This window comes from Silicimonas lutimaris, from assembly GCF_047314965.1.
GTDB lineage: Bacteria > Pseudomonadota > Alphaproteobacteria > Rhodobacterales > Rhodobacteraceae > JAVJUV01.
Genome location: NZ_JBLBVK010000040.1, coordinates 55671 through 103651, shown reverse-complemented (window position 1 = coordinate 103651; position 47981 = coordinate 55671). Strand labels below are relative to the sequence as shown.

The 47981-nt window shown below is 62.5% G+C and carries 50 protein-coding genes and 1 riboswitch (1 of these 51 only partly in view); of the genes, 22 read left to right on the top strand and 28 right to left on the bottom strand.

The window, feature by feature from the left end; all coding sequences use genetic code 11:
- Positions 1-103: 103 nt before the first annotated feature.
- Together gltX and ACKLNI_RS06140 are read right to left on the bottom strand one after the other, a co-directional pair.
- Positions 104-1426, bottom strand: coding sequence for a glutamate--tRNA ligase (gene gltX, locus ACKLNI_RS06145; protein WP_413718172.1), 1323 nt, complete (start codon positions 1424-1426; stop codon positions 104-106).
- Between the two features lie 61 nt (positions 1427-1487).
- Positions 1488-1916, bottom strand: a complete 429-nt coding sequence (locus ACKLNI_RS06140; RefSeq protein WP_413718171.1) for a DUF1801 domain-containing protein — start codon at positions 1914-1916, stop codon at positions 1488-1490.
- A gap of 61 nt (positions 1917-1977) precedes the next feature.
- Between ACKLNI_RS06140 and ACKLNI_RS06135 the strand changes: the two genes are divergently transcribed.
- A complete protein-coding gene (locus ACKLNI_RS06135; RefSeq protein ID WP_413718170.1) occupies positions 1978-2382 on the top strand; it encodes a metallopeptidase family protein in 405 nt (134 codons plus the stop codon).
- A gap of 100 nt (positions 2383-2482) precedes the next feature.
- Positions 2483-3415, top strand: a complete 933-nt coding sequence (locus ACKLNI_RS06130; RefSeq protein WP_413718169.1) for an MBL fold metallo-hydrolase — start codon at positions 2483-2485, stop codon at positions 3413-3415.
- Positions 3416-3673: 258 nt separating this feature from the next.
- Here the strand turns inward: ACKLNI_RS06130 and ACKLNI_RS06125 are convergent, their stop codons facing one another.
- Positions 3674-4585 (bottom strand): glycerophosphodiester phosphodiesterase family protein, encoded by a 912-nt coding sequence (locus ACKLNI_RS06125; protein ID WP_413718168.1) that lies wholly within the window; start codon positions 4583-4585, stop codon positions 3674-3676.
- Positions 4586-4794: 209 nt separating this feature from the next.
- Here ACKLNI_RS06125 and ACKLNI_RS06120 point away from each other — a divergent pair, with 209 nt between their 5' ends.
- The gene (locus ACKLNI_RS06120) at positions 4795-6192 is read left to right on the top strand and encodes an MATE family efflux transporter (protein ID WP_413718167.1); all 1398 of its coding nucleotides are present in this window, start codon (positions 4795-4797) and stop codon (positions 6190-6192) included.
- Here the strand turns inward: ACKLNI_RS06120 and ACKLNI_RS06115 are convergent.
- Positions 6189-6746 (bottom strand): gamma-glutamylcyclotransferase family protein, encoded by a 558-nt coding sequence (locus ACKLNI_RS06115; protein WP_413718166.1) that lies wholly within the window; start codon positions 6744-6746, stop codon positions 6189-6191. The two genes, ACKLNI_RS06120 and ACKLNI_RS06115, sit on opposite strands and share 4 nt — an antisense overlap.
- 73 nt (positions 6747-6819) lie before the next feature.
- Positions 6820-6911, top strand: a riboswitch (glycine riboswitch).
- Positions 6912-7054: 143 nt separating this feature from the next.
- On the opposite strand from ACKLNI_RS06115, the gene gcvT reads away from it, so the two are divergent.
- The 4 genes from gcvT (at position 7055) to ACKLNI_RS06095 (ending at position 12653) form a co-directional block, all read left to right on the top strand.
- Positions 7055-8176 (top strand): glycine cleavage system aminomethyltransferase GcvT, encoded by a 1122-nt coding sequence (gene gcvT, locus ACKLNI_RS06110; protein ID WP_413718165.1) that lies wholly within the window; start codon positions 7055-7057, stop codon positions 8174-8176.
- A 19-nt stretch (positions 8177-8195) separates the two neighbouring features.
- The gene (gene gcvH, locus ACKLNI_RS06105) at positions 8196-8555 is read left to right on the top strand and encodes a glycine cleavage system protein GcvH (RefSeq protein ID WP_413718164.1); all 360 of its coding nucleotides are present in this window, start codon (positions 8196-8198) and stop codon (positions 8553-8555) included.
- A 67-nt stretch (positions 8556-8622) separates the two neighbouring features.
- The gene (gene gcvP, locus ACKLNI_RS06100) at positions 8623-11475 is read left to right on the top strand and encodes an aminomethyl-transferring glycine dehydrogenase (protein WP_413718163.1); all 2853 of its coding nucleotides are present in this window, start codon (positions 8623-8625) and stop codon (positions 11473-11475) included.
- A gap of 89 nt (positions 11476-11564) precedes the next feature.
- The gene (locus tag ACKLNI_RS06095; protein ID WP_413718162.1) at positions 11565-12653 is read left to right on the top strand and encodes a DUF2817 domain-containing protein; all 1089 of its coding nucleotides are present in this window, start codon (positions 11565-11567) and stop codon (positions 12651-12653) included.
- A 14-nt stretch (positions 12654-12667) separates the two neighbouring features.
- On the opposite strand, the gene ACKLNI_RS06090 is transcribed toward ACKLNI_RS06095, so the two are convergent.
- A complete protein-coding gene (locus ACKLNI_RS06090; protein ID WP_413718161.1) occupies positions 12668-12925 on the bottom strand; it encodes a hypothetical protein in 258 nt (85 codons plus the stop codon).
- A 587-nt stretch (positions 12926-13512) separates the two neighbouring features.
- Here ACKLNI_RS06090 and ACKLNI_RS06085 point away from each other — a divergent pair.
- Positions 13513-14286, top strand: coding sequence for a 3-hydroxybutyrate dehydrogenase (locus ACKLNI_RS06085; RefSeq protein WP_413718160.1), 774 nt, complete (start codon positions 13513-13515; stop codon positions 14284-14286).
- A gap of 70 nt (positions 14287-14356) precedes the next feature.
- On the opposite strand, the gene ACKLNI_RS06080 is transcribed toward ACKLNI_RS06085, so the two are convergent.
- From ACKLNI_RS06080 to ACKLNI_RS06035, 10 genes are all read right to left on the bottom strand, one after another.
- The gene (locus ACKLNI_RS06080; protein WP_413718159.1) at positions 14357-15079 is read right to left on the bottom strand and encodes a DUF502 domain-containing protein; all 723 of its coding nucleotides are present in this window, start codon (positions 15077-15079) and stop codon (positions 14357-14359) included.
- A 70-nt stretch (positions 15080-15149) separates the two neighbouring features.
- A complete protein-coding gene (locus ACKLNI_RS06075; RefSeq protein ID WP_413718158.1) occupies positions 15150-16088 on the bottom strand; it encodes a pseudouridine-5'-phosphate glycosidase in 939 nt (312 codons plus the stop codon).
- On the bottom strand, positions 16085-16978 hold the full coding sequence (locus ACKLNI_RS06070; protein ID WP_413718157.1) for a PfkB family carbohydrate kinase: 894 nt from the start codon (positions 16976-16978) through the stop codon (positions 16085-16087). Before ACKLNI_RS06070 ends, ACKLNI_RS06075 begins: the two co-directional genes overlap by 4 nt.
- A 59-nt stretch (positions 16979-17037) precedes the next feature.
- A complete protein-coding gene (locus ACKLNI_RS06065) occupies positions 17038-17664 on the bottom strand; it encodes a nucleotidyltransferase family protein (RefSeq protein ID WP_413718156.1) in 627 nt (208 codons plus the stop codon).
- Positions 17661-18965, bottom strand: coding sequence for a branched-chain amino acid ABC transporter permease (locus tag ACKLNI_RS06060; protein WP_413718155.1), 1305 nt, complete (start codon positions 18963-18965; stop codon positions 17661-17663). Before ACKLNI_RS06060 ends, ACKLNI_RS06065 begins: the two co-directional genes overlap by 4 nt.
- A complete protein-coding gene (locus ACKLNI_RS06055; RefSeq protein ID WP_413718154.1) occupies positions 18962-19972 on the bottom strand; it encodes a branched-chain amino acid ABC transporter permease in 1011 nt (336 codons plus the stop codon). Before ACKLNI_RS06055 ends, ACKLNI_RS06060 begins: the two co-directional genes overlap by 4 nt.
- 33 nt (positions 19973-20005) lie before the next feature.
- Positions 20006-20332 (bottom strand): hypothetical protein, encoded by a 327-nt coding sequence (locus ACKLNI_RS06050; protein WP_413718153.1) that lies wholly within the window; start codon positions 20330-20332, stop codon positions 20006-20008.
- A 242-nt stretch (positions 20333-20574) separates the two neighbouring features.
- Positions 20575-21393 (bottom strand): ABC transporter ATP-binding protein, encoded by an 819-nt coding sequence (locus ACKLNI_RS06045; RefSeq protein ID WP_413718152.1) that lies wholly within the window; start codon positions 21391-21393, stop codon positions 20575-20577.
- Positions 21390-22178 carry an ABC transporter ATP-binding protein gene (locus tag ACKLNI_RS06040; RefSeq protein ID WP_413718151.1) on the bottom strand — a complete coding sequence of 263 codons (789 nt, stop codon included), beginning with the start codon at positions 22176-22178 and terminating at the stop codon, positions 21390-21392. The genes ACKLNI_RS06045 and ACKLNI_RS06040 overlap by 4 nt, the downstream gene beginning before the upstream one ends.
- Before the next feature lie 69 nt (positions 22179-22247).
- A complete protein-coding gene (locus ACKLNI_RS06035; protein WP_413718150.1) occupies positions 22248-23450 on the bottom strand; it encodes an ABC transporter substrate-binding protein in 1203 nt (400 codons plus the stop codon).
- Between the two features lie 295 nt (positions 23451-23745).
- Between ACKLNI_RS06035 and ACKLNI_RS06030 the strand changes: the two genes are divergently transcribed.
- Positions 23746-24906 (top strand): PQQ-dependent sugar dehydrogenase, encoded by a 1161-nt coding sequence (locus ACKLNI_RS06030; protein WP_413718149.1) that lies wholly within the window; start codon positions 23746-23748, stop codon positions 24904-24906.
- Positions 24907-24914: 8 nt separating this feature from the next.
- Here the strand turns inward: ACKLNI_RS06030 and rimM are convergent, their stop codons facing one another.
- From rimM to ffh, 6 genes are all read right to left on the bottom strand, one after another.
- A complete protein-coding gene (gene rimM / locus ACKLNI_RS06025) occupies positions 24915-25421 on the bottom strand; it encodes a ribosome maturation factor RimM (RefSeq protein ID WP_413718148.1) in 507 nt (168 codons plus the stop codon).
- 20 nt (positions 25422-25441) lie between these two features.
- Complete coding sequence (gene rpsP / locus ACKLNI_RS06020) at positions 25442-25855, bottom strand: 30S ribosomal protein S16 (protein WP_413718147.1); 414 nt, start codon at positions 25853-25855, stop codon at positions 25442-25444.
- Between the two features lie 18 nt (positions 25856-25873).
- Positions 25874-26170 (bottom strand): chorismate mutase, encoded by a 297-nt coding sequence (locus ACKLNI_RS06015; RefSeq protein ID WP_413718146.1) that lies wholly within the window; start codon positions 26168-26170, stop codon positions 25874-25876.
- A gap of 82 nt (positions 26171-26252) precedes the next feature.
- Positions 26253-26828: a GNAT family N-acetyltransferase gene (locus tag ACKLNI_RS06010; RefSeq protein WP_413718145.1), complete on the bottom strand. Its 576-nt coding sequence runs from the start codon at positions 26826-26828 to the stop codon at positions 26253-26255.
- Positions 26825-27352, bottom strand: coding sequence for a GNAT family N-acetyltransferase (locus ACKLNI_RS06005; protein WP_413718144.1), 528 nt, complete (start codon positions 27350-27352; stop codon positions 26825-26827). The genes ACKLNI_RS06010 and ACKLNI_RS06005 overlap by 4 nt, the downstream gene beginning before the upstream one ends.
- Complete coding sequence (gene ffh, locus ACKLNI_RS06000; RefSeq protein ID WP_413718143.1) at positions 27349-28839, bottom strand: signal recognition particle protein; 1491 nt, start codon at positions 28837-28839, stop codon at positions 27349-27351. The genes ACKLNI_RS06005 and ffh overlap by 4 nt, the downstream gene beginning before the upstream one ends.
- A gap of 383 nt (positions 28840-29222) precedes the next feature.
- Here ffh and ACKLNI_RS05995 point away from each other — a divergent pair, with 383 nt between their 5' ends.
- The 3 genes from ACKLNI_RS05995 (at position 29223) to ACKLNI_RS05985 (ending at position 31466) form a co-directional block, all read left to right on the top strand.
- Positions 29223-30077 (top strand): DMT family transporter, encoded by an 855-nt coding sequence (locus tag ACKLNI_RS05995; protein ID WP_413718142.1) that lies wholly within the window; start codon positions 29223-29225, stop codon positions 30075-30077.
- Positions 30067-30450, top strand: a complete 384-nt coding sequence (locus ACKLNI_RS05990) for a RidA family protein (protein WP_413718141.1) — start codon at positions 30067-30069, stop codon at positions 30448-30450. The genes ACKLNI_RS05995 and ACKLNI_RS05990 overlap by 11 nt, the downstream gene beginning before the upstream one ends.
- 176 nt (positions 30451-30626) lie before the next feature.
- The gene (locus tag ACKLNI_RS05985; protein ID WP_413718140.1) at positions 30627-31466 is read left to right on the top strand and encodes a DUF2189 domain-containing protein; all 840 of its coding nucleotides are present in this window, start codon (positions 30627-30629) and stop codon (positions 31464-31466) included.
- A gap of 512 nt (positions 31467-31978) precedes the next feature.
- On the opposite strand, the gene ACKLNI_RS05980 is transcribed toward ACKLNI_RS05985, so the two are convergent.
- The 5 genes from ACKLNI_RS05980 to ACKLNI_RS05960 all read right to left on the bottom strand — a co-directional run bounded on the left by ACKLNI_RS05980 (position 31979) and on the right by ACKLNI_RS05960 (position 36644).
- Entirely contained in the window at positions 31979-33094 is a 1116-nt protein-coding gene (locus tag ACKLNI_RS05980; protein ID WP_413718139.1) for an NADH:flavin oxidoreductase/NADH oxidase, read from the bottom strand.
- 150 nt (positions 33095-33244) lie between these two features.
- A complete protein-coding gene (locus tag ACKLNI_RS05975) occupies positions 33245-33946 on the bottom strand; it encodes a GntR family transcriptional regulator (RefSeq protein WP_413718138.1) in 702 nt (233 codons plus the stop codon).
- Complete coding sequence (locus ACKLNI_RS05970; protein ID WP_413718137.1) at positions 33947-34798, bottom strand: ABC transporter permease; 852 nt, start codon at positions 34796-34798, stop codon at positions 33947-33949.
- The gene (locus ACKLNI_RS05965; RefSeq protein ID WP_413718174.1) at positions 34795-35613 is read right to left on the bottom strand and encodes an ABC transporter ATP-binding protein; all 819 of its coding nucleotides are present in this window, start codon (positions 35611-35613) and stop codon (positions 34795-34797) included. The genes ACKLNI_RS05970 and ACKLNI_RS05965 overlap by 4 nt, the downstream gene beginning before the upstream one ends.
- Positions 35613-36644 (bottom strand): ABC transporter substrate-binding protein, encoded by a 1032-nt coding sequence (locus tag ACKLNI_RS05960; protein WP_413718136.1) that lies wholly within the window; start codon positions 36642-36644, stop codon positions 35613-35615. Before ACKLNI_RS05960 ends, ACKLNI_RS05965 begins: the two co-directional genes overlap by 1 nt.
- Positions 36645-36872: 228 nt before the next feature.
- Here ACKLNI_RS05960 and ACKLNI_RS05955 point away from each other — a divergent pair, with 228 nt between their 5' ends.
- From ACKLNI_RS05955 to ACKLNI_RS05945, 3 genes are read left to right on the top strand one after another with little or no spacing between them, the layout of a single operon-like run.
- A complete protein-coding gene (locus ACKLNI_RS05955) occupies positions 36873-37571 on the top strand; it encodes a fumarylacetoacetate hydrolase family protein (RefSeq protein WP_413718135.1) in 699 nt (232 codons plus the stop codon).
- A gap of 29 nt (positions 37572-37600) precedes the next feature.
- The gene (locus ACKLNI_RS05950; RefSeq protein ID WP_413718134.1) at positions 37601-38467 is read left to right on the top strand and encodes an NAD(P)-dependent oxidoreductase; all 867 of its coding nucleotides are present in this window, start codon (positions 37601-37603) and stop codon (positions 38465-38467) included.
- A 1-nt stretch (position 38468) separates the two neighbouring features.
- Positions 38469-39299: a sulfite exporter TauE/SafE family protein gene (locus ACKLNI_RS05945; protein ID WP_413718133.1), complete on the top strand. Its 831-nt coding sequence runs from the start codon at positions 38469-38471 to the stop codon at positions 39297-39299.
- Positions 39300-39355: 56 nt separating this feature from the next.
- Here ACKLNI_RS05945 and ACKLNI_RS05940 read toward each other — a convergent pair whose 3' ends face one another.
- The gene (locus ACKLNI_RS05940; RefSeq protein ID WP_413718132.1) at positions 39356-39904 is read right to left on the bottom strand and encodes an amino acid synthesis family protein; all 549 of its coding nucleotides are present in this window, start codon (positions 39902-39904) and stop codon (positions 39356-39358) included.
- 175 nt (positions 39905-40079) lie between these two features.
- A complete protein-coding gene (locus ACKLNI_RS05935; RefSeq protein ID WP_413718131.1) occupies positions 40080-41060 on the bottom strand; it encodes a TraB/GumN family protein in 981 nt (326 codons plus the stop codon).
- 232 nt (positions 41061-41292) lie between these two features.
- Between ACKLNI_RS05935 and groES the strand changes: the two genes are divergently transcribed.
- The 7 genes from groES to ACKLNI_RS05900 form a co-directional block, all read left to right on the top strand.
- Complete coding sequence (gene groES, locus ACKLNI_RS05930; protein ID WP_413718130.1) at positions 41293-41580, top strand: co-chaperone GroES; 288 nt, start codon at positions 41293-41295, stop codon at positions 41578-41580.
- A 53-nt stretch (positions 41581-41633) separates the two neighbouring features.
- Entirely contained in the window at positions 41634-43274 is a 1641-nt protein-coding gene (gene groL, locus ACKLNI_RS05925; RefSeq protein ID WP_413718129.1) for a chaperonin GroEL, read from the top strand.
- Between the two features lie 168 nt (positions 43275-43442).
- On the top strand, positions 43443-43739 hold the full coding sequence (locus ACKLNI_RS05920; RefSeq protein ID WP_413718128.1) for a hypothetical protein: 297 nt from the start codon (positions 43443-43445) through the stop codon (positions 43737-43739).
- Between the two features lie 186 nt (positions 43740-43925).
- Positions 43926-44948, top strand: a complete 1023-nt coding sequence (locus ACKLNI_RS05915) for an ABC transporter substrate-binding protein (protein ID WP_413718127.1) — start codon at positions 43926-43928, stop codon at positions 44946-44948.
- A 21-nt stretch (positions 44949-44969) separates the two neighbouring features.
- Positions 44970-46424 (top strand): sugar ABC transporter ATP-binding protein, encoded by a 1455-nt coding sequence (locus ACKLNI_RS05910; protein ID WP_413718126.1) that lies wholly within the window; start codon positions 44970-44972, stop codon positions 46422-46424.
- Positions 46421-47359, top strand: coding sequence for an ABC transporter permease (locus ACKLNI_RS05905; protein ID WP_413718125.1), 939 nt, complete (start codon positions 46421-46423; stop codon positions 47357-47359). Before ACKLNI_RS05910 ends, ACKLNI_RS05905 begins: the two co-directional genes overlap by 4 nt.
- A protein-coding gene (locus ACKLNI_RS05900; RefSeq protein WP_413718124.1) for an ABC transporter permease crosses the window boundary here: on the top strand, positions 47356-47981 show its 5' portion. The gene runs 322 nt beyond the window's last position; only the first 626 of its 948 coding nucleotides appear in the window; the start codon lies at positions 47356-47358; its stop codon lies off the right edge, out of view. Before ACKLNI_RS05905 ends, ACKLNI_RS05900 begins: the two co-directional genes overlap by 4 nt.

Genomic DNA, 47981 nt, shown 5'->3' with positions numbered 1-47981 from the left:
CCATGAACTGTTAGCGCCATCAGCGCAAGGGGGTTTCGACGCCTTCGGCGACGACTGGTGGGGGGGTTCCCCGCTCCCCGCCGTATTTGAACCAGGAAGAAGTCTAGAGCTTGGGCTTCTTCTGGAGAAGTGGCATGACGTCGGCCATTTCGGGGCCGCGTGCCCGTCCCGTGACCGCGAGACGCAGCGGCATGAAGAGCTGTTTGCCCTTGCGCCCCGTCGCCTCCTTGACCGCGTTGGTCCAGTTTCCCCAGGTCTCGGCGGAGTAGGGCGGCTCCCCCAGCAGGCCCAGGGCTTCAGCCACGAAATCGCGGTCCTCGTCCGCCACGACAGGCTCTGCCCCGCCGGCGAACACATTCCACCAGTCGCCGGCTCCGGCACGCGTTTCGATGTTTCCGCGCACCGCCTGCCAATAGGCGTCGCGCAAGCCCTCGGGCACGCCTGCGGTGGCCAGTTCGGCCGCCACGTCGCCGCTTTCCAGCATCTGCACGACCCGTGCGGTCATCGGGGTCAGGTCCTCGATGTCGAGCTTGGTCGGCGCCGCGCCGAAATGCGACAGGTCGAAGCCTTCGATCAGCTCGTCGTGGCTGGCGCGCAGTTCGACCGGGTCGGAGGACCCCAGCCGCGCCATCAGGGACAGGAGTGCCATGGGTTCGACACCCTTGGCGCGCAGGTCCCGCAGTGCCAGTGTGCCGAGACGCTTCGACAACGCTTCGCCCTGTGGCCCCGTAAGTAGCGAGTGGTGGGCGAACGACGGCACCGAGCCTCCGAGCGCCTCGATGATCTGGATTTGCGTCGCGGTGTTGGTCACGTGATCCGATCCCCGCACCACGTGGGTCACGCCCATTTCGGTGTCGTCGACAACCGAGGCAAGCGTGTAGAGAACCTGACCGTCCGCGCGGATCAGCACCGGGTCCGAGACGCTGGCGGCATCGATCGAGATGTCGCCGAGGATGCCGTCGGTCCAGTCGATCCGCTCCTGGTCCAGTTTGAACCGCCAGACGCCGGCGCCGCGTTCGGCGCGCATCCGTGCCTTCTCGTCCTCGGACAGCGCCAGCGCGGCGCGGTCATAGACCGGCGGCTTGCCCATGTTCAGCTGCTTCTTGCGCTTGAGGTCCAGTTCGGTCGGCGTTTCCCACGCCTCGTAGAAACGGCCCATCTGACGCAGGGTGTCGGCCGCCTCGGCATAACGGTCCAGCCGCTCGGACTGCCGTTCGACACGGTCCCAGGTCAGTCCCAGCCATTCCAGGTCTTCCTTTATCGCGTCGACATATTCTTCCTTCGACCGCTCGGGGTCGGTGTCGTCGATGCGCAGGATGAAGGTGCCGCCGGCCTTGCGCGCGATCATCCAGTTGAACAGCGCGGTCCGCAGGTTGCCGACATGGATATAGCCCGTGGGTGAGGGCGCAAAACGGGTGGTGATCATGGAACTCTCCTGTGCCCGCGAGCGTTTTTCACATGGCGGCCGATTTGTCCATTGCCAGCGCCTATTCCGGATGAATCTCCCATCGCGCCCGAAGGTCGTCCAGGCCGGCCCGGATCACTTCGGCGAGCACGTTTTCGTCTATGTCCGACAATCGTCTGACATACAGGCAGGACTTGCCGGTGTTGTGTTTGCCCAGGCGCTTCAGGATGTCGCTGAAATCCGCGTATCCCGGCATGATGTAGATCGAGAAATTCTGAGATCTCGGCGAAAATCCGGTGGCCAGGAAATCGCCTTCCCGACCCGTTTCGTAGACATAGTGATAGCGCCCGTAGCCTATGATCGAAGCCCCCCACATGACCGGCCGAAACCCGGTCACTTCGCGGAAGATCGCGTCAAGGCGCAGCCCATCCGCCCGTTTCCAGTCCGGCAAGACGCCGGTCAGGAAAGCTTGCACGTCTCCGTCCGTTGCCTGGGTCTTGTTCTGGCTCATGGTCCCATCCTACCGGAAACATCCTCTGGCCCACAGGTGTTTTCGGCGCTATCGCAATCCAATGGACTGGACCGAAGCCACAGCGCCCGACGCGGCGGATATCGAGGCAATGGCGCTTGCCGCCGTCGAAGCGCTACCCGAGGCGTTTCGCGGTCCGGCCCTGTCGGTTGCGCTCCGGATCGAGGAGTTCGCCAGTGACGAGATGCTGGACGGGCTCGAGATCGAGGACCCCTTCGAGTTGACGGGTCTTTACGACGGCATTCCGCTGACCGAGAAATCCGTCGCCGATCAGCCGGGTCAGCCGGACGCCATCTGGCTCTTCCGCCGCCCGATCCTGGACGAGTGGGTGCATCGTGGCGATGTAGCACTGGCCGACCTGGTCGCGCATGTGATGATCCATGAACTGGCGCATCATTTCGGATGGTCCGACGCGGATATCGCCGCGATCGACCAGTGGTGGTCCTGAGCTCTGCCGATTTCTGCGTCGCCCTGTGCGCAAATGCACATCGACGTTCCTGCGCGGTGAATTAACTCTCGCCAGAGTTAACACCCAAGGAGGTTTTCATATGACTCGAGGCAATATTTCACGTCGTTCGGTTCTCGCTGCCGGGGCCGCCATGCCCTTTGCCGCAGGGCTTTCCGCAACTCCGGCGCTGGCCGGAGGACACGCCGCCGCAGCGCCCAACGCGATACAGAACACGTTTGCTCTTGGAGACTTCCAGGTATCGACCCTGCTGGCGGGTACCCGTCCGGTGGAAGAGGTGCAGGGAATCTTCGGCATGAACGTCTCCCCGGAAGAGTTCGCCGCCGTCAGCGCACAGAACTTCATTCCTGCCGACAAGGCACAGTTCTTCTTCACGCCGACGGTCGTGCGCACCGGCAGCGATGTCGTCCTGTTCGACACGGGTCTCAGCGCCGCAGGCACGACCGCCGCACTGGAAGCGGCGGGCATCATGCCGGCAGACGTGACCGTCGTCGTCATCACCCATATGCATGGTGACCATGTCGGAGGAATGACAGGTGAAGATGGCAGCCTGACCTATCCCAACGCGCGTTACGTCACAGGCCAGGTCGAGTTCGATCACTGGAATGGCACCGACAACGAGACCTTCGCCGGAAAGGTAAAGCCGTTCGCAGACCGCTTCGAATTCATCGGAGACGGCGGCAGCGTCGCTTCCGGCATCACTGGCATGGCCGCCTTCGGACACACACCGGGCCACATGGTCTACATGCTGGAGTCGGGTGGCAAGCAACTTCTCCTGATGGCGGACACCGCGAACCACTACGTCTGGTCGCTGGCCTATCCGGACTGGGAAGTGCGCTTCGACATCGACAAGGCCGCCGCCGCCGCTTCGCGCAAGAAGGTCCTCGGAATGGCCGCCGCCGACCGTATTCCGCTTGTCGGCTACCACATGCCGTTCCCCGGCATGGGCTTCGTCGACACCCGCGGCGAGGGCGGCTTTCACTATGTGCCCGCGACCTACCAGATGATGCTCTGAGCGGTCCACACACGCCAAAGAGCATCGGGCGATCCTTCGGGGTCGCCCATTGTTTTTGCGGCTGGCTTCCGGGGCCCGCTGCGGCAAAGTCACAGCTGACCAAATGGGAAGGGGAGACGTACCGATACCGCCTCTCCAAGCCCAACGGCTCTTGTTGGCGCATCCGGTGAATGTCTGCTTTGCGGGACTAGGCGGGCATTCAATCGAATGCCGTACGGCGGCCACGGCAGGCGAACTAGTGACCATCGCTTTCTCGTCTCACTTGCCAAGGAGCTTCAGCACGAGGTCCGGTTGATCTGTGGACGCAGAGAACCCGCGATCAAGCACCGCGCGCCAAGGACCCGTGTCATTGCCGTTGACCAAGGCCGAATCCTCTGGGCCACCGGAACTTATCGTCAGCACAATCCCCAGTTCTTCGAGTCTTGAGACGAACTCGGGGGTCAGATTGGCGCTGGCGACGCTGACCATCCTGATCGTCGATCCAAGCTGTGCATAGATCGCGTCGAAATCGGCAAGGTAGTTCCGCGATCGAAACAGAGCAACCGCCACGCCGATGCCGGTCGCGGTGGATGCTTCGCGCAATTTGCTTTGGTCAGTCCCCGAATAGTAGAGATCGAAGAGCAGAAGGTTCTCTGCGTCTCTTTCTCCAAGCCCGGCCGCAAGGCTATCCACCTCGTAGGCCTTGAGACCAAGAAGAACCAGTAAGCGTCCATCGACCAGATCAAGCGCCTCACCCAGCGTTGGAACAGGTTCGTCATAACCAGGTTTGCTATTCAGAAGTCGCAGTCGCCGGATTTGCTCGAGTGTGTAGTCGCGGACATAGTCCTTGCCGCCTCGGCTTGCGCGTGAGGGACCATCCGGAGGCCCTTCGGGGAACACCCTTTCGACATCCGTAGTCCTGTTTAGTGTATGGTCGTGCATCAACACATATTGATCGTCAGCAGTAAGCTGAGGATTGATGTGAATGGCTTCAATGCCGCGGTCGATAGCATACCAGATTGCGGCCAGGGAGTTTTCGGGCCATTCGCCCATTACGGCAGAGCGATGCGCGATCACCAAAGGTGGATGCCCAGGCGCAAGCCGGTCGTCTACGCTTACTTGAGCAAAGACCAGTTGCGGCACAATGAGCGCCAAAGACAGAACGATCCGTGCGAGACTTCTGGGCTTCATCTCAACTTCTCCATCCGCAGGTAACTCTTAGGGTGCGAAATCTAACTCTGCCCGAGAAGGTCTACGCTGGTTCCTGGCCGTCTATCCTTGATACTGCTCAAGGACCCGATTGGCCTCGTTCCTGCCATTCCCGGCATCCAATCCAGGCCTGCGGCCATCCTTCCGGACCAACCCTTTCCTTCTTCCCCGGCTGCTGCGATAGAGATCCCATGGCAGAACCGGCGAGATTCCTCGAAGGCAACCTGATGCGGCACATCGCCGTGATGTCCGTCACTTCCTCGGTCGGGCTGATGGCGGTCTTCGCGGTCGATTTCATCGACATGATCTTCATCTCGATGCTGGGCAAGGCCGAGCTGGCCGCGGCCGTCGGCTATGCCGGCGCGATCCTGTTCTTCACCGGCTCCTTCGGGATCGGCATGGCCATCGCGTCCGGAGCGCTTGTCGCGCGTGCGCTGGGCGAGGGCGACGAAGGTCTGGCCCGGCGGCGCGCCACGTCCAGCCTGATCCTGGGCTTCCTCTTCGGCGCGGTCTTCGCGGCCGTGGTCTGGCTGAACATCGCGCCGCTCGTCTCGCTTCTGGGCGCCACGGGCGAGACCCGCGATCTCGCAGTCCACTACATGCAGATCGTTCTTCCCAGCCTGCCGGTTCTCCTGGTGGGCGTGGTCGGCGGCGCCATCCTGCGCGCCCATGGCGACGCGCGACGCTCCATGAATGTCCTGATCCTCGGCGGCGTCGTGAACGCGGTGCTCGACCCGATCCTGATCTTCGGTCTGGACCTCGAACTGACCGGCGCGGCGCTGGCCTCGATCGCCGCGCGCTTCACCATCGCCGGTCTGGCGCTCTCCGCGATCCAGCGGTTCCATGGCGGGTTCACGCGCCCCGGTGCCAGGGGTCTCTCGGCCGATATCCGTCCCGTCTTCGCTATCGCGCTACCGGCGATCCTGACCCAGCTCGCCACGCCCGTGGGCCAGGCCTATGTTACCCGCGCCATGGCCGAATACGGCGAGGAGGCCGTCGCCGGAATGGCCATCGTCGGCCGCCTCACCCCCGTGGCCTTCGCCATCCTCTTCGCGCTCTCGGGCGCGGTCGGCCCGATCATCGGCCAGAACGCCGGCGCCCGGAATGCCGAACGCGTGACCCGCACCTATCGCGAAGCGCTGATGTTCACCGCGGGCGTCACCTGCCTTGTCTCGCTTGCGCTGTTCCTGCTCCGGGGGCCGCTTGAATGGATCTTCGTACTCCAGGATGCCGAACTCGCCCGAACCCTGGTCTTCCTCTTCGCGGGACCGCTCTCGCTCATGTGGTTCTTCAACGGCGTGATCTTCGTCTCGAACGCGGCCTTCAACAACCTCGGCCACCCGTTCTATTCGACGCTCACCAACTGGGGCCGTCACACCCTGGGCACCATCCCATTGGTCATGCTCTTTTCCGCATGGTTCGGCGCGCCGGGGGTGCTGATCGGCCAGGCGGTGGGCGGCGTGCTCTTTGCCGCGATCTCGGTCGGGCTCGCGCGGCGGCTCCTCGGGCGCATCGACAGCGACAGCGTGCGGCCGGACCCGTTCCTGCGCCACCAGCGCATCTTCCAGGTCTTCCAGCACCGTCGCTAGAAAGGCGTGATCCCAAGCCTGCCCAGCCAGTCGTCCACCAGCGCCGTTTCTTCCGCGCTCAGCACCTGGTGCCGGGAATACAACGGGTTCGCCCGGTCATTGCGCATCGGTGCATCCCAGCCATCCGTCGTCTCGAAGAACCGGGCGACGCCATCCTCGCCGAACTCCCGCAGATAGCCCTGCACCACGACATCGACATAGCTCAGAAGTACTGGCCGCATCTCCGAGGCGGGCGCATGCATGTCGGCGGGAGCATGATAGATGTGAATTTCCGGGCCGCCCGCGATGCCGTGCTCCACGTCCGTTGCCAGAACGCGCGCATAGGCGTGCTCCCGCATGTCCAGCGCCGCCCAGTCCCCGCCCGGCACATGCGCGATCAGCCCTTCGATGGACGACTCCGGCGCAGGCACTGCCGTCAGGAACGCCACCTTGCGCCCCTCGACATGCCGCCATGCGCGCCGCCATCCCGAAATCCGCGCGGGATGCGCGTCTGAGTAATCGTGGGTCGCCCGGTTCACCAGCGACCCGTATCCAAAGAAGAATGGCCGTGTCATGGCAATCACCTGCCTTGGTGCACGGCGGAATACAAGGGCTTGCCAGAGCCTGCGAAACCGGCGTATGGCTTTGGATGACGCGACGGGAGAATCCGGGTGAAAGACCCGGTGCCGAAGGAGCAACCGCCCCGGTAAACTCTCAGGCAAACGGACCGCCGCGCCGCTAAAGACTCTGGAGAGTGCCCGGTCTCGGGCCGCCGAAGGGATAACGATCTCAGGCGAAAGGACAGAGGGGGCGCCGACGGGCAAGGCTTTTTGCCCGACAGGTGCCCGGCGCGTCCGCGTCGGCGAATTTTGACGGGGAGCCGATGCCGGAGCTGGAACGCACACCGCTATACGACCTTCACCTCGCACGTGGCGCCAAGATGGTGCCTTTCGCGGGCTACGAGATGCCAGTCCAGTATGGGCTTGGCGTCATGAAGGAACATCTCTGGACGCGCGAGAACGCCGGGCTGTTCGATGTCAGCCACATGGGACAGGTGCGCGTCGTGCCGCGTTCGGGCGACGTGTCTGACGCCGCGCGCGCCTTCGAAACGCTCGTACCGGTCAATATCCTCGGTCTGGGCGAGAACCGTCAACGCTATGCGCTCTTCACGAACGATCAGGGAGGGATTCTTGACGACCTGATGGTGGCGAACCGGGGCGATCACCTGTTCGTTGTCGTCAACGCCGCCTGCAAGGCCGATGACATCGCGCACATGACCGCACATCTCTCCGCCGCCTGCGAGGTTCAGCCCATCACCGACCGCGCGCTGATCGCGCTTCAGGGTCCGAAGGCCGAAGCGGCGTTTGCCCGCCTTGTCCCCGGCGCTGCGGACATGCGTTTCATGGATGTCGCCAGCTTCGACTGGGACGGTGCCGAACTCTGGGTGTCGCGCTCCGGCTACACGGGCGAGGACGGCTACGAGATTTCCGTGCCCGACGACCGCGCAACGGCCCTGACCGAGGCGCTCCTCGCGATGGACGAGGTCGAGGCGATCGGCCTCGGCGCGCGCGACTCGCTCCGTCTGGAGGCCGGCCTTTGCCTCTATGGCTCCGATATCGACACCACCACGACGCCGGTCGAGGCGGCACTCGAATGGGCGATCCAGAAGGTCCGCCGCCGCGGCGGCGAACGCGAGGGCGGCTTTCCGGGCGCGGACGTGATCCTCGATCAGTTCGAAAACGGCGCGTCTCGCCGCCGGGTCGGACTTCTGCCCGAAAGCCGCGCACCCATGCGTGCGGGGACCGAAATCTATGCAGGCGACAAGAAAACGGGGCAGGTGACCTCGGGAGCGTTCGGTCCCTCGCTGGAGGCTCCCATGTCCATGGGCTACGTCGCTATTGACGACGCTGCGACGGGAACGAAACTGGAAGGCGATGTGCGCGGCAAGCGGATGCCGGTCACCGTCGCCGACCTGCCGTTCCGCCCCTCGAATTTCAAACGGTGATCAACAGGGAAAGAGATCCATGAAATATACTGAAGAACATGAATGGCTGCGCGTTGAGGGCGATCTCGTCGTCGTGGGCATTACCGAGCACGCTTCCGAGCAGCTGGGCGACGTCGTCTTCGTCGAACTGCCCGAAGCCGAGACGATGGTCTCGAAGGGTGACGAGATCTGCGTGATCGAAAGCGTCAAGGCCGCTTCCGACATCGTGGCCCCCGTCGATGGGGAAATCGTCGAAGTGAACGACGATCTCGTCGACAACCCGGGTCTCGTGAACGAAGATCCGCTCGGCGCGGCATGGTTCTTCAAGATGAAAGTCGACGACATGAGCCAGCTCGACGACTTCATGTCCGAGGACGAATACAAGGAAATGATCGAATAGGCGCGAATTTCTTCCAAGAAATTCGCCAAAAGTCTTGCGAAGACTTTTGCCCTCAACGGAGACCGAAATGACCTTCACGCCGACCGACTACCTGCCTTACGACTTCGCCAACCGCCGCCACATCGGACCGTCTCCCGCGGAGATGGAGGAGATGTTCAAGGTGCTTGGCGTGAAGGACCTCGACGAGCTCATTGACCAGACGGTGCCGAAATCGATCCGGCAGGCGGAGCCGCTGGATTTCGGCAAACCCCTGTCAGAACGCGAGCTTCTCTACCACATGCGGCAGGTCGCGCTGAAGAACAAGGTCTTCACCACGATGATCGGGCAGGGCTACTACGGCACCGTCACGCCCCCCGCGATCCAGCGTAACATCCTCGAGAACCCCGCCTGGTACACCGCCTATACGCCCTACCAGCCCGAGATTTCGCAGGGCCGGCTCGAAGCTCTGCTGAACTACCAGACCATGATCTCCGACCTGACCGGGCTCGAGATCGCCAACGCCTCGCTCCTCGACGAATCCACCGCCGCTGCAGAAGCCATGACCATGGCGCAGCGCGTCGCCAAGTCGAAGGCCACCGCCTTCTTCATCGACGAGAACTGCCACCCGCAGAACATCGAGGTGATGAAAACCCGCGCCGCGCCTCTGGATATCGAATGCATCGTGGGCGCCCCCGAAGACCTCGATCCGTCTAAAGTCTTCGCCGCCATCTTCCAGTATCCCGGCACCTACGGCCACGTTCGCGACTTCACCGATCAGATCGCGGCGCTGCACGAGGCCAAGGCGCTTGGTATCGTCATCGCCGATCCTCTTGCCCTGACGCTCCTCAAGGAGCCGGGCGCCATCGGCGCCGACATTGCGGTCGGATCCACCCAGCGCTTCGGCGTGCCGATGGGCTGGGGCGGCCCGCACGCCGCCTACATGGCCTGCCGCGACGCTCACAAGCGCGCCATGCCCGGCCGCCTCGTCGGCGTCTCGATCGACGCGCGCGGCAACAAGGCTTACCGCCTCTCGCTCCAGACCCGCGAACAGCACATCCGGCGCGAGAAGGCCACCTCCAACGTCTGCACCGCGCAGGCGCTCCTTGCCGTGATGGCCTCCTTCTACGGGGTGTTCCACGGCCCCGATGGCCTCCGCGCTATCGCGCAGCGTATCCACCGCAAGACCGAGCGTCTGGTCATGGGGCTCGAGGCCGGCGGCTACAAGATCGAGCCGGAACTCTTCTTCGATACGATCACCGTCGAGGTCGGCGCGCTCCAGGGCGTCATCATGGAAGCGGGCCGGCGCGAGCGGATCAACTTCCGCAAGGTCGGCGACACCAAGATCGGCATCGCGGTCGACGAGACGATCCGCCCGGCGGTCCTCGAGGGCGTCTGGCGCGCCTTCGGCCTCAACTTCAGCCGTGACGATTTCGAAGCGGGATACACCCGCCTTCCGGTCGAATATCATCGCACGTCCGATTTCATGACCCACCCGACCTTCCATCACAACCGGGCCGAAACCGAGATGATGCGCTACATGCGCCGTCTCGCCGACCGCGACCTCGCGCTCGACCGCGCGATGATCCCGCTCGGATCCTGCACGATGAAGCTGAACTCGGCCGCAGAGATGATGCCGATCACCTGGCCGGATTTCGCGATGCTGCATCCCTTCGCCCCCGCCGACCAGGTCGAGGGCTATCACGAACTGATCGCCGACCTCTCCGCCAAGCTCTGCACGATCACCGGTTACGACGCGATGTCGATGCAGCCGAACTCGGGTGCGCAGGGCGAATACGCAGGCCTCCTGACGATCATGGCCTATCACCGGTCGCGCGGCGATGAAGGGCGGAAGGTCTGCCTGATCCCGATCAACGCCCACGGCACCAACCCGGCCTCCGCCCAGATGTGCGGGATGGAAGTCGTCGTGACGAAATGCACCGAAAGGGGCGACATCGACGTCGAGGACTTCCGCGCCAAGGCCGAGGCGGCGGGCGACAGGCTGGCGGCCTGCATGATCACCTATCCCTCGACCCACGGCGTCTTCGAGGAGACGGTGCGCGAGGTCTGCGACATCACGCACAAGCATGGCGGGCAGGTCTATATCGACGGCGCGAACCTCAACGCCATGGTCGGCCTTGCCAAGCCGGGAGAGATCGGCGGAGACGTCTCGCACCTCAACCTCCACAAGACCTTCTGCATCCCCCACGGCGGCGGCGGTCCCGGCATGGGGCCGATCGGGGTCAAGGCGCACCTCGCGCCGTTCCTGCCCGGCCACCCGGAAACCGGCGGCCGCGAAGGCCCCGTGTCGGCGGCGCCCTACGGCTCGCCCGGCATCCTGCCCATCTCCTGGGCCTATATCCTGATGATGGGCGGGCAGGGGCTGACGCAGGCGACGCGGGTTGCGATCCTGAACGCCAACTACATCGCCAAGCGGCTCGAAGGCGCATTCGACGTGCTCTACAAGGGCACGAACGGCCGGGTTGCGCATGAGTGCATTCTCGACACACGCCCCTTCGACGAAAGTGCAGGCGTCACCGTCGACGACATCGCCAAGCGGCTCATCGACAACGGCTTCCACGCCCCGACGATGAGCTGGCCCGTGGCGGGCACGCTGATGGTCGAACCGACCGAAAGCGAAACCAAGGCCGAGCTCGACCGTTTCTGTGACGCCATGCTTTCGATCCGTGACGAGATCCGCGCCATCGAAGAGGGCAGGATCGACCCCGAGAACAACCCGCTCAAGCACGCGCCGCACACGGTCGAAGATCTCGTGGGCGAATGGGACCGCCCCTATACCCGCGAACAGGGCTGCTACCCGGCAGGTGCCTTCCGCGTCGACAAGTACTGGCCTCCGGTCAACCGCGTCGACAACGTCTGGGGCGACCGGCACCTGGTCTGCACCTGTCCGCCGCTGGAAGAATACGCCGAAGCGGCCGAGTAGGCGCGAAACCGGTTTTCAGGTTCCGCGGCGCGGACTAGTCTGCGCCGTGGAGACGGCATCGGGCCGCCATCCTGATCGAGGTCGCCTTGATGCCGGACTCGTTTTCCAGGAACTACGCCGAGGCGCGGGACAGGTTCGTCTTGGCCGCCCGAAAGGCGGGCGCGACACTCCACAGCTATCGCAGGGAGGACATCCGGGGCAGGGACGGCGAAGAGCTTGCCGTCGACGTTGCCGTTCTGGGAGATCGTGACGCCGACAGTGCGGCCATCGTGATCTCGGGAACGCACGGATCCGAGGCCGGGTGCGGCTCGGCAATCCAGCATCGCTGGCTTTGCGAATGCGCCTCCGCTGAGGCCATCGCCGGGCTGCGGCTGGTTCTGGTCCACGCCGTCAATCCTTGGGGTTTCTCCCACGGCACGCGCGCGACCGAGAACAACGTCGATCTGAACCGCAACTTCAACGACTTCGCACCCGGATTCTCGCGCCCGAACCCGGCCTATGACCGGCTGATGCCTTTCCTGCACGGGCCCGCCGACAGCGCCGAGGCGCACCTTGCGGCCCATCGCGGCTATCGGGCCGAGATCGCCGCTGCCGGGGCAAGCATCGAAAGCCAGGCCGTCGAAGGCCAAAGCGCGTGGTCCGACGGCATCTTCTTTACCGGCACCGCGCCCGAATGGTCGAACCTCACCTTCCGCCGGATCGTAGCCGACCACTTGTCCGGTTCGCAGCGCATCGGGTTCATCGACTGGCACACGGGCATGGGTGAATACGGCGAGATCGTCCCCATCGTGTTCTCGTCCCGCGACAGCGCCGAATACGCCCGGGCCGCCCGGTGGTGGCAACTCGACCGCCCCGATGGCACCGGCCTGCAATCGCCGGTTCCGGCGCGGTATGCGGGTCTGCTGTGGCAGGCCATCGGTCAGGAGGTACCCGGTGCGCGCGTCGCAGGCGCGGTGTTCGAGTTCGGCACGGGCGACGCCTATTCGGTCTTTCGCGGCGACCGGCTGGACCGCTGGCTGAGGCACGAGGGGCAGGACGATCCTGACCGCGACTCGCTGCGCCGGGACTACGTGACCCTTTGCTGTCCGACCGATATTGCGTGGCGCCGCTTCGTGCTTGCCGAGGGACCGGTCCTGATCGACCGGATGGTCGCGGGCGTTGCGGACTGGCGTGGCTGAGGCGTGAACAGATTTCATTCGCCCGCCACCTCGCCCGACACGTTCACCGGCGCGGTGATAGTCCTGAGACGCGGAGCCAGCGTCACCCGCTGTCCGCTATCCCGGAACCTTTGCCGTTCCGCCACGGCCTCGGGGTCGGGCTCGGCGAACTTCCGAAGGCGCAGAGGGTTCGCTTGCCCGGCGCGGGCCATCTGCATCGCGTCCACTTCGGACAGTTCGATAAAGACGGCGTCATCGCGCTGTCCGAGAACGAATTCGATGACCCCAATCAATTGGGGAATGCCCCTGTCGTCTTTGGCGATGAACTCGACCCACGAACCCGTCGGAGGCGGCGGCGTGGTGGCGTGAAGAATTAGGACGGTCGAATGCCGGCCCTACGCGACCGGAAGAATCCCGTCGGCTCGGGGCGTGCCGGGAAGGGAAAGAAGGCCTGAGGCCAGCAGGGCTGCAATCAACAGGTGTCGGCTCGACAAAGCCATATGTGCTCCAAATCGGTTTGCCGAGCCTAACGTCGAAATGCGGTCAGACTTTGTCCGGGTCTTGTCCTGCGGATGCGAGGGGCGCTACCCCTCGCGCTCCCCGGAGTATTTGAAAAAAGAAGAAGACAATTTGAATCGATTTTGCGCTTCCTCTTGGCCAAAATACTTCGGGGGGCTCGCGCCATGCGCGAGCGGGGGCAGCGCCCCCTCGGCCCGGGACATTCCTGACTGCCGGTAAATCGGCCGCACGCCCGTGCCATACGTTTTGCCGACGCTTCGCCGACGCTTTGCCGACGGCGATTTCGGGGCTGGCAGAGCCGGGCGAACCCGGTATGTTGCAGGCGCGAAAGAATTGCCGCAGCCGCGAAGGGAGCCCGCACATGTCGCTGAGAGGAAAGACCGCCGTCATCACCGGATCGAACTCTGGCATCGGCCTCGGCGTTGCCTGGGAATTGGCCCGCCAGGGAGCGGACGTGGTGTTGAACTCGTTCACCGACGCTCCGGACGATCACGCGTTAGCCGCTGAAATATCTCAGGAAACCGGCACGAACGCGCGGTACATCCAGGCTGATATGTCGAAGGGCGAGGACTGCCGTGCCCTGATTGAAAAGGCGGGTGCCTGCGACATCCTCGTCAACAACGCGGGTATCCAGCACGTGGCCCCTGTCCCTGAATTCCCGGTCGAAAAATGGGATGCGATCATTGCGATCAACATGTCCTCGGCGTTCCACACCACCGCTGCAGCGCTCCCGATGATGCGCAAAGCCGGCTGGGGCCGCATCATCAACATCGCCTCCGCCCACGGCCTCCGCGCCAGCCCCTTCAAGTCGGCCTATGTCACGGCCAAGCACGGCGTCGTCGGCATGACCAAGGTCGTTGGGCTGGAAACCGCCAAGGAGCCGATCACGGCCAACGCCATCTGCCCCGGTTATGTGCTTACTCCTTTGGTAGAAAAGCAGATTCCGGCGACTGCGAAGGAGTACGGCATTTCGGAAGACGAGGCGATCGAGAAAGTCATCCTGCTCAAACAGCCCTCGAAAGCGTTCGTCACCGTCGAACAGATCGCGGGTATCGTGACCTTCCTATGCTCGGATGCGGCCAGCCAGATAACGGGCACGGCGATTTCCGCCGATGGAGGATGGTCGGCCCAGTAGGCCGGTTTGCCCGTTTGACGGAGTTCCTCGGAGTTGGAGGAAACGCCTCTCTACGAGGTCGAGTGCATAATCAGGTGCCGGATGCGCGTGCCGCAGGTGGGCGGACATTGCCGATCGGCGTAGGCAGGGCCTTGGAGCCGTCGGGATAGACGAGGCCGGCGGATATCACCAGCTTGGCGGCATCTTCGACGCTCATCTCCAGCGGAATGACGTCCGATTTGGGCAGAAACAGAAGAAACCCCGAGGTCGGGTTCGGGGTGGTCGGCAGGAACACGGCGGCTTTGTCGCCTTCGACTGCGATCTTGGAGGAAATTTCGCCTTTGGCCGAGGTCGACATGAACGCGATAGCCCAGATACCCTTGCGCGGGTACTCGACGAGGCAGGCCTTGTCGAACGAGGTTTCCGACTGGGCGAAAACGGTCTCCGCGATCTGTTTCAGTCCGTTATAGACAGACCGCACCACCGGCAGGTTCTGAACTACGCTCTCGGCCCAGCGGATCAGCGATTTACCGATGATCCCCTTGGCCATCCAGCCGACGATGATCGTGAAGATGAGGAAGACAATAACGCCGATACCGCGGATGTTCAGCCCGACGTACTGATCAGGCCGCAACCACACGGGAACGAAAGGAAGAACCCAGCTGTCGACCCAGCCCGCGACGGTCCAGATCAGCCAGAGCGTCAGACCGATGGGTGCGATCACCACGAGGCCGGTCAGGAACGAGCTTCGGAACCACGCAAAGACGCTGCGGCGTTTCCGGGGTTCATGATCTTCTTCGAACGGTGTCGTCATCTGGCGGGGCTCGCTGGTATGCCCGTAACGTAAGCGGTCCGAATGACGGCGGCAACAGTACCGGTTGAAATCATTTGTTTCCCGCCCTGTCGCACAGGTCAGCAGCAATTTTCGCGGCCAGTCGCGCGTTGTTGAGCACAAGCGCGATATTGGAGTCCAGGGAACGGCCCTCGGTCAGGGCGAAAACGCGGTCCAGCAGAAACGGGGTGAGCCTCTTGCCCGAGATATCCGGATTCGCCTCCGCGTCCTTCAGCGATTGCTCGATGATTGGCCCGATCACCTCTCCGGGGATCTCATCGGTCTCGGGAATGGGGTTCGCAACAAGATGCCCGGCTTTGAGGCCAAGTCTTTGCGACATGAGGATCCGATCGGCTATTTCCCCCGTCGATGAAACGGTCCCCGGTGATGCAATGCGGTCCGGATGCCAGCGGGACCAGAAGGCGGGGAACAGGTCTTGACCAAAGCTGAGCACCGGCACCCCAAGTGTTTCAAGCACTTCCAGGGTTTTCGGAATGTCGAGGATTGCCTTCGCTCCTGCACACACAACGGTCACCGGAGTCTGCGCCAGTTCCTGCAGATCCGCCGAGATGTCGAAATTCAGTTCGGCGCCCCGGTGAACACCGCCGATGCCGCCGGTCGCAAATACCCTGATCCCGGCAAGGTTGGCGCAGATCATTGTGGCCGCGACCGTCGTCGCGCCGGAACCGCCTGTGGCAAGACACGCTGCAAGATCGCGACGGGACAGTTTCTCGATGCCGTCGCTATCCGGGTCACCGAGACGTTCCAGTTCCGCGTCCGAAATCCCGATCCGGATTCGCCCGTCCAGAACGGCAATGGTTGCGGGCGTGGCGCCGCTTTCCCTGATCGCCGCCTCGGCCGCGCGGGCGGTTTCGATATTTCGGGGAAATGGCATTCCGTGGCTGATGATCGTCGATTCCAGCGCTACGACCGGTTTTCGAGAGGCCAGTGCGTCACTTACGTCCGGTGCCAGATCCATTGGAAATGTCATGATCTCACGTCCCCACTGACATAATCCGCAGCTGCTTTCAGCGCCGTGAACAGCGCCTTTTCGCGCGCTTCACCCCGAGCTTCGGCGGCGATATGCGCCGCCATGAAGGTGTCGCCGGCTCCGGTCACGCGCGTCACCAGGACCTGCGGAGGCTCTGCTGTGATCACCCCCTCGGGCGAGCCATGCGCAGCGATCCGCCCTCCGTCCGTGACCAGCACATTCGCGGCGCCACGCTGAAGCATGGTATTGACGGCGATTTCGGCCGTCTCGAAACTGTCCTGGCAGAGCAACCCGGCCTCTTCGAGGTTCACGTAGATCGTCGCCTGCGGGCAGGAGAGCAACGGCAGCAACCGCTCGGCCTTGCCGGGCGAGGCCGGGGCAACCCGGAGGTCCGCCGCCGCGAAAAGCGGGCTCCGCGCGATTTCAGCCAGCAGGTCTTCGGTCAGGTTCCCATCAAGAGCGATCAATCCGGAAAAAGGGGTGTTTGGGTTGCCCAGCCGTCCGTCGGAAAGAGGCCGGAGGATCTTGTCGCCCGCAGCCTCAAGAGAATGTGCATCCGCAATGGCGGCGATCAGCCCATTGGCGCCCTCGACAGCCATGTAGATATCCGTGGGAAGATCGTCCGAACGGTAGATAAGTCCGGTTTCCATGCCCAGCCGCTCCGCGGCAGCGATCAGCTCCTCGCCCTCCTCGTCCCGGCCGATCGCCGTCAGCAGGACAGGATGCAATCCGAAGCGCCGAAGGGTCATCGCGATGTTCATCGCCACGCCGCCCGGCAGTCGGGTGATCCGCCCGGGAACGTCAGACCCCACACGCATCACGGCGCCGGAACGTCCGATCACGTCCCAGAGGACCGAGCCAATGCAAACGATGTCGCGAGTGCCTTCCATGCGGCGGGTGTGGCCTGAAAGCGCGGACTTGGCAAGAGAGCGCTGGGCCGGTCGCGGGCCTATCGTGGATGGTCCGTCTCCGCGCGCCAGGCGTCCCAGTCCTCGGGCGTGTCCAGATCCTGAACTGCGCGCTGACCGGGCAGCGCCACGAACTCGATGCGCTCCCCCTCCATCATCGCTGCCGCGCCCTTGTCACCGGACAGGGTTTCGAAGTCGCGCACCGCGTGATCGGGAAACAGAACGGGATGCCCCGCGCGTCCATCCTCGGTCGTCGCTCGCACGACGGGACCACCCCGCGCCTGGAACACCCGGTCCATCTCCATGATGTCGGATGCCTCTATCCCCGGCATGTCCGGCAGCATCACCAGCATCCCGAAGTATTCGTAATCGCCCTCCCAAGTGGCATTCATCGCCGCAAGCGCGGCCCGCGCGCCGGCCCGCAGGGTGGCGGCCATGCCCTCCGCGGCGTCCTCGACGTCAAGGATATCGACGTCGAGATTGCGCAGCGCCTTCCGCCGCTCCCGGTCTTCCGGCCCGATGCCGACGATCACCGGACCGACCCCCGCCTTCAGGGCCTCGATAGCCGCGCGCCGCAGGATCGGTACACCGCCCACGGTTTCCAGCAGTTTGTCGCGCCCCCGCATCCGGCTGGAGCGCCCCGCCGCCGGAATGAAGGTGACGATCACCGCTCGGGGATCAGCCCGCGCGGGCTGAAGCGAAGTACCAGCAACAGGATCAGCCCCATCGTCAGCAGACGCATATGCGCGGCGCTGTCCAGAAGATGCTCCTTCAGCCAAGATCCTTCGGCCATGCCGGAGGTCACCAGCCCGATCAGGCTCTGGCCGATCGGTTCGACCATGACCCAGAGGAACCAGATCAGGAACCCGCCCAGCACCGCGCCGAAGTTGTTGCCGGAACCGCCGACGATCACCATGACCCAGACCAGGAAGGTGAAGCGCAAGGGCTGGTACGTTCCGGGCGTCAACTGACCGTCAAGAGTGGTCATCATCGCGCCCGCAAGGCCGCAGACCGCAGAACCTAGGATAAAGATCTGCAGATGCCGTGCGGTTACGTCCTTGCCCATGGCCTCCGCTGCGACCTCGTTGTCGCGAATGGCCCGCATCATGCGGCCCCAGGGGGAATTCAAGGCAGACTGGGCCAGCCAGAGCAGCAGGACGAGAACGCCAAGGAACAGGCCCATGTAGGCCAACTTTACCGATATCGCCGAGGCCGTCATCGGATCGAAGCCCCAGGCGTTCACCCATTCGATGAAGCCCGGACTTTTCTGAAGCTGGATTTCATAGGGCACGGGGCGCGGAATCCCGATCACGTTCTTCACGCCGCGCGCCAGCCAGTCCTCGTTTTTGAGGATGGCAATGATGATTTCGGCAATCCCGAGGGTTGCGATCGCAAGGTAATCCGACCGAAGTCCGAGCGCGGTCTTGCCGACGACCCACGCAGCGCCGGCGGCCAGAAGTGCGCCGACCGGCCACCCAAAGATCACGGGCAGGCCAAGGCCACCGAGATATCCGGTGGTTGCGGGATCGATGGCCTCGACTGCGGCGACGCCCGCATCGAACACGTTCCGGAAAACGAAGAAACCGACAACCAGAATCGCGATCATCGCCGCGGCGCGTGCGCGGCCCGCGGGCATCCGTTTCCATGCTTTGGCTGCGGCCACGATGGTCAGCAGCCCGAGTAGCAATCCTCCGACCACGCGCAGCCCGCCAGCGGCCCATGCCTCTCCTACCGGCGGCATCGAGACAATGACCGCGCCAAGACCACCCAAGGCCACGAAACCCATGACGCCGATGTTGAACAGGCCGGCATAGCCCCACTGCATGTTCACACCGAGGGCCATGATCGCCGAGATCAGCCCCATGTTCACGATGCCTAGGGCCACGTTCCAGCTTTGCAGGAAACCCGTTGCAACGATGAGGCCGAAGACGACCGCGAATAGCAGGATATCTCTGGATGTCAGGGTCATACGGCTTTCCCCTTGAAGAGGCCGGTCGGCCGGAACAGCAGAACTATGATCAGGATCGCGAAACTGACCGCGAACTTGTAGTCGGTCGACAGAAGCTGAATCAGCCCATCGGGCTCAAGGCTTTCGGGCAGGATGTATCCGGCGACTTTCTTGAACGCATAAGTCACCGTCACCTCGGAAAAAGCGATCACGAAACCGCCTGCGATAGCGCCCAGCGGGTTCCCCAGGCCGCCAACAATCGCGGACGCGAAGATCGGCAGTAGCAGCTGGAAATAGGTGAACGGCTTGAAACTCTTGTCGAGCCCGTACAGCACCCCGGCAATCGTGGCGAGGCCAGCCACGATGATCCAGGTGATCGCGACGACGCGTTCGGGGTTGATGCCCGACAGAAGGGCTAGATCCTCATTGTCCGAAAAAGCCCGCATGGACTTGCCGGTTCTCGTGTTGTTCAGGAACCAGAACAACGCGGCCACCACGATGATCGCCACGACAACGGTCAGGGCAGCGGTTGCCTTGATGGCAAGGCCCTCCTCCAATCCGGTCATTTCCTTGAAGTCGCGGGCCGAGATGATGAAACGCGCCCCGTCCGCAAAGCGCTGATCATCCACCCCGATGATGAAGCGTACGATTCCGTTCATCACGAACATCACGCCCATCGAGACGATAACAAGGATGACTGGCGCCGCTTTTTGCTCGCGGTAGAATCTGTAGACCAGCCTGTCGGTCGCTAGGACGAGAAGCGCGGTACCTGCAATGCCGACCGGCAACGCCAGCAAGGCCGTCGGTAGCGGTCCAAGCGATACGCCCAGTCTCTGCAGCCACCACGTCATGAGAATTGTCACCATCGCGCCAAAGGCCATCGTGTCGCCGTGGGCAAAGTTCGAGAACCGCAGGATGCCGTAGATCAGCGTGACGCCAAGCGCACCCAACGCAAGCTGGGAGCCGTAGGCGACCGCCGGCACGATGACGAAGTTTGCCAAGGCCACTAGGGCGTTCAAGAGGTCCATCGTCTCACTTTCCTAAGGCTGCAGGGACAGTCATCATCGTGGCAACCACCTGTTGATGTAGGTTTCGATCCCACGGCATTTGCCAATCCGGGTCTGCGTGTTCACCGAGCCGTCGTCCGACTTGAGGGTCTGCATGTTGAATGCGGCCGAACCGTCGTCGCGTATTCCGACCGTGTACATCGCGGAGTGTCCGAGAGTGCCGCGGATCAACACGTCGCGTTCCTCTGTTGCCGGGATCGGCTGCGCAATCGCCTTCAGAGGCGAGCGTCCTTCCACGTGCATCATGACGCGGAATAGGCCGGGTTGATCCTTCAGCGAAGGCTTCGGCGTCAGCAGAACGTACATTGGCGTCTGCGCCATATTTCGTCCCGGAAATTCGCATCGTATGGCCGATCCCTCTGTCGCGGCAGATTCCATTAAAGCCAGAACTATCAACGTGTTCAGCATCACACAGGTCTCCGTTCCGAGTGGCATGCCCGCCCAGGGCGACGCCCGGTTCCGCCGGTCGGGAGACCATTCCGTCTATCCCGCCCGACCGTTGCCCGGTTCCTCGCTCCAGGCGTGTGAGTGGTGTCCGGCTGTGCTTCTCTCGGTCCGCATCTTTATCCCCCAAGAAAACTCCGCCGCACTTCAGGATCCGCCAGCAAAGCCTGGCCCGTGTCGGTATAGGCGTTCGCGCCTTGAACAAGCACGTACCCCTTGTCCGCGATTTCCAAAGCCTGGCGGGCATTTTGCTCGACCATCAGGATCGAGATGCCCGTGCGCGCAACTTCGATGATCCGGTCGAACAGCTCGTCCATGACGATCGGGCTGACGCCCGCGGTGGGTTCGTCCAGCATCAGAACCTTCGGCTTCGTCATCAGGGCCCGACCCACGGCAACCTGTTGGCGCTGGCCACCGGAGAGTTCGCCCGCCGCCTGCCGTCGCTTTTCCTTCAGAATGGGGAACAGATCATAGACCTGTGCCATGGTTCCGCTTATGTCGTCGCGGCGGAGGAAAGCGCCCATTTCAAGGTTTTCCTCGACGGTCATCGACGTGAAGATGTTGTTGGTCTGCGGCACGAAGGCCATGCCCTTCGCGACCCGGTCCTGTGGTGACAAACGGGTGATGTCCGCGCCGCCGATCCGGACCGAACCCTTGCGCAGGTTCAGCATGCCGAAGACCGCCTTCATCGCCGTGGACTTGCCAGCGCCGTTGGGTCCGACGATTACAGCGATCTCTCCTTCGTTCACTGCAATGGTGCAGTCGTGGAGGATATCGGCGCCCGACCCGTATCCGCCGGTCATGCTGTCGCCGATCAGGAACGCATCGGAGGTGTGCGCCGCCGACCCGGTTCCGGGAGACGCTCTCAGAGTTCCCGCAGGTCTCGGATTCGCAATGGACACATCCTTGTTGCCCCGGTCATCATATGGATCGCTCACGCCCCGGCCTCCTGCTTGACCTTATTCTTGAGGCCCGTGCCCAGATAGGCTTCGATCACCTGTTCATTCGCCTTGATCTCGTCGAGCGTGCCCTCGGCAAGCACCTTACCCTCGGCCATGCAGATCACCGGGTCGCAGATCCGGCCGATGAAATCCATGTCATGCTCGATGACGCAGAACGTGTAGCCGCGCTCCTTGTTCAGCCGCACGATCGCATCGGCGATCGTGTTCAGAAGCGTGCGGTTCACGCCCGCGCCCACCTCGTCCAGAAAGACGATCTTGGCATCGACCATCATCGTGCGGCCAAGCTCCAGAAGCTTCTTCTGCCCGCCCGAGAGATTTCCGGCTTTCTCGTCCTTCAGATGGTCGATGGTCAGGAACTCCAGGACCTCGTCCGCCTTCTTCAACAGCGCGCGCTCTTCCTCGGCAATGCGTTTCCGACCGATCCAGGCGTTCCAGATCGTCTCGCCCGACTGGCCGCCCGGCACCATCATCAGGTTTTCGCGCACCGTCATCGACGAGAATTCATGCGCGATCTGGAACGTGCGAAGCAGTCCCTTGTGAAAGAGGTCATGCGGCGGCAGACCGGTGATGTCTTCGCCATCCATAAACACCTTGCCTGAAGTAGGTGGCAGGCGTCCGGCTATCACGTTGAAAAGTGTTGTTTTTCCAGCGCCATTCGGTCCGATCAACCCGGTGATCGAGCCCTTGGCGATCTCAAGCGAGGCACCGTCGACGGCGTGGAAGCCCCCGAAATGCTTGTGAAGGTCTTCGACGACGATCATGCGCTGTGCCCCTGATCCGGTGCAAAACGGCCCGGGACAGGCCCGGGCCGTCTTCTACTTTGTTCGCAGTTAGCGGAACTTGACGGTTTCAATTTTTCCGTCGCGAACCTCAATCTGGCGGTAATTGCCGGCGCTTTCACCAGGTCCGATCAGTTCGACAGCAGAAGCACCTACGTAGTCAACATCGCCGCCATTGGCCAAAATCTCCAAAGCCTTTGCCAATTCACCCGGGTAGATCTGCTCGCCAGGAGCGTTTGCCACATCCATGACCTTTTCTTTGTAGACGCTTGGGTCGTTGGAGTTTGCAGCCTGCATCGCCAGAAGGATCAGTGCGGATGCATCATATGCTTCGGCTGCGAAAGGTGCGGTACCGTCAAACCCCTGAGCCTCGCCCATCTCAGCAAGCCTGGCCGCGCCAGGACTGTCTGTGCCGGGAACCTGACCAGTTGAACCGTTTATCTCAGTACCAAATCTGTCGGTGATCGCGTTCCCGATCATGCCGTCCGGCAGGTGGAATGTGTCGAACGCGCCGGCGTCAAGTGCGGCTCGAATGATCCCAGGACCACCCTGATCGATATAGCCCGCAACAACCAGACGTTGCCCGCCGGCAGCGGCCAGCGCGCCGACTTCGGCCGAGTAGTCGGCCTTGCCATCTTCATGCGCGGCGTTGATCGTCACGGTACCGCCTGCGGCTTCGAAGGCTGCCTGGAAGCTGTCTGCCAGACCTTTTCCGTAGTCATTGTTTGTATAGGTCACCGCCACTTCGTCGATGCCGGCTTCCCGCAAGATCTCGGTCATAACGACGCCCTGCCGCGCGTCCGACGGGGCGGTCCGGAAGAACAGGCCGTTATCTTCGTTGTTCATGTGGCTTAGGCCCGGCGAGGTTGCAGAACCAGAAATCATGACCATGCCGTTGGGAACAGCCACATTCATAAGTGCCGCGCCGGTTGCGCCCGAGCAAAGCGCGCCATTGATGCCGGAAACACCTTCCGCCGTAATAAGCCGCTCAGCAGCCGCGGTCGCGGCGGCGGCGTCCACGCATGTCGCGTCCGCACGTACCGGCGTGACCTTCTTACCGCCCAACAAAAGGCCGCTTTCGGAGACTTCCTGGATCGCGGCTTCCGCGGCAGGAGCCATGCCCGCAGCGATAGATTCGGCCGGTCCGGTAAAACCAAGCAAGACGCCAATTTTGATTTCATCTCCGTGTCCGCCAGCCAGTGCAGCATTTGCGCAAAGTGCGGTCGCCGCGGAGGCGAGTAGGAACTTCTTCATGCTTTAACTCTCCCAGTTGGAACGTATGTCCTGATAAGGATCTTGTGTCCTGCCGGAGAGACTAGTTGGGCCATTTTGGAAAGAAAAGAGGCCTTCTGGCTCAACTCTGTGTTCGAGCAGGTCATTCGGGACTATTTTCTTTCGAATTCAGGCGATTTGCCCGAAGCTGGGAGAAGCTCATGAGTCATTCCGGCTCAATTCCGGCGCTCTTTTTTGGCCCTGTACCGGCGGCAAGATTGAACTTTCCTGTGGCGGTCTTAACTCGAAGGACACGCCCTTAACGGAGGTTGTCAGAATGAAAAATGCGTCGTTTGCGGATCGGACCGCTATTCGCGAAGACAGGTGGGCGTTGAGCGCGCGTGCAGTGGGAGCAGCGTTGTTCGCAGCTGCCTCGTTGGCGACCGGCGCCGCACACTCCGATACCCTGCAGTCGAGTGTCGGAGCCGTTCAGGTCGACCGGGTTGCAAGCGGTCTCGATGAGCCTTGGGCTGTCGGCTTCCTGCCGGACGGCAGCATCCTTGTAACCGAGCGAGATGGGCGATTGCTCCGCTTTGAGGATGGGCGCTCCAGCGAAATCGCCGGAGTGCCTTCGGTAGCGGACGTGGGGCAGGGCGGCCTGCTGGACCTGCTCGTGCCACGCGACTTCGCGGAGTCCCGCGAGTTGTTCTTCACCTATGCGAAGCCGCAGCGTAAAGGCGAGGGTACCGCCGTGCTGCGCGCCCGCCTCAGCGATGACGGCAGTACTCTCGAAGGCACGGAGACGATTTTCGAACTGACCGAGGGTTCCTCGGGCGGATACCACTTCGGTTCGCGCATCGTCGAAGCGACCGACGGCACGCTCTTCCTGACGATAGGGGATCGCGGCGATCAGCCCTCGGCGCAGGATTTGCGCCGCGAGAACGGCTCGGTCGTGCGCATCGCACGTGACGGAAGTATTCCCCCGGACAATCCCCTTGTCGGTCAACCCGATGCGAAGCCCGCGATCTGGAGCTTCGGACACCGCAATCCGCAGGGCGCCGCGCTTGATCTGGATGGCAACCTCGTCACAGTCGAGCATGGTGCGCGCGGCGGCGACGAGATCAACCGGATAACGCCCGGTGCCAACTACGGCTGGCCGCTCATCTCCTACGGCCGGCATTACTCGGGCCAGCCCATCGGCGTCGGGACAAAGGCGCCCGGGCTCGAGCAGCCGGCCTTCTACTGGGACCCGTCCATGGCGCCTTCTGGAATGATGATCTATTCCGGGAAACTCTGGCCGGATTGGCGCGGCGACATCTTCGTCGGGTCGCTAAAATTCGACTATATCGCCCGTCTCGAGGGTGACCCCCTGGACGAAGTCGAACAACTTGCCTCCGACGACACACTGCGCGTCCGGGATATCCGCGAAGCGCCTGACGGAACGATCTGGTTTCTCAGTGTCGGCAACGGTGCGCTATATCGCATGTCGCCGGGCTGATGTCGGGCTCAGTCGAGCAAGCCGTCGGGCGGGTCCGCGATGATCCGTCCGGATGCAAGGTCCACGGTCGGAACTGCCGCCTTGGTGAAGGGCAGGAGAATTGGCGAGGCCAGTCCCTTGCCATGAATTTCCAGGATATCGCCCGCCCCGTGGTTAAGTACGGCGCGCACCTGTCCGATCTCTTTCCCGCCCGTGTCCAGAACGGTCAGGTTGATCAGATCGGCATAATAATACTCATCATCGGTCAGTTCGGGCAGACGGTCGCGGGGGGCGAATAGCCTGACCCCCCGCAAGGCATCTGCAGCTTCCTTGGTCATCACGCCGGACAGGCGTGCCGAGAACCCGTTCTTGACCGAACCGGTCAGCTTCACGTCGAATGACCTCGAGCCGTCTTCTGTCGTCAGTGGGCCATAGGTGGAAATGGCCTCGGGCTCGGCGCAAAAGCTTTTCAGCCGCACCTCGCCCCTTACGCCAAAGGCACCCGCAATGGCGCCGACGCAGACTTTTTCCGTCATGGCCTGGAACCTGCGGCGGATTACTCCGCCGCTTCTTCCGCAGCAGCAGCCTCTTCGACCGGCTCTTCGGCAGGTGCGTTGGCGGCTTCGGCGGCGGCTGCTGCTTTGGCTGCCTTCTCGTCGGCGCGTTCCTGGGCTTTTTTGCCCGGCTTGGCCTTGTTCGGGTTGCTGCGCTCTTTCTTCTCGACGACGCCGGCAGCTTCCAGCATGCGCGAGATGCGGTCGGTCGGCTGTGCGCCCTGGCCCAGCCAGTACTGCACGCGCTCGACATTCATTCTGACGCGATCTTCGCTGTCTTTCGGCAGAAGCGGGTTATAGGTGCCCAGCTTCTCGATGAAGCGGCCATCGCGCGGCATGCGGCTGTCGGCTGCGACGATCGAGTAGTGCGGGCGCTTCTTCGAGCCGCCGCGGGCAAGGCGGATTTTCATAGCCATGGTGTTGATCCTTCTAGGTTATTTTCTGTGTTCTTGGTGGTGTTGGATGACTTCCTGAATGATGAACTTCAGGAATTTCTTGGCGAATTCGGGATCCAAATCCGCTTCTTTCGAGAGCCATTCGAGGCGTTCGATCTGTTGTGCCTCGCGCGACTTGTCGGCGGGCGGCAGCTTGTGCTCCGCCTTCAGGCGGCCGACCGCCTGCGTGTGCTTGAAGCGCTCGGCCAGCGTATAGACAAGGATGGCGTCCAGCCTGTCGATGCTGGCGCGGTGGCCGGCAAGAAGCTCGGCGGCGCGGGCGACGGGGTCGGTCATTCGAGTTCTCCGGGTGTGTCGGCAAAGCGTATGGCAAGTGTCGGCAAAGCGTATGGCATCGGTCCTGCCCATGGGCGTCTGGTCATGTCCGGGCCTCCCGCGAGAGGTGCCGGAAGCGCAATGCACCGGTGCCGGCCCAGTCGGCCGGGGTCTGATCCTTGGCGCCGAGACGCTTGGCCAGGGCGATGGAGCGGACGTTCTTGTCGTCGATATAGCTGTCGAGTGTCGCCAGCCGCAGATGCGTGAACGCCCAGTCGCGCACGCGCGACGCGGCTTCGAACGCGTAGCCCTTGCCCTCGGCCTCGGCCCGGAAAAGGAAACCCAGTTCCACGTCCCGGTCGCCCGGTTCCAGACCCAGCAAGACGAAGCCCAGGACCTCTCGCGATTTGCGGTCCTCGACGGTCCATCCACCATGACCGAAGAGCATCCACGAGGACGAGAGCGACGCAAAGTCGTACCAAGCATCCTCACGCGTCATCGGGCCGCCCATGTGCATGCCGCGGTCGCTGCATACGATCTCGGCGTAGGTGCCGAAATCGGTGATCCGGGGCGCGCGCAGACGAGTGCGGTCGGTATCGAACTGCGGCACCAGCGCTGCAAACACCTGTGCAATCTCGGCGGCGGGGCCGGGGGTGGGCACTTCGTGGCGCGGGGTCATTGCACAGCCTCCGGGGCAGGATGAACCCAGATATCCATCGTTCCATATTCGGCGTGCGTAAAAGTGCCGTCCTTCCGGCAGCCCAGACGCTCTGCCAGCCGGATCGAGCGGTCGTTGTCCGTCATGATCAGGCTGATGATCCGGGTCCAGCCAAGGGTGCCATAGACGAAGTCGCGCGTCGCGATGGCAGCTTCCCGTGCAATCCCCTTGCCCTCGGCGGCCTCGTAGACGGTCCATCCGATCTCGGCCTCGGGCCAGTCGTCAGGATGATAGACGCCGACAAGCCCAAGCGGCTCATCCGTCTCGCGGTCCGCCACCATCCACCGGCCATAGCCGCGAAGCTGCCATTGCCCGACGACGCCCGCCAGGTGATGGAAACTCGATGCCGCATCGAACGGCCCGCCCACACCTCGCGACCGCTCCGAGGCGCGGAACGCCACGTGCGCCCGCAGGTCCGAAGCCCTGGGCAGACGCAATCGCAGACGCTCGGTCTCGATCTCCGGGATGCGGAAGTCCACGCTCATTTCTTCTTGCCGAACCCCGAAAGTCCCGAAGGCAGGCCGCCGCCGCCAAGGCCGGGGAGGCCGCCCATCTGTCCCATCTGTTTCTGCGCCGCCTCGATCTCGGCCTGGCTGGGCATCCCGCCACCGGGCATGCCGCCCTTGCCGCCGAACAGACCGCCAAGCTGGCGCATCATGCCCTTCTTGCCCATCTTGCCGACCTTTTTCATCATGTCGGACATCTGGCGGTGCATCTTGAGCAGCTTGTTAAGGTCACTGACATCCATGCCCGCGCCCGCCGCGATGCGTTTCTTGCGGCTGGCCTGAAGGAGCTGCGGATTGGCGCGCTCTTTCTTGGTCATCGAGTTGATCAGAGCGATCTGCTGGCGCAGGATCTTGTCGTCGAAACCGGCCTCGTTCATCTGGGCCTTCATCTTGCCCATGCCGGGCAGCATCCCCATGATGCCTTCCATGCCGCCCATCTTCATCATCTGCTCGAGCTGGCTCTTCAGGTCGTTCATGTTGAACTGACCTTTCTGGAAGCGCTTCATCATGCGCTCGGCTTGCTCGGCCTCCAGCGTTTCCTGCGCCTTCTCGACCAGGGCCACGATATCGCCCATGCCAAGGATGCGGCCGGCGATCCGTTCGGGTTCGAAGGTCTCGATGGCGTCCATCTTTTCGCCAAGGCCGACGAAGCGGATCGGCTTGCCGGTGATCGCGCGCATCGACAGCGCCGCACCGCCGCGCCCGTCGCCGTCCATCCGGGTCAGGACAACGCCAGTGACGCCGATCTTGTCGTCGAATTCGGTCGCGACGTTGACCGCGTCCTGGCCGGTCAGGCCATCGACGACAAGGAGCGTCTCGCGGGGGTTGGCGACGTCGCGCACCGCGGCGGCCTGCGCGATCAGTTCCTGATCGATATGCAGCCGACCCGCGGTGTCGAGCATGTAAACGTCATAACCGCCCAGGCTGGCCTGCGTCTTGGCGCGCTTCGCAATTGCGACCGGGTCCTCGCCCTTGACGATCGGAAGGGTGTCGACCCCGATCTGGTTGCCGAGGATCGCCAGCTGTTCCATCGCCGCCGGGCGGTTGGTGTCGAGCGACGCCATGAGGACGCGCTTGCCCTCTTTCTCCTTCAGCCGTTTGGCCAGCTTCGCGGTCGTCGTCGTCTTGCCCGAGCCCTGCAGGCCGACCATCAGGATCGGAGCGGGCGGGTTGTCGATCTTCAGAGCGCCCGGATCGCCGTCGCCTTTCAGCACGTCGATCAGCGCGTCGTGGACGATCTTGACCACCTGCTGGCCCGGCGTGACCGATTTGGTCACCGCCTGGCCGGTGGCCTTGTCCTGCACGGCCTTAACGAAGTCGCGGGCCACGGGCAGGGATACGTCGGCTTCCAGAAGGGCGACGCGCACCTCGCGCAGCGCCGTCTTGACGTCGTCTTCCGACAGCGCACCCTGTTTCGTCAGCCGGTCGAAGACCCCAGAGAGGCGTTCTGACAGGTTCTCGAACATCTCGCAGGCCTCCTATGCCCGTTGATCCATGGCCCGCACATATGTGCTGACCGCTTAAACGCCAAACGCCCCCATGGGCGCAACGCGCTGATGGGGGGCGATCCCTGCACCCTGCAGGGACCGGGAACGTCGAAGCTCCCGGAGGTTGGGGGCAATTACGTCGTCGCGCGGCCGGTGTCAAGGTTTGCGCCAGTCACGCTGCGCTGCCGCCCGCCGACGCAGAGCGCGGGCCACCCCGGATATTCGGACTTGCGCGGCGTGCGCATGGCTGCTCAAGCTGCGCTCAATCCGGAGGACACGCCATACCCACGCCGATCACACCGATTTCGCCGCTTGCCGTGCCGCCGCCCCGTGCCATCGAGAATGGCAAAGGGTTGGTGCTCATGGCGATCGGCATGTTCCTGTTCTCGGCGGTCGATACCGGGGCCAAGTTTCTGACCGACACCATGCACCCGCTTCAGATCGTCTGGACCCGGCAACTGGGCCTGCTGGCGGGTGCGCTGTTCCTGATCGCGATGCAGGGCAGGGCGATCCTGGCCACCAGCCATCCGCGCCTGCAACTGCTGCGGGGCGCGGTCGCGGCGGGCTCGGCCTCGCTCTTCATCTTCGCGATCACCTACGTGCCGTTGGCCGATGCGGTGGCCGTCAGCTTCGTGGCGCCCTTCATGGTCACCCTGATGGGCGCGCTCATCCTGCGCGAACCGGTCGGTCTCAGGCGCTGGGCGGCCGTTATCATGGGCTTCATCGGGACACTGATCGTCCTGCGGCCGGGGATGGGAGCCATTCACCCGGCGGCGGCGCTGGTCGTCGTCGCCGCGTTCCTGTTCGCCGTCCGGCAGATCATCAGCCGCGCGCTCTCGGATACCGACAAAACGGGCACCACGATCGTCTATACGGCCATCGTCGGCTCCACCATCCTGACCATTCCGCTGTTTTTCGTCTGGAAGACGCCGACGGCGGACGAGATGCTGATCCTGGTCGGGATCGCGGTTCTGGCGGGTGTCGCAGAGGTGTTCGTCATCAAGGCGCTGGAAGTCGCCATGGCGGTTGTCGTGGCGCCGGTTCAGTACTCGCTGATGATCTGGGGCACCTTCTATGGCTGGCTGGTCTTCGGGCAACTGCCCGACGGCTGGACCTGGTTTGGCGCGGCGATCATCATCGCGACGGGTCTCTACACGCTTCACCGCGAGCATCTGGCGGCCCGGCAAAGACGGAGGAGGGAACGAGATGGACATTGAACGCATTCTGCTGGACGACCAGATGGCGCCGGTCAGCCATTATTGCCATTCGGTCAGGGCCGGAAACCTGATCTGGGTTTCGGGAATCGTCGGGATGCGTGCCGACGGGACGATCCCTGAGGACACGGTTGCGCAGTTCGACATCGCGATGGAGGCGATGGACGCGTGCCTCCGCGCCGCCGGGGGTGCGCCGCACACCGTGACCAAGGTTCAGGTCTTCATGACCGACATCTCCGAACGCGCGTCGATCAACCCGGCCCGCATCGCCTATTTCGGCGAGCACCGCCCCGCCTCGACGCTGGTCGAGGTCTCGGCCCTCGTCGATCCGCGCATGAAGGTCGAGATCGAGTGCATGGCGGTGGTGGCGGAGTAGCGGTATCGATCGAACGACACCCGGTCCCCGCTTTCCGGACCCGGCGGCCATTCTCTCTCTCGTTGCTCTTTTGCCTCGCCGAATGCAAAGCTGCATACAGAGGAGGAGCGTCTTTCCGCCGCCGGGTCTGATTGCAAAAGGACCAGCGCGGTGCCATCCTTTGGGAGGAGAGTGTCATGGCATCCAAGACCGCAGGTTCGACGCCGCCGGACGATCTGACGCCTCAACGGCAGGTCGTACCCAAGGTCAACAAGGTGACGTCCGAGGATATCACTGCGTCGCTGAGGGCCGGGTTTTCCGACTTTCTGGCCCGCCCCTTCATGAGCGGTTTCTTCGGCCTGTTCTACACCGTTTTCGGGCTCTTGTTCGTTTGGTGCCTGGTCTGGCTCGGCATGATCTGGATGATCATTCCCGCCGCTGTAGGCTTTCCGCTGGTCGCGCCGTTCGCCGCTGCCGGACTGTATGAAATGTCCCGCCGGTTGCAGAGGGAAGAGAGTTTCGGCTGGTCGGACATCCTCGCCGTCATGGCCAATCAGCGCAAGCGCGAGATGGGATGGATGGCCTTTGTCACGCTGTTCATATTCTGGGTGTGGATGTACCAGGTCCGGCTATGGCTGGCGATCATCCTGCAGGATGCGTCCTTCTCGGATTTTGACGGGTTCTTGAACACGGTATTCTTCACGCCGCAGGGTTGGACATTCCTTGCCGTCGGTACCTGCGTTGGCGCATTCCTGTCGGCGGTGCTGTTCTCTGTTACCGTCGTTGCCATGCCTTTGCTGCTTGACCGGGAAACCGATTTCGTTACCGCCATGCTCACGTCCATCCGGGTCGTCACCGAAAACCCTTTGGTCATGCTCACCTGGGCGGCGATCATCTCTGTTACCATGCTGCTTTCGCTGGTTCCGGCGTTTCTGGGCCTGATTTTCACCCTGCCGATCCTTGGCCACACGACATGGCATCTCTATCAGCGGGCCGTGCCGCCAGTTGAAGGGCACTCTGTCCAGGCATCTCCGTGAACGGCAGCAAGCATAGTCTTGTCCTCGGTAAGGTAGGGCAAAGAGCAGACTTCGGGTTGCTTCCGTCGGATGACCGTTTCGCGGACGTGGCAGACAAATCGCCTCGCTTTGGTAGTGTGCGAGGGTAGGTGCAACTTCCGGGGTGCAAATGAAGAATGCAATCCGGGGAGTATGCCAATGCGGGCAGGTGTCTGCTTGCACGATGATGACCTATCGCGGAAATCGCGGATAACAGCCTTTTTTGGACTAGGCACTTCAGGCAATGCGCCCAGTCAACTGTCGGCGAAGGTGATTTGGCCGACCAAAGCGAACCAGCAGGGGTTCACGACTGGAACCGTCGTACGTTCAAGCGCATCCATTCTTTGCCCGACGCAGGAGCTTTTGATCCGGTCAATCAAGGAAGACGGTGAATTGACTGCCAGATAGGGAGTGCACACACACCCGGTAACGAGAAGAGACCAGTTCGCGATGGCTGACAGGCGACCGCATCCAATCCTTCTCTCATAGGCGATTTACCTATGCCCGACCCTTTGGTTCTTGAAGAGCTTCTTGAATTCGCGCGGTTGCGAACGCCAGTACTGGGGCGGGGCGGAGATCTCTGCTCCCAGCTCCGCGGCGGCGTGCCAGGGCCAGCGCGGATCATAAAGCATACCCCGCGCGAGAGCGATGGCATCGGCGTTGCCATTTTCAAGGATTTCTTCCGCATGCGCGGGTTCGGTGATGAGGCCCACGGCTATGGTCGGCAACCCGACTTCTTTCTTCACTCTCGCGGCCAAAGGTACCTGATATCCGTCAGACAGCGGAATTTCCTGTTTCGGCGAAACGCCCCCCGAAGAGACGTGAATTGCAGCGCAACCGCGGTCCTTCAGAACATTGCCGAACGCAACCGTGCTCTCCAGATCCCAGCCTCCCGGCACCCAGTCTGTCGCCGATACGCGAACCCAGACAGGGATATTTTCGGGGACAGTGGCCTTGACCGCATCGAAAACCTCCAAGGGGAAACGCATCCGGTTTTCCAGACTTCCGCCATAGGCATCAGAGCGTTGGTTCGCGATGGGCGACAGGAACTGGTGAAGCAGGTAACCATGCGCCATATGCACTTCGATACCGCGAAAGCCCAAAGCCACGGCGCGCCGGGCAGACGAGGCGAAGTCTTCCCGAACCTTGGCAAGACCAGCTTCGTCCAGCGCCCGAGGCGCGTCCTCTCCCGGTGCGTGAGGCAACGAGGAAGGTCCGACAGCTTTCCAGCCTTCAGGTTCGTCTGGCGGGATCTGTGCGCCGCCGTCCCACGGAACCTGGCTGGAGGCCTTGCGTCCGGCATGGGCAAGCTGAATGACCAAGGGCGAGATGGCGTATTTGGTAACCGCGTCCATCACACGTTTCAGCGCAGCTTCGTTTTCGTCGGAATACAGACCCAGATCGCCCGGTGTGATCCGCCCCTCGGGCGAGACGGCTGTCGCCTCGATGATGAGCATTCCGGCGCCCGACAAGGCAAGATTGCCAAGATGGATAATGTGCCAGTCCTGCGCATTTCCGTCGACGGCGGAGTATTGGCACATCGGCGCAATGACGATCCGGTTCTCAAGTTCCAGTGGCCCAAGCGTCCATGGTGAGAAGAGATTGCTCATTCGTTCCTTTCCTTGGTTCTTCAGGGGCCGACGGCACTTGCCGATAAGGTCGAGTCTCTCGGAAAAGTCTGACGACCCGCCCAAGTCTGGGGTCGGATTGCTATCCAAAGAAAGACCATTTCTGCAGACGCGATTGCGGAGAGCAAGACCTTACCCATCCACGGGAAGAACGTGGCGCAGCCCCTTCAAGGTTGTCTGATAATGCTCGGTGAGGAGAGTGCAGGCGTGGTTCACGTCATGCTCGAGAACGGCATCGAGAATCGCCTGATGTTCGGCCGCCGCGCCTTCGCGGCGCAACTTGCTGGGATTGGAGTTCATGGACAGGTTCCTGTACCGCACGGCCTGATCCATGAGCGTGGAACAGAAACCAAGAAGCCAGGACGAGCCGCAACGGTCCAACAAGAGCATGTGGAATTCCTTGTGGCGCTGCTCCCATTCCTCCGAGATTTCTTGTCCCGCCTCCTCCGGAAGACGGCGTTGGGTGCGCGCCAGCCTGTGACAACTGACGACCAGCGCATCTTCCCAAGCTTCGTCTCCATTGCGCATGGATTCCCGAAGAGCGAGCGTTTCCAGCCAGATCCTGGTTTTCACCAGTTCCTCCAGGCTGGGCATGGAGATCGACGTGACGAAAAATCCCCTGTGGCTTTTCCGTTCGACCAGCCCTTCGGAGGACAGGCGATTCAGCGCCTCGCGCAGTGGAACCGACCCGATGCCGTAGCGTCCGGACAAGACGTCTACTTGAAGCTTGTCTTCGGGAAACAGTTCACCGTTCAGGATATCCTTGCGTATCAGGTCGTAGGCCCGCTCCGAAAGATTCCGGACATCATGGACCTTCCCTTCGGCCGCCGTCATTCAGCCCACCCCGCCGGGCTTGTCGGATTTGTTCCAGAACACGAAGTAGCGCTGCATCCAGACAACCGTGAAATACAACGCCAGTCCGAGAAGGCTGAGATACAGGATCAGGGCGAAGACCCGGGGTGTATCAAGCTGGCTCGCCGATTGACGGATCAGGGCGCCAAAGCCCTTTCCGCCTCCCAGGAATTCACCGGTGATCGCGCCCGCCATCACCCCGACAGCCGCAATCTTCAGACCCGTGAAGATATACGGAAGCCCGGTCGGCAACTTGAGCCTGAGGAGGGTCTGAAGCCTGCTGGCACCCATGGATTTGAACAGCATCCTTTCGTTTTCGTTGGCTGCATACAGGCCGGCGGCGGTGGCGACAACGATTGGAAATGTCGCGATGAATGCGGCCAGCGCGACCTTGGACGCGATATCAAAACCCAGCCAGGCGATGAAAAGCGGTGCGAACGCGACCTTCGGCATGGTGTCGATGGCCACCAGATAGGGCATGACCGCCCGTTCGCCGAACTTGGTCTCGCCGACCAGCACCCCAAGAGAGAAGCCGATGCAAGTGGCGATAAGGAAGCCGTAGAACACCGTGCGCGTGGTCGTCCAAAGTGCTTCGAGCATGTACTCGCCCGAAATAAGGTTCTTCCCCACGAAGATCAGATCGTCGAGAGTCTCCGCCGGGGTCGGAAGAATGATGGCCGAGACCCATCCCATCCTCGTTACCAGGTCCCAGATCGCGACAACCGCCACGAACAGGAACGTCATGGCGACCCAGCGGGGAATGCGGTCGATAAATGCCTCGCGCTCGACCCAAACGGTGTCTTCTGTCTCGGCAACGTGATGCGTATCGGTCATTCATGTGCCTCCTTGCCAAGGAGTTCGCGGATATGGGCGACGATCTCGCCGAATTCCGGCGTGTTGATCATTTCCAGAGTGCGTGGTCGTGGCAGTTCCACCCGGAAGTTCTCGACGATCCGTCCAGGCCTTGCCTTCATCACGAGGATCCGGTCGGAAAGAATGACAGCCTCGTCAAGCGAGTGAGTGACGAGGAAGGCGGTTGCGCCCCGTTCCAGACAGATGCGCTGCAACTCCATGTTCATGAAATCGCGGGTCAGTTCGTCCAGTGCCGAGAACGGCTCGTCAAGCAGAAGCATCGCCGGATCGGAGACCAGCATCCTGCATATGGACGCGCGCTGGGCCATGCCACCGGACAGTTCGCCGGGATACACGTCAGCGAAATCGCCCAGGCCGACGAGTTCCAGAAGGCTCATCGCGCGGTCGAACGCGGCCTTCGCCGCAGCGCGACCTTCCCTGATCTGTATCGGCAACACGATATTCTCGATCGTGGTCTTCCACGGTAGGAGTGTCGCCTGCTGGAACATCATCCCGATGTCCGGTCGTGGGCCAAGGACCGGTCGTCCATCAAGGACGACCCGGCCCGTAGTCGGCGGCATGAGCCCCGCCATGATCTTGAGCAGTGTCGATTTTCCGCAACCTGACGAGCCGATGACAGACACGAACTCGCCTTTGTGTATGGTCAGGAACACATCGGAAAGCGCGGTGACGCTGTTGCTCGCGTAGGTCTTCGACAAACGCTCGATTTCGTAAACCGGTTGGTCGCGATGTACGGCGGTTTCCGGTCTTATGGGGCGAGGCTCTGCCATTGGTATCAAGCGTTCCAGCCTGCGACGAACTCGTTGGTGTACGTGGCCGCAAGGTCGGGCAACGCTTCGGAAAGCGCACCGGAGGCAACCGCAGAGTCGTGAATCGCCTGCCAATGCTCGGGAGGCTGATAGCCATAGCCTTGCCCCATATATGCATCGGTCGGCGTCATCCGGTCGACCACACCATCAAAGAGCGACGACGCATAGTCCTGCTCGCCTTCCTGCGGGTTGCCGGCAGCGCAATGCGCCAGGCAGGTGTCCTTGTTCGCCGGGTCGGACGCAAAGCGCGTTGCGCGAACCAGCGCCCGTCCGAAGGCGGGAGCAAGCTCCGGCATCGCCGCCATCTGGCTCTCGAGCATCGCGATGCCGTTTCCGAAGAAGCCGAGATACGCTTCCGGGGTGATTTCGCGGAGGTTCAATCCGCGCGCGGCAAGGATCGCGGCGTCGGAGACCGCGCCTGCATAGGAGTTGACCTCGTCACGCAGGAACGCCACAGCGGCGGTTCCGCCGTCGCCGACCGGGAGATACGTGAAATCGTCGCCCGCGTTCAGTCCGAGATCGGCCATGATCGCGCTGGTGAAGGAGACCTCCGCGCCATCCGCGGTTCCCACGCCGATGACCGTGCCTTTCAGGTCGGCAGGCGTCATGTAGGGGCTGTCGTCCTTGACGAGAAGGCCGAAAACGGACTTGGGATACAGGTTGTAGAGGAACTTCACGTCAACGCCGCGCGCACGGGCGCCCAGCGTCGGGCCGGGGCCAGGCGCTCCGATATGTGCCTGGCCGGCGGTCATGGCTTGCAGCACAGCGGACGAACCATCGATGGCCTCGAGCGTGGGGGTGAAGCCTTCCTCCCCGAAGTATCCCTCTCCAACAGCGACCCAGTAAGGCAGCCATGTCAGCGCCGAGGGGTTGGGAACGGCGAAGGTTATCGCGGTTTGCGCCCGCACAATCGCCGGAGCGCCAATTGCGGCCAGGGTCGCGCTTCCAAGCGCAAGCTGCCCGAAGCCGCGACGGGTGATTTGGCGTCGTGTCGTCATCTTTTTTGTCCTCCCTAAGGTTGAGCGGTCGCCCGGCCGACAGATTCGTCCGGGGCGCCCTGGCAGAATGTTATACGAATTAATGATTCTGACAAAATAATATAAAAAAGCATCCAGAAGGAGGTTTCATATCTTGATCTGACGAGGTTTCCGCGAAATCCTGCTTCAGTCGCGAGTCGTTCAGCCCGGCTGTGCTGCCGACTTGGGTCTGCTGAAGAAAGGACGCCCATGACCGATTTCGCCGTTTCACCGCCCGATGTGGCCTACCTCGACATCACTGGATCGGATCAGAAGTTCCCGGTCCGACGTATCTACTGCATCGGAAAAAACTACGTTGCCCATATCATTGAAATGAATGCGGACGAGCGCGATCCTCCGGTCATTTTCATGAAGCCGCGCGACGCGCTGGTCAGGAACGGTGGCGAGATCCCTTACCCGGTCTTCACCAACAACCTGCACTACGAATGCGAACTGGTCGTCGCACTGAAATCGGGCGGCTACAACATTCCCGAGGCGGAGGCGTCAAACCATATCTTCGGCTACGCCGTCGGGCTCGACATGACCCGACGGGATCATCAGGCCGAGGCTTTGGCCAAGGGATTGCCATGGGAAGTGACCAAGGCGTTCGACAAGTCCGCTCCGGTTGGGCCCGTGAGCCGTGTCGAAGACACCGGCATCATGTCCTCGGGGCATGTGCGATTGAAGGTGAACGGCGAAACCCGCCAGGATGCGGACATTTCTTTGCTGATCTGGAAGATCGACGAGATCATCTCGAAACTTTCGGAACAGCATGAATTGATGGCCGGCGACATCATAATGACCGGGACACCGGCCGGTGTCGGCGCGGTGGTCACCGGAGATGTTCTGGAGTGCTCGGTGGACGGGCTTGAACCCATGAAGGTGTCGATCGGACAACCTGCCGGATAATCTGTCCGGCACAGCAAGGAGGACTTGGGATGGCGAGGATCGCAATCATCGGCACCGGACGGATGGGGACCGCATTCGCAAAACGGCTGATTGAAACCGGAAACACCGTTGTCGTCTGGAACAGGACGCAAGACCGCACGAAAGCCGCGGCCGAGGCAGGTGCCGAGGTCGCGCAGTCGCTGTCCGATCTGGGCGACTGCGACGCGATCCTCCTGTCTCTGCAAAACGCGGATGCGGTCGGGTCGGTCGCGACCGGCCTCATCGCATCCGGTGTGTCCGGACGGCTGGTCGTGGATACCTCGACACTTCTTCCCGACGACACCCGAGAGATTGCGGCCCGATTTGCCGAGGCGGGCGCCGACTTCGTCGACTGCCCCGTCGGAGGCACGGTAGGGCCTGCGCTCAAGGGTCAGCTACTTGGAATGGCGGGCGGCACTGAAGCGGCCTTTGAGCGGGCAAGGCCGATCATGGAACAGCTCTGCAAACGCGTCGAGCATCTGGGGCCGGCGGGTTCCGGCGCGCATATGAAACTGGCGGTCAATCTTCCGCTTGCGATCTACTGGCAGACGCTTGGCGAAGCGCTCGCCATGCTCGTTGACAGTGGCATTCCCGCGGACGTGGCCATCTCGGTGATCTCGGACAGTTCAGCAGGTCCGGCGGTGCTGAAGAACCGCGGGCAGGTCGTGATCGATACGTTGAACGGAACCGACCAGCCCGGGACATTCGATCTTGCCGGACTGTCCAAAGATCTCGGGCTGGCACTTGAACAGGCGTCGCGGAAAGGCCGGCGGATGCCACTGTCCGAAGCGGCGCAGAAAAGCTATGCGGCGGCGCTTGCCGTGGGCCTCGACGGCTTCGATGGCGCTACGCTGACCCGTTTCGTTCTGGACAAATGAGTTGGATCTTCTGGCCGATCCCGCGACTCTTCTGACCCTTGTCGGAGCCCTCGTCCTCGCGGGCGCGGCCATCGGCTTTCTCGCGGGCCTTTTCGGCGTTGGCGGCGGTGCTATTTCCGTCCCGGTCTTCTTCGAGATTTTCAGGGTGCTCGGATACCCCGCGGAAATCGCGATGCCTGTGGCGGTCGGGACGTCCCTGGCCGTGATCATTCCGACCTCCATCATGTCGGCGCGGGGGCACCATGCCAAGGGAACCCTTGACCTCGACGTCCTGAGAATCTGGGCAGTTCCCATACTTGGAGGGGTCGCTCTGGGAGCGGTGATTGCGCGTCACGCGTCGCCGGCGGTCTTCCAGGCGGTCTTCGTTTGCATCGCAACCATAAATGCCGTCAAGCTCCTCAGCGGTGGCAAGGGCTGGCAGCTGCGGGACAGTCTCCCGGGCCGTTGGGCCATGCGGATCGGAGGCGCTGGCATCGGTCTGGTCTCAGCGATCATGGGCATCGGCGGCGGCGCTGTCTCGAACCTGTTTCTCACCCTGCACGGCGTGCCCATACACCGGGCGGTCTCAACCTCGGCGGGCGTCGGTGTGCTTATCGCGATTCCGGGTACAATCGGTTATATTCTTGCCGGACTTGGAAAGGCCGGGTTGCCTCCTGCCTCCCTGGGATTTGTCTCGGTGGCCGCATTTGCACTGACGATCCCGACATCACTTCTGACAACCCGTTTCGGAGTGGCACTGGCCCACCGGCTGACACGCCGCAAACTCGAGCTCGCCTTCGGCGTCTTTCTCACATTGGTCGCAACAAGGTTCCTGATCGCGTTGATCGGGTGAACCCGTAAGGGCCCATCGCAATGTTCGTCAAACGGACGGAACCGCCGTTTGCATGACTAGCTCTTGACCGGCCCGCTTCCGCATCTTGGGATCGGACGCCCGTGGTCTGCATAGGCCAGGAACATGACGATTTCGTCCGGGGCCGGTCCGTCGGGCACACAAAGGGTCATGGTGTCGAAATGATCGAAGGACCAGGGATTGTCCTTGTGTCCAAGCGGCAGATCAATCGATGCACCAACCGGTCCGATCTTTACGTTTGAAGGGATGACAGCCTCGCCACCGCCAGCGGCCGCTCTCATCGGCGCGCCCAGTCGAGGGTGGACAACCGCACCCCCGTGCTCCATGTCCCCGGAGACCCCTACTATTGCGGCTTTACCATAGGACACTGGCGGACCGTTCAGCAGGCCGATGGCCTGCTCCGCAAGTCTTCGTCCCAGCTCCGCCCCGATCTCGAAGAGCGGGGAAAGATCATGCTCAAAACGCCCTGCGAGTGGATTCCTGAAGACCGCCCCGACGGCGACACGCGACACGGGCTCACAGGGAGTGCCGAATGAATCGGTTTCGATCAACTCCCGAAAGATGACAGTCTTGCGTGTTTGGATCATTTGCGATCTCCGGGCGTTCCGCTTGAATCAGCATTGTCGAACGTTGTGCGAAGGTCGAGACCTTTTACCGTTTTGGTTCGGATTGCCAGCTGTGACAAAGGCTCTCTTCGAGCTCCATGCTGCCCTTCGCCGCAACTTGCGCGAAAGGCTCCCTTGCCCCGGCGCGTACCCGGCCCTAGAGCGGCGACACCGCGTAGCCCATCCGTTCCAGTGCGCGAAGCACGCCCGACTCGCCCGACAGATGCGCGCCGCCGACAGCGATCATCACGTCCTTGCCGGTGATCAGGTCGGGCAGGGCGGCTTCCCAGTTTTCGTTCCGGTCGATCAACAGGGTGTGGTTGATTTCATCGAACATCTCGCCGGTGTTCTCGATGTCCGAACGTTCCAGCTGGATGCGCGCGAACTCCCATGTTTCGCGAAGCCGTCCATCGAAATAGCCCTGAAGCAGGGTCGACGTCGGCGCTTCCCCCGATTGCTGCGTCTCGAGCGTGATGCGCAGCCCGTCCAGCTGTTTCTCGATGGGTTCGTCGGCAAAGATGCGCAGCACCGTTTCGGTGTCGTCCAGCGTCGCAAGCGGAATGCCTGCCTCTCTCGCTATGATCTCCAGCTGACGGTCCAGACCCTTCTCGCCACTTTGCATGGCAGCAAGGGCGCATGGCGGGATCGCGATTGTCATGGACAGATACCAGGGCTGAAACTTCGCCGCCAGGAAGGACGGAACGCCAAGCGCCTTCAGCCGGTCGGACACGGCGCTCCAATCTTCCGGCGACAGCAGGTCGATCAGGGTCGGGCCTTCGGTGATGAAGAACATCTCGGGCTTCCGGGCCGCCAGCGCCTGAATACCGGCCTCGTCCTCGGAGGTGGCCTCAAGGACCAGCAGGTCGACCTTTTCCAGATATGGCCGGACGCGGGTGACGATCGGCTCCAGCCGCGGGTCGGGGATGTGGACCGTTCCTAGTACGATCACGCTGTCCTCGCCCTTGTCGGCGCGGAAGAGATAGCCTTCGCTGTAGGGGTGAGGGGCGACCAGTTCGTCGAGTCTCGCCCGTTCCTGTGGGTTCAGTTCTGCTATCAGGTTCCTGGTGCCACAGGTCTGGGCGCCGGCGACCGCAGGCACCAAAGCCAAAAGCGCGGCGGTGAAAATTGCTCTAAACATACCTGCCTCAATCTGCCTCTTCGGGTCTTGGGTCCCTATGTAAGGTCATATTTGTCAGAAGAAAGGCCGTGTTGCGACCGTTAATGGCCTGCGCGCCGGACCATCGCCCGCTGGCGATTTTTTTGCTCCGATCGGAGTTGACAGCTTGGAGAGCATTCCTTATCTGCGGCCCGTTAGCACTCACCCAAGGCGAGTGCTAAAGGGAGAAACTTGAACCTAAGGAGCGTTCGAAATGGCATTTACTCCGCTGCATGACCGCGTGCTGGTCCGCCGCGTCGAGTCCGAGGAAAAGACCAAGGGTGGTCTGATCATCCCCGACAACGCAAAAGAAAAGCCCGCGGAAGGCGAAGTCGTCGCAGTCGGCGCAGGTGCGAAGGACGATGACGGTGATCGCATCGCCATGGACGTCAAGGCTGGCGACCGCATCCTGTTCGGCAAGTGGTCCGGCACCGAGATCACGCTGGACGGCCAGGAACTGCTGATCATGAAGGAAAGCGACATCCTGGGCATCATCGCCTGATCGTCATCTTCTGATCATCCAATCAAATTCAACGACAACTAGGAGCAATCATCATGGCTGCTAAGGACGTCAAGTTCAACACAGACGCTCGCAACCGCATGCTCAAGGGTGTGAACACCCTCGCAGACGCGGTCAAGGTGACCCTGGGCCCGAAAGGCCGCAACGTGGTCATCGAGAAATCCTTCGGCGCGCCGCGCATCACCAAGGACGGTGTGTCGGTCGCGAAGGAAATCGAACTGGAAGACAAGTTCGAAAACATGGGTGCGCAGATGGTCAAGGAAGTGGCCAGCCGCACCAACGACGAGGCCGGCGACGGCACGACGACCGCGACGGTTCTGGCTCAGGCCATCGTCAAGGAAGGCATGAAGTCGGTTGCTGCCGGCATGAACCCGATGGACCTCAAGCGCGGCATCGACAGCGCCGTGTCCAAGGTCGTCGAGGCCATCAAGGCTGCCGCCCGTGACGTGCAGGACAGCGACGAAGTCGCTCAGGTCGGCACCATCTCGGCCAACGGCGAAGCCGAAATCGGCCGCCAGATCGCCGACGCCATGCAGAAAGTCGGCAACGACGGCGTCATCACTGTCGAAGAGAACAAGGGTCTCGAGACCGAAACCGAAGTCGTCGAAGGCATGCAGTTCGACCGTGGTTACCTGTCGCCCTATTTCGTCACCAACCCCGACAAGATGGTTGCCGAGCTGGAAGACGCGATGATCCTTCTCCACGAGAAGAAGCTGTCGTCGCTCCAGCCGATGGTTCCGCTGCTCGAGGCTGTCATCCAGTCGCAGAAGCCGCTTCTGATCATCGCCGAGGATGTCGAGGGCGAGGCCCTGGCCACGCTCGTCGTCAACAAGCTGCGCGGCGGCCTCAAGATCGCTGCCGTCAAGGCTCCGGGCTTCGGCGACCGCCGCAAGGCCATGCTGCAGGATATCGCGATCCTGACCGGCGGCCAGGTGATCTCGGAAGATCTGGGCATGAAGCTGGAAAGCGTCACGGTGGACATGCTTGGCAGCGCCAAGAAAGTCTCGATCACCAAGGACGAGACCACCATCGTCGACGGCGCTGGCGAAAAGGCCGAAATCTCTGCCCGCGTTTCGCAGATCCGTCAGCAGATCGAGGAAACCTCCTCGGACTACGACCGCGAGAAGCTGCAGGAGCGTGTTGCCAAGCTGGCCGGCGGCGTTGCCGTCATCCGCGTCGGCGGCATGACCGAAGTCGAAGTGAAAGAGCGCAAGGACCGCGTCGATGACGCGCTGAACGCGACCCGTGCGGCCGTTCAGGAAGGCATCGTCGTCGGTGGCGGCGTGGCTCTGGTTCAGGCCGGCAAGAAGCTTGACGGTCTCAAGGGCGCCAACAGCGACCAGGATGCGGGTATCGCCATCGTGCGCAAGGCGCTCGAAGCTCCGCTGCGTCAGATCGCCGAGAACGCAGGCGTCGACGGCGCCGTCGTTGCTGGCAAGGTCCGCGAATCGAACGACCTGTCGTTCGGCTTCAACGCCCAGACCGAAGAGTATGGCGACCTGTTCAAGTTCGGTGTCATCGACCCGGCCAAGGTTGTCCGTACCGCTCTGGAAGATGCAGCCTCGATCGCCGGTCTTCTGATCACGACCGAAGCCATGGTTGCCGACAAGCCCGCCAAGGAAGGCGCGGCCGGTGGCGGCATGCCCGACATGGGCGGCATGGGCGGCATGATGTAAGCCTGACTGCCAGTCAAAATATAAAAGGGCGCCCCCGGGGCGCCCTTTTTTTGTTTTCGTCGGAGAGGGCCTTGCCACACGATTGACAAGGGTCAATGCGCCGCGCTCCCATTGCCCTAAACTTTCAAACATTGTTCTGAAGATGCGGTTCCCAGCTTGGAGGCTGGCATGTCTTTACGAGATTTGGCGGCCATGTTTGCGGTCGCACTCATAACTCTTACCGGGATCGCCTCCGGCCAGGAGAGTGGCGCGCAAGTGGATCAGCCCTCGGCGGAGCGCCTGATTGAAGCGCGGTGCAGCTTTTGCCATGGCTCCCGGGTCCTCAGCACTCTCAGCCAAAGGAAACTGTCAGAGGAAGGCCAGGAAGCTCTGGACCTGTTTCTGACAAGCCACCATGCCCCGGATGCCGAAGCGAGAGAGACCATCGTCCGCTTTCTTGCGTCGAAAGCCGAGCTTTCGAACTGACGGATCGGCCATGTCCCGCACGACCGGCGTCCTTCGTGAGGCGCCAGCGGAAATGCTGGGCCCTGAAAGAATGTCTCCATGGTGTTGACTGAAATCAAATCTTGAATGTTTCACCCTGTAGTAGACTGACCATCAGTTCAGCCGGAGCGAAAATCGGCTGATCGCTGCTGGTTTGGGAGGAAAACCATGAAATCGATAGCTAAGGTGGCGTTGCATATGACAACGGCCACAGCGTTGTTGCTTGGTCATACTGCGATGGCCGACACCGCGGACAAACGTATTGCTCTTTCAAACAACTACGCGGGAAACTCGTGGCGGCAGGCCATGCTGCGCAGCTGGGAAAAAGTTACGGGCGAGGCCGTTTCCAGTGGCGTCGTGGCTGCAGCGGACGCCTTTACCACCGCCGAAAACCAGGTGACGGAGCAGGCTGCGCAAATTCAGAACCTGATTCTTCAAGGCTATGACGCCATCGTCATCAACGCCGCGTCACCCGAAGGCCTGAACGGTGCGGTCAAGGAAGCCTGCGATGCGGGCGTGACGGTCGTAAGCTTCGACGGCATCGTGACCGAGCCCTGCGCCTGGCGGATCGCCGTCGACTTCAAGCAGATGGGCAAGGACGAGGTGCTCTACCTCGCCGAAAAGCTGCCAGATGGCGGCAAGCTGCTTGAAATTCGGGGGCTCGCGGGCGTGTTCGTCGATGACGAAATCAGCGCCGGCATCCATGAAGGCGTGGCCGAAACCGGCAAGTTCGAGATCGTCGGATCGGTTCACGGCAACTGGGCCCAGGACGTGGCGCAAAAGGCCGTCGCAGGCATCCTGCCCTCGCTGCCCGATGACATCGTCGGCGTCGTGACGCAGGGTGGCGACGGCTATGGCGCGGCGCAGGCCATCAAGGCGTCTGGCCGTGACATGCCGGTCATCGTGATGGGCAACCGCCACGACGAACTGACCTGGTGGAAAGAGCAGAAGGATGCCAACGGCTACGAAACCATGTCGGTTTCGATCGCTCCGGGTGTCTCGACGCTGGCCTTCTGGGTGGCACAGCAGATCCTCGACGGTGCGGAAGTGCCGAAAGACCTGACCGTGCCCTTCCTGCGCATCGATCAGGACAATCTCGAGGAGAACCTCGCGAACACCGAAGTGGGAGGCGTGGCCAACGTCGAGTACTCGCTTGAAGACGCTCAGGGCGTGATCAAGGGCGCGATGTAATCCGCGCGCGGGATTCATTCCATGAGCGAGACGGCACCGATCGTCCTCCTGGACGGCGTCGAAAAGAGTTTCGGCGCCGTCCGTGCCCTCACCGGGGTCACGCTGGAACTTCGTGCCGGCGAATGTCTCGGCCTTGTTGGCCATAACGGCGCGGGCAAATCGACGCTGATGAACGTGCTTTCGGGCAACCTTGCGCCGGACAAGGGCCGGATCGAGGTTGCCGGAACCGACATCACAGGGCGGCTGACCCCGCAGAACGCGGCCGCCCATGGCGTGCGCTGTGTCTACCAGGAACTTTCGCTCTGCCCGAACCTGACGGTGGCGGAAAACGCGCGGATCTCGCATCCATCCATCGCCGGCGTCGGCTGGCGCGGAGCGGCGCGGCGGTTGATCCGCGAAAAGCTGGACGAGGTTTTTCCCGGCCACGGAATTTCGACCGAAGACATCGTGGGGGATCTCTCCATCGCCCGTCGCCAGATGGTGGAGATCGCACGCGCCTTCGCAGTGACAACCAACGAGGCGAAGGTCGTCATACTGGACGAACCGACTTCGTCGCTGGACGCCGTTGCGGCGAAGAAACTGCTCGATCATGTTCGCCGCTATGTTGCGACAGGGGGCACCTGTGTCCTGATTTCCCACCTCCTCGGAGAAATCCTGAGCACGGCCGACCGTATCGCGGTGATGCGCGATGGCGGCGTGGTGGCGCTGGACCGCGCTTCGGCCTTCGACCGCAATTCACTGGTCAAGGCGATGGGCAGCGTTGCCGAGGCCGTGAAGGACCGCTCGGCAGAGGTGGCTGCGATCCGGGATACCGCGCCGCTTGTCGTGCAGGCGATGCCGAAGGTGGCGGAAACTCTGGCGCTCGCGGCGCATAGGGGCGAGGTCGTCGGGCTGGCGGGGCTGAGCGGTCAGGGACAGACGGAACTGCTTGTGCAGATCTTCGATCATGTGCCCGGCGCCACGGTTGCCGGGGAAGTCGCCCTTGTCGCGGGCGACCGCCAGACGGATGGGGTCTTTCCGCTCTGGTCGATCGCCGAGAACATTTCCATCGGTTCGCTCCGCCAGTTCCTGAAGGGCATGTTCCTTGATCATGACGCCGCGCGCGGCTTTGCCGACAAATGGCGCGAACGGATCGGTATACGAACGCCCGACGTCGACAATCCCATCCTGTCGCTCTCGGGCGGCAACCAGCAGAAGGCGCTGTTCGCCCGTGCGTTGGGATCGGCCGCAAGGATCATCGTGATGGATGACCCGATGCGCGGTGTCGACATCGGAACCAAACAGGAGGTCTACGGCATGATCCGGGAAGAGGCCGCGAAGGGCCGCACCTTCCTCTGGTACACGACCGAAATGGACGAATTGCGCAACTGCGACCACGTCTATGTTTTCCGTGAAGGCGCGATCGTCGCCGACCTGCCGCGCCGCGACATGACGGAGGAACGAGTGCTGCACGCCTCGTTCAGGGCCGACGCATGAACGGGCCCCTTTCTCCGCGCCTGATGAGAGGCTTGCTGCCACCGCTTTCGCTGGCCGTCCTGCTGATCGCGATCTTCTGGCTGCAGCCGCGAACCATGAGCTATTTCGGCCTGAACCTGCTCCTGAACCTCGCCATCCCGATCGCACTGGCGACCATCGCGCAGATGTTCATTCTCTGCGTGAACGAGCTTGATCTCTCCATCGGTGGCTTCGTCAGCCTTGTCGCCTGCATCACGGCCACCTGGCTGCATGACACGCCGCTCCTCGGCATTGCCGCGCTGGCCGGGCTGATCCTCTGCTATGCCGCGCTGGGCGCGCTCATCCACCTCCGAAACCTGCCCTCCATCGTCGTCACGCTGGGCATGTCCTTCGTCTGGCTGGGTCTGGCCGTCCTTGTCCTGCCGACGCCGGGCGGCAAGGCGCCAGAGTACATCCGTACGCTGATGACGCTGAAACCGGCCTATATTCCGTTCCCGATCATCGCCTCTGTGGTGATCGCACTGGTCGTGCATGTCGGGCTGATGCGCTCGGCCTGGGGCACGGTGATGCGCGGCGCGGGCGGAAACCCGCGTTCGCTCGAGCGCGCGGGCTGGTCGCTTCTCAAGATCAAGATGAGCATGTTCGCGCTGGCGGGGTTCTTCGGCGTTCTGTCCGGCATGGCGCTGGTGGGTCTGACCACCTCGGCCGACGCCAATATCGCGCTCCGCTACACGCTCCTGTCCATCGCGGGCGTGATCCTGGGCGGGGGCGAGTTCGTCGGCGGCCGCGTCTCGCCCATAGGCGCGGTGATCGGTGCGGTCACTCTTGCGCTTGCGGGCTCGTTCCTGTCGTTCCTCCGGCTCAACCCGGACTGGCAGATCGGCGCGCAGGGGGCGATCCTGATCATCGTCCTGGCGCTGCGCGTTCTCATCAGCAGAGCGGAGGCGCGGAAATGACCTCTGTTGCAACACTCATCCGGCAACCCTGGCTCTGGGCCTGGGTCGGCGCGCTGGCCGTCTGGCTGGCAACTGCAGCCTTCACCGGCGGCAAGGGCTCTGGCGAAGTTCTCTCCGCGGCCATGACCTTCGGCGCTTTCTTCGTGATTGTGGCGCTGGGCCAGATGTTCGTCATCACGCTTGGCCCGGGAAATGTCGACCTTTCAATCCCGGCTTGCATGACTCTAGCCGGGACAGTCGCGATGAAGACGATGGACGGGGCAGCGGCGATGATCCCCGTCGGTCTTCTCCTCGCGCTCGTGATCGGGGCGTTTGTCGGCGCGATGAATTACGCGCTGATCCGGCTTTTGCGGATTCCGCCCATCATCGCGACGCTCTCGTCCAGCTTCATCTTCCAGTCTGCCGCGATCTGGTGGAATCGCGGCCTGCGTGTAAAACCGCCCGAGGCGCTGGGCGACTTTACCACCGCCAAGATCGCGGGCGTCCCCGTCATCGCGCTCTTCGTGATCGTCCTCGCGATCCTCGGACATGTCCTTCTGACCCGGACGATCTACGGCCGGGGCGTCGTGGCAATCGGCCAGAACATGCGCGCCGCCCATCTCGCCGGCGTGAAGGTCGAGCG

What these genes read in the sequence shown, in the direction of transcription:
- gltX (WP_413718172.1), bottom strand. Translation starts at nt 1,426, where the DNA reads ATGATCACCACCCGTTTTGCGCCCTCACCCACGGGCTATATCCATGTC.
- ACKLNI_RS06140 (WP_413718171.1), bottom strand. Translation starts at nt 1,916, where the DNA reads ATGAGCCAGAACAAGACCCAGGCAACGGACGGAGACGTGCAAGCTTTC.
- ACKLNI_RS06135 (WP_413718170.1), top strand. Translation starts at nt 1,978, where the DNA reads ATGGACTGGACCGAAGCCACAGCGCCCGACGCGGCGGATATCGAGGCA.
- ACKLNI_RS06130 (WP_413718169.1), top strand. Translation starts at nt 2,483, where the DNA reads ATGACTCGAGGCAATATTTCACGTCGTTCGGTTCTCGCTGCCGGGGCC.
- ACKLNI_RS06125 (WP_413718168.1), bottom strand. Translation starts at nt 4,585, where the DNA reads ATGAAGCCCAGAAGTCTCGCACGGATCGTTCTGTCTTTGGCGCTCATT.
- ACKLNI_RS06120 (WP_413718167.1), top strand. Translation starts at nt 4,795, where the DNA reads ATGGCAGAACCGGCGAGATTCCTCGAAGGCAACCTGATGCGGCACATC.
- ACKLNI_RS06115 (WP_413718166.1), bottom strand. Translation starts at nt 6,746, where the DNA reads ATGACACGGCCATTCTTCTTTGGATACGGGTCGCTGGTGAACCGGGCG.
- gcvT (WP_413718165.1), top strand. Translation starts at nt 7,055, where the DNA reads ATGCCGGAGCTGGAACGCACACCGCTATACGACCTTCACCTCGCACGT.
- gcvH (WP_413718164.1), top strand. Translation starts at nt 8,196, where the DNA reads ATGAAATATACTGAAGAACATGAATGGCTGCGCGTTGAGGGCGATCTC.
- gcvP (WP_413718163.1), top strand. Translation starts at nt 8,623, where the DNA reads ATGACCTTCACGCCGACCGACTACCTGCCTTACGACTTCGCCAACCGC.
- ACKLNI_RS06095 (WP_413718162.1), top strand. Translation starts at nt 11,565, where the DNA reads ATGCCGGACTCGTTTTCCAGGAACTACGCCGAGGCGCGGGACAGGTTC.
- ACKLNI_RS06085 (WP_413718160.1), top strand. Translation starts at nt 13,513, where the DNA reads ATGTCGCTGAGAGGAAAGACCGCCGTCATCACCGGATCGAACTCTGGC.
- ACKLNI_RS06080 (WP_413718159.1), bottom strand. Translation starts at nt 15,079, where the DNA reads ATGACGACACCGTTCGAAGAAGATCATGAACCCCGGAAACGCCGCAGC.
- ACKLNI_RS06075 (WP_413718158.1), bottom strand. Translation starts at nt 16,088, where the DNA reads ATGACATTTCCAATGGATCTGGCACCGGACGTAAGTGACGCACTGGCC.
- ACKLNI_RS06070 (WP_413718157.1), bottom strand. Translation starts at nt 16,978, where the DNA reads ATGGAAGGCACTCGCGACATCGTTTGCATTGGCTCGGTCCTCTGGGAC.
- ACKLNI_RS06060 (WP_413718155.1), bottom strand. Translation starts at nt 18,965, where the DNA reads ATGACCCTGACATCCAGAGATATCCTGCTATTCGCGGTCGTCTTCGGC.
- ACKLNI_RS06055 (WP_413718154.1), bottom strand. Translation starts at nt 19,972, where the DNA reads ATGGACCTCTTGAACGCCCTAGTGGCCTTGGCAAACTTCGTCATCGTG.
- ACKLNI_RS06050 (WP_413718153.1), bottom strand. Translation starts at nt 20,332, where the DNA reads ATGGCGCAGACGCCAATGTACGTTCTGCTGACGCCGAAGCCTTCGCTG.
- ACKLNI_RS06040 (WP_413718151.1), bottom strand. Translation starts at nt 22,178, where the DNA reads ATGATCGTCGTCGAAGACCTTCACAAGCATTTCGGGGGCTTCCACGCC.
- ACKLNI_RS06035 (WP_413718150.1), bottom strand. Translation starts at nt 23,450, where the DNA reads ATGAAGAAGTTCCTACTCGCCTCCGCGGCGACCGCACTTTGCGCAAAT.
- ACKLNI_RS06030 (WP_413718149.1), top strand. Translation starts at nt 23,746, where the DNA reads ATGAAAAATGCGTCGTTTGCGGATCGGACCGCTATTCGCGAAGACAGG.
- rimM (WP_413718148.1), bottom strand. Translation starts at nt 25,421, where the DNA reads ATGACGGAAAAAGTCTGCGTCGGCGCCATTGCGGGTGCCTTTGGCGTA.
- rpsP (WP_413718147.1), bottom strand. Translation starts at nt 25,855, where the DNA reads ATGGCTATGAAAATCCGCCTTGCCCGCGGCGGCTCGAAGAAGCGCCCG.
- ACKLNI_RS06015 (WP_413718146.1), bottom strand. Translation starts at nt 26,170, where the DNA reads ATGACCGACCCCGTCGCCCGCGCCGCCGAGCTTCTTGCCGGCCACCGC.
- ACKLNI_RS06010 (WP_413718145.1), bottom strand. Translation starts at nt 26,828, where the DNA reads ATGACCCCGCGCCACGAAGTGCCCACCCCCGGCCCCGCCGCCGAGATT.
- ACKLNI_RS06005 (WP_413718144.1), bottom strand. Translation starts at nt 27,352, where the DNA reads ATGAGCGTGGACTTCCGCATCCCGGAGATCGAGACCGAGCGTCTGCGA.
- ffh (WP_413718143.1), bottom strand. Translation starts at nt 28,839, where the DNA reads ATGTTCGAGAACCTGTCAGAACGCCTCTCTGGGGTCTTCGACCGGCTG.
- ACKLNI_RS05995 (WP_413718142.1), top strand. Translation starts at nt 29,223, where the DNA reads ATGGCGATCGGCATGTTCCTGTTCTCGGCGGTCGATACCGGGGCCAAG.
- ACKLNI_RS05990 (WP_413718141.1), top strand. Translation starts at nt 30,067, where the DNA reads ATGGACATTGAACGCATTCTGCTGGACGACCAGATGGCGCCGGTCAGC.
- ACKLNI_RS05985 (WP_413718140.1), top strand. Translation starts at nt 30,627, where the DNA reads ATGGCATCCAAGACCGCAGGTTCGACGCCGCCGGACGATCTGACGCCT.
- ACKLNI_RS05980 (WP_413718139.1), bottom strand. Translation starts at nt 33,094, where the DNA reads ATGAGCAATCTCTTCTCACCATGGACGCTTGGGCCACTGGAACTTGAG.
- ACKLNI_RS05975 (WP_413718138.1), bottom strand. Translation starts at nt 33,946, where the DNA reads ATGACGGCGGCCGAAGGGAAGGTCCATGATGTCCGGAATCTTTCGGAG.
- ACKLNI_RS05970 (WP_413718137.1), bottom strand. Translation starts at nt 34,798, where the DNA reads ATGACCGATACGCATCACGTTGCCGAGACAGAAGACACCGTTTGGGTC.
- ACKLNI_RS05960 (WP_413718136.1), bottom strand. Translation starts at nt 36,644, where the DNA reads ATGACGACACGACGCCAAATCACCCGTCGCGGCTTCGGGCAGCTTGCG.
- ACKLNI_RS05955 (WP_413718135.1), top strand. Translation starts at nt 36,873, where the DNA reads ATGACCGATTTCGCCGTTTCACCGCCCGATGTGGCCTACCTCGACATC.
- ACKLNI_RS05950 (WP_413718134.1), top strand. Translation starts at nt 37,601, where the DNA reads ATGGCGAGGATCGCAATCATCGGCACCGGACGGATGGGGACCGCATTC.
- ACKLNI_RS05940 (WP_413718132.1), bottom strand. Translation starts at nt 39,904, where the DNA reads ATGATCCAAACACGCAAGACTGTCATCTTTCGGGAGTTGATCGAAACC.
- ACKLNI_RS05935 (WP_413718131.1), bottom strand. Translation starts at nt 41,060, where the DNA reads ATGTTTAGAGCAATTTTCACCGCCGCGCTTTTGGCTTTGGTGCCTGCG.
- groES (WP_413718130.1), top strand. Translation starts at nt 41,293, where the DNA reads ATGGCATTTACTCCGCTGCATGACCGCGTGCTGGTCCGCCGCGTCGAG.
- groL (WP_413718129.1), top strand. Translation starts at nt 41,634, where the DNA reads ATGGCTGCTAAGGACGTCAAGTTCAACACAGACGCTCGCAACCGCATG.
- ACKLNI_RS05920 (WP_413718128.1), top strand. Translation starts at nt 43,443, where the DNA reads ATGTCTTTACGAGATTTGGCGGCCATGTTTGCGGTCGCACTCATAACT.
- ACKLNI_RS05915 (WP_413718127.1), top strand. Translation starts at nt 43,926, where the DNA reads ATGAAATCGATAGCTAAGGTGGCGTTGCATATGACAACGGCCACAGCG.
- ACKLNI_RS05910 (WP_413718126.1), top strand. Translation starts at nt 44,970, where the DNA reads ATGAGCGAGACGGCACCGATCGTCCTCCTGGACGGCGTCGAAAAGAGT.
- ACKLNI_RS05905 (WP_413718125.1), top strand. Translation starts at nt 46,421, where the DNA reads ATGAACGGGCCCCTTTCTCCGCGCCTGATGAGAGGCTTGCTGCCACCG.